46 protein-coding genes (2 of these 46 running past the window's edge) are annotated in these 57671 nt (G+C 69.1%); 30 read left to right on the top strand and 16 right to left on the bottom strand.

Going from position 1 to position 57671, the window contains the following annotated elements; all coding sequences use genetic code 11:
• From LQ757_RS17440 to LQ757_RS17405, 8 genes are all read left to right on the top strand, one after another.
• Window positions 1-115 carry the 3' end of a Gfo/Idh/MocA family protein gene (locus tag LQ757_RS17440; RefSeq protein WP_231048541.1) on the top strand. The gene continues 872 nt to the left of window position 1, outside the view, so the window shows 115 of its 987 coding nt (coding positions 873-987); its start codon lies off the left edge, out of view; it ends in the stop codon at window positions 113-115.
• A 5-nt stretch (window positions 116-120) separates the two neighbouring features.
• The gene (locus LQ757_RS17435; RefSeq protein WP_231048540.1) at window positions 121-1266 is read left to right on the top strand and encodes a glycosyltransferase family 4 protein; all 1146 of its coding nucleotides are present in this window, start codon (window positions 121-123) and stop codon (window positions 1264-1266) included.
• Window positions 1263-2444 (top strand): hypothetical protein, encoded by a 1182-nt coding sequence (locus tag LQ757_RS17430; RefSeq protein WP_231048539.1) that lies wholly within the window; start codon window positions 1263-1265, stop codon window positions 2442-2444. Before LQ757_RS17435 ends, LQ757_RS17430 begins: the two co-directional genes overlap by 4 nt.
• 70 nt (window positions 2445-2514) lie before the next feature.
• Window positions 2515-4299, top strand: a complete 1785-nt coding sequence (locus LQ757_RS17425; RefSeq protein WP_231048538.1) for an ABC transporter ATP-binding protein — start codon at window positions 2515-2517, stop codon at window positions 4297-4299.
• Window positions 4296-5393 (top strand): glycosyltransferase, encoded by a 1098-nt coding sequence (locus LQ757_RS17420; RefSeq protein ID WP_231048537.1) that lies wholly within the window; start codon window positions 4296-4298, stop codon window positions 5391-5393. The genes LQ757_RS17425 and LQ757_RS17420 overlap by 4 nt, the downstream gene beginning before the upstream one ends.
• Window positions 5390-6526, top strand: a complete 1137-nt coding sequence (locus LQ757_RS17415) for a glycosyltransferase family protein (RefSeq protein ID WP_231048536.1) — start codon at window positions 5390-5392, stop codon at window positions 6524-6526. The genes LQ757_RS17420 and LQ757_RS17415 overlap by 4 nt, the downstream gene beginning before the upstream one ends.
• Complete coding sequence (locus LQ757_RS17410) at window positions 6523-7653, top strand: glycosyltransferase family protein (protein WP_231048535.1); 1131 nt, start codon at window positions 6523-6525, stop codon at window positions 7651-7653. Before LQ757_RS17415 ends, LQ757_RS17410 begins: the two co-directional genes overlap by 4 nt.
• Window positions 7650-8882, top strand: coding sequence for a glycosyltransferase (locus LQ757_RS17405; RefSeq protein ID WP_231048534.1), 1233 nt, complete (start codon window positions 7650-7652; stop codon window positions 8880-8882). Before LQ757_RS17410 ends, LQ757_RS17405 begins: the two co-directional genes overlap by 4 nt.
• A gap of 10 nt (window positions 8883-8892) precedes the next feature.
• Here LQ757_RS17405 and wecB read toward each other — a convergent pair whose 3' ends face one another.
• Entirely contained in the window at window positions 8893-9960 is a 1068-nt protein-coding gene (gene wecB / locus LQ757_RS17400) for a non-hydrolyzing UDP-N-acetylglucosamine 2-epimerase (protein ID WP_231048533.1), read from the bottom strand.
• A gap of 69 nt (window positions 9961-10029) precedes the next feature.
• Here wecB and LQ757_RS17395 point away from each other — a divergent pair, with 69 nt between their 5' ends.
• From LQ757_RS17395 to LQ757_RS17360, 8 genes are all read left to right on the top strand, one after another.
• The gene (locus LQ757_RS17395) at window positions 10030-11136 is read left to right on the top strand and encodes a glycosyltransferase family 4 protein (RefSeq protein ID WP_231048532.1); all 1107 of its coding nucleotides are present in this window, start codon (window positions 10030-10032) and stop codon (window positions 11134-11136) included.
• Window positions 11123-12226: a glycosyltransferase gene (locus LQ757_RS17390; RefSeq protein ID WP_231048531.1), complete on the top strand. Its 1104-nt coding sequence runs from the start codon at window positions 11123-11125 to the stop codon at window positions 12224-12226. Before LQ757_RS17395 ends, LQ757_RS17390 begins: the two co-directional genes overlap by 14 nt.
• A gap of 65 nt (window positions 12227-12291) precedes the next feature.
• Complete coding sequence (locus LQ757_RS17385) at window positions 12292-14289, top strand: cell wall-binding repeat-containing protein (RefSeq protein ID WP_231048530.1); 1998 nt, start codon at window positions 12292-12294, stop codon at window positions 14287-14289.
• A gap of 75 nt (window positions 14290-14364) precedes the next feature.
• Window positions 14365-16389: a cell wall-binding repeat-containing protein gene (locus LQ757_RS17380; protein WP_231048529.1), complete on the top strand. Its 2025-nt coding sequence runs from the start codon at window positions 14365-14367 to the stop codon at window positions 16387-16389.
• Window positions 16390-16452: 63 nt separating this feature from the next.
• The gene (locus LQ757_RS17375) at window positions 16453-17754 is read left to right on the top strand and encodes a nucleotide sugar dehydrogenase (protein WP_231048528.1); all 1302 of its coding nucleotides are present in this window, start codon (window positions 16453-16455) and stop codon (window positions 17752-17754) included.
• On the top strand, window positions 17751-18902 hold the full coding sequence (gene glf / locus LQ757_RS17370; RefSeq protein WP_231048527.1) for a UDP-galactopyranose mutase: 1152 nt from the start codon (window positions 17751-17753) through the stop codon (window positions 18900-18902). Before LQ757_RS17375 ends, glf begins: the two co-directional genes overlap by 4 nt.
• A 151-nt stretch (window positions 18903-19053) precedes the next feature.
• The gene (locus LQ757_RS17365) at window positions 19054-20970 is read left to right on the top strand and encodes a cell wall-binding repeat-containing protein (RefSeq protein WP_231048526.1); all 1917 of its coding nucleotides are present in this window, start codon (window positions 19054-19056) and stop codon (window positions 20968-20970) included.
• A gap of 128 nt (window positions 20971-21098) precedes the next feature.
• Complete coding sequence (locus tag LQ757_RS17360; protein ID WP_231048525.1) at window positions 21099-22949, top strand: cell wall-binding repeat-containing protein; 1851 nt, start codon at window positions 21099-21101, stop codon at window positions 22947-22949.
• A gap of 58 nt (window positions 22950-23007) precedes the next feature.
• Here the strand turns inward: LQ757_RS17360 and LQ757_RS17355 are convergent, their stop codons facing one another.
• Together LQ757_RS17355 and LQ757_RS17350 are read right to left on the bottom strand one after the other, a co-directional pair.
• Complete coding sequence (locus LQ757_RS17355) at window positions 23008-24924, bottom strand: glycosyltransferase (protein WP_231048524.1); 1917 nt, start codon at window positions 24922-24924, stop codon at window positions 23008-23010.
• 52 nt (window positions 24925-24976) lie between these two features.
• On the bottom strand, window positions 24977-26260 hold the full coding sequence (locus LQ757_RS17350; RefSeq protein ID WP_231048523.1) for a lipopolysaccharide biosynthesis protein: 1284 nt from the start codon (window positions 26258-26260) through the stop codon (window positions 24977-24979).
• A gap of 115 nt (window positions 26261-26375) precedes the next feature.
• Here LQ757_RS17350 and LQ757_RS17345 point away from each other — a divergent pair, with 115 nt between their 5' ends.
• Window positions 26376-27935 (top strand): LicD family protein, encoded by a 1560-nt coding sequence (locus LQ757_RS17345; RefSeq protein ID WP_231048522.1) that lies wholly within the window; start codon window positions 26376-26378, stop codon window positions 27933-27935.
• Window positions 27932-28135, top strand: coding sequence for a hypothetical protein (locus LQ757_RS17340; RefSeq protein ID WP_231048521.1), 204 nt, complete (start codon window positions 27932-27934; stop codon window positions 28133-28135). Before LQ757_RS17345 ends, LQ757_RS17340 begins: the two co-directional genes overlap by 4 nt.
• Here LQ757_RS17340 and LQ757_RS17335 read toward each other — a convergent pair whose 3' ends face one another.
• The 8 genes from LQ757_RS17335 to LQ757_RS17300 all read right to left on the bottom strand — a co-directional run bounded on the left by LQ757_RS17335 (window position 28136) and on the right by LQ757_RS17300 (window position 38595).
• On the bottom strand, window positions 28136-29524 hold the full coding sequence (locus LQ757_RS17335) for a bifunctional cytidylyltransferase/SDR family oxidoreductase (RefSeq protein WP_231048520.1): 1389 nt from the start codon (window positions 29522-29524) through the stop codon (window positions 28136-28138).
• Window positions 29521-30267 carry an ABC transporter ATP-binding protein gene (locus LQ757_RS17330; protein ID WP_231048519.1) on the bottom strand — a complete coding sequence of 249 codons (747 nt, stop codon included), beginning with the start codon at window positions 30265-30267 and terminating at the stop codon, window positions 29521-29523. Before LQ757_RS17330 ends, LQ757_RS17335 begins: the two co-directional genes overlap by 4 nt.
• Window positions 30251-31120 carry an ABC transporter permease gene (locus LQ757_RS17325; RefSeq protein WP_231048518.1) on the bottom strand — a complete coding sequence of 290 codons (870 nt, stop codon included), beginning with the start codon at window positions 31118-31120 and terminating at the stop codon, window positions 30251-30253. Before LQ757_RS17325 ends, LQ757_RS17330 begins: the two co-directional genes overlap by 17 nt.
• A 56-nt stretch (window positions 31121-31176) precedes the next feature.
• A complete protein-coding gene (locus tag LQ757_RS17320; RefSeq protein WP_231048517.1) occupies window positions 31177-32454 on the bottom strand; it encodes an O-antigen ligase family protein in 1278 nt (425 codons plus the stop codon).
• A complete protein-coding gene (locus tag LQ757_RS17315; protein ID WP_231048516.1) occupies window positions 32451-33845 on the bottom strand; it encodes an O-antigen ligase family protein in 1395 nt (464 codons plus the stop codon). Before LQ757_RS17315 ends, LQ757_RS17320 begins: the two co-directional genes overlap by 4 nt.
• A 65-nt stretch (window positions 33846-33910) precedes the next feature.
• Window positions 33911-36001: an acyltransferase family protein gene (locus LQ757_RS17310; protein ID WP_231048515.1), complete on the bottom strand. Its 2091-nt coding sequence runs from the start codon at window positions 35999-36001 to the stop codon at window positions 33911-33913.
• Between the two features lie 170 nt (window positions 36002-36171).
• Window positions 36172-37272, bottom strand: coding sequence for a class I SAM-dependent methyltransferase (locus LQ757_RS17305; protein ID WP_231048514.1), 1101 nt, complete (start codon window positions 37270-37272; stop codon window positions 36172-36174).
• A 144-nt stretch (window positions 37273-37416) separates the two neighbouring features.
• Window positions 37417-38595 carry an acyl-CoA dehydrogenase family protein gene (locus LQ757_RS17300; protein WP_231048513.1) on the bottom strand — a complete coding sequence of 393 codons (1179 nt, stop codon included), beginning with the start codon at window positions 38593-38595 and terminating at the stop codon, window positions 37417-37419.
• Window positions 38596-38699: 104 nt separating this feature from the next.
• Between LQ757_RS17300 and manA the strand changes: the two genes are divergently transcribed.
• The gene (gene manA / locus LQ757_RS17295; protein WP_231048512.1) at window positions 38700-39947 is read left to right on the top strand and encodes a mannose-6-phosphate isomerase, class I; all 1248 of its coding nucleotides are present in this window, start codon (window positions 38700-38702) and stop codon (window positions 39945-39947) included.
• A 57-nt stretch (window positions 39948-40004) separates the two neighbouring features.
• On the opposite strand, the gene LQ757_RS17290 is transcribed toward manA, so the two are convergent.
• The gene (locus LQ757_RS17290; protein ID WP_231048712.1) at window positions 40005-40697 is read right to left on the bottom strand and encodes an SGNH/GDSL hydrolase family protein; all 693 of its coding nucleotides are present in this window, start codon (window positions 40695-40697) and stop codon (window positions 40005-40007) included.
• A gap of 250 nt (window positions 40698-40947) precedes the next feature.
• On the opposite strand from LQ757_RS17290, the gene LQ757_RS19485 reads away from it, so the two are divergent.
• The 3 genes from LQ757_RS19485 to LQ757_RS19480 all read left to right on the top strand — a co-directional run bounded on the left by LQ757_RS19485 (window position 40948) and on the right by LQ757_RS19480 (window position 45153).
• On the top strand, window positions 40948-42462 hold the full coding sequence (locus LQ757_RS19485) for an SGNH hydrolase domain-containing protein (RefSeq protein WP_231048511.1): 1515 nt from the start codon (window positions 40948-40950) through the stop codon (window positions 42460-42462).
• On the top strand, window positions 42459-43976 hold the full coding sequence (locus LQ757_RS17280; RefSeq protein WP_231048510.1) for an SGNH hydrolase domain-containing protein: 1518 nt from the start codon (window positions 42459-42461) through the stop codon (window positions 43974-43976). The genes LQ757_RS19485 and LQ757_RS17280 overlap by 4 nt, the downstream gene beginning before the upstream one ends.
• A gap of 94 nt (window positions 43977-44070) precedes the next feature.
• Window positions 44071-45153, top strand: coding sequence for a glycosyltransferase (locus tag LQ757_RS19480; protein ID WP_231048509.1), 1083 nt, complete (start codon window positions 44071-44073; stop codon window positions 45151-45153).
• On the opposite strand, the gene LQ757_RS17270 is transcribed toward LQ757_RS19480, so the two are convergent.
• Window positions 45150-46850, bottom strand: coding sequence for a glycosyltransferase family 2 protein (locus tag LQ757_RS17270; protein WP_231048508.1), 1701 nt, complete (start codon window positions 46848-46850; stop codon window positions 45150-45152). The two genes, LQ757_RS19480 and LQ757_RS17270, sit on opposite strands and share 4 nt — an antisense overlap.
• Window positions 46851-47008: 158 nt before the next feature.
• The gene (locus LQ757_RS17265; RefSeq protein WP_231048507.1) at window positions 47009-47461 is read right to left on the bottom strand and encodes an acyltransferase; all 453 of its coding nucleotides are present in this window, start codon (window positions 47459-47461) and stop codon (window positions 47009-47011) included.
• Between the two features lie 140 nt (window positions 47462-47601).
• Between LQ757_RS17265 and LQ757_RS17260 the strand changes: the two genes are divergently transcribed.
• Entirely contained in the window at window positions 47602-48870 is a 1269-nt protein-coding gene (locus LQ757_RS17260) for a glycosyltransferase family 2 protein (protein WP_231048506.1), read from the top strand.
• Here LQ757_RS17260 and LQ757_RS17255 read toward each other — a convergent pair.
• The gene (locus LQ757_RS17255) at window positions 48834-49754 is read right to left on the bottom strand and encodes a GlxA family transcriptional regulator (RefSeq protein WP_231048505.1); all 921 of its coding nucleotides are present in this window, start codon (window positions 49752-49754) and stop codon (window positions 48834-48836) included. The genes LQ757_RS17260 and LQ757_RS17255 overlap by 37 nt on opposite strands.
• A gap of 121 nt (window positions 49755-49875) precedes the next feature.
• Here LQ757_RS17255 and LQ757_RS17250 point away from each other — a divergent pair, with 121 nt between their 5' ends.
• From LQ757_RS17250 to LQ757_RS17230, 5 genes are all read left to right on the top strand, one after another.
• Window positions 49876-50025: a hypothetical protein gene (locus LQ757_RS17250; RefSeq protein WP_231048504.1), complete on the top strand. Its 150-nt coding sequence runs from the start codon at window positions 49876-49878 to the stop codon at window positions 50023-50025.
• Between the two features lie 116 nt (window positions 50026-50141).
• Window positions 50142-51116: a UDP-glucose 4-epimerase GalE gene (gene galE, locus LQ757_RS17245; protein ID WP_231048503.1), complete on the top strand. Its 975-nt coding sequence runs from the start codon at window positions 50142-50144 to the stop codon at window positions 51114-51116.
• Window positions 51117-51263: 147 nt separating this feature from the next.
• Entirely contained in the window at window positions 51264-51584 is a 321-nt protein-coding gene (locus LQ757_RS17240; protein ID WP_231048711.1) for a WhiB family transcriptional regulator, read from the top strand.
• 267 nt (window positions 51585-51851) lie between these two features.
• Window positions 51852-54896: a glycosyltransferase family 2 protein gene (locus LQ757_RS17235; protein WP_231048502.1), complete on the top strand. Its 3045-nt coding sequence runs from the start codon at window positions 51852-51854 to the stop codon at window positions 54894-54896.
• Window positions 54886-56361 carry a DUF5719 family protein gene (locus tag LQ757_RS17230; RefSeq protein WP_231048501.1) on the top strand — a complete coding sequence of 492 codons (1476 nt, stop codon included), beginning with the start codon at window positions 54886-54888 and terminating at the stop codon, window positions 56359-56361. The genes LQ757_RS17235 and LQ757_RS17230 overlap by 11 nt, the downstream gene beginning before the upstream one ends.
• 9 nt (window positions 56362-56370) lie before the next feature.
• On the opposite strand, the gene LQ757_RS17225 is transcribed toward LQ757_RS17230, so the two are convergent.
• The gene (locus tag LQ757_RS17225) at window positions 56371-56811 is read right to left on the bottom strand and encodes a hypothetical protein (protein WP_231048500.1); all 441 of its coding nucleotides are present in this window, start codon (window positions 56809-56811) and stop codon (window positions 56371-56373) included.
• A gap of 63 nt (window positions 56812-56874) precedes the next feature.
• Between LQ757_RS17225 and LQ757_RS17220 the strand changes: the two genes are divergently transcribed.
• Window positions 56875-57090: a DUF3499 family protein gene (locus tag LQ757_RS17220; protein ID WP_231048499.1), complete on the top strand. Its 216-nt coding sequence runs from the start codon at window positions 56875-56877 to the stop codon at window positions 57088-57090.
• Window positions 57087-57671, top strand: partial view of a phosphomannomutase/phosphoglucomutase gene (locus tag LQ757_RS17215; protein ID WP_231048498.1) — the 5' portion only. The gene runs 855 nt beyond the window's last position; 585 of the gene's 1440 nt are visible here — the first part of the coding sequence; it begins with the start codon at window positions 57087-57089; the stop codon falls past the right edge of the window. The genes LQ757_RS17220 and LQ757_RS17215 overlap by 4 nt, the downstream gene beginning before the upstream one ends.

Here is a 57671-nt window from a genome sequence, read left to right as displayed (position 1 = left end):
CGCCGTCCTCGGCGAACGGTTCGATGTGGTGACGATGGACGAGGGGCTGCGCACGCTCGAGGTCGTCGAGGGGGTCATCCGCTCGGCTACGACCGGCGACGCCGTCGAGTTCTGAGTTCGATGCGCGTCACGATCGCCTCCCGCATCTACGCGCCCGAGCCGGCCGCTGCCGCCTACCGGCTGGCGGCGCTCGCGAACGCGCTCGCCGAGCGTGGCCACCAGGTGACGGTGCTCACGACGACGGTGCCCGACGATGCCGCGCCGGCGCCGGAGCACGAGCGGATCCGCATCCGGCGCGCTCCGGTCATCCGTGACGCGCGGGGCCAGGTGCGCGGATATGTGCAGTACCTGTCGTTCGACGTCCCGTTGTTCTTCCGGCTGGTGTTCGGGCGCCGCGCCGAGGTCATCGTGACCGAACCGCCGCCCACGACGGGGTTCATCGTGAGGCTGGCCGCGGCGATCCGGCGAACGCCGTATGTGTACTACGCGGCCGACGTCTGGTCCGATGCCGCGGAGTCGACCGGCGCTCCCGCGTTCATCGTGCGGGCCGTGCGGCGGCTCGAGCGCGCCGCGCTCGCCGGGGCCGCGCGCGTGATCGCGGTCACCGACGGGGTCGCCGAGCGCGTGCGCCGGCTCGCGAGGCGTGACCGCGTCACGGTCGTGCGCAACGGGGTCGACACGGGGATCTTCACGCCCGACGGTGCACGCGTCGACGGACCGCCGACCGCGGTCTACGCGGGCACCACGTCGGAGTGGCAGGGTGCCGAGGTCTTCGTGCACGCGATGCCGCGCGTGCGCGAGCGGGTCGCCGACGCCCGGCTCGTCTTCATCGGCCAGGGCAGCGCGTGGGACGACCTCCGCGCACTCGCCGCCTCGGTTGCGCCCGAAGCGGTCGATTTCGTCGACCTCCTTCCGCCCGACCAGGCCGCCGCGCGGCTGCGATCGGCGCGGGTCGGCCTCGTCAGCCTGAAGCCGGGTCTCGGGTACGACTTCGCCGTGCCGACCAAGCTCTTCGCCGCGGCGGCATGCGGAACGCCCGTGCTGTTCGCCGGCGAGGGCGCCTCCGTCGCCGTCGTCCGCGAGGGCGCCATCGGCACCGCCGTCGAGTATGACGTCGAAAGGGTCGCCGACGCGCTCGTCGCCGCGCTCTCGGCCCGGCCGACTCCCTCCGATCGAACGCGGATCTCGGGCTGGGTGCGCGCGAACGCCTCGATCGCCGCCACAGGAGATCGTGCCGCCGAGGTCGTCGAGGGAGCCGTGAGATGAGCAACGCGATCGTGCGGTTCGCGCACAGGGCGGCCGGCCGCATCCCCCACCCGGTCGCCGACCGACTCCTGCCCGGGCGGCGCCGCGCGATCGCCCAGGGCGGGACGACGCGAGTCGAACGCGCCGCGACCCGGCTGTTCATCGGCCCCGTGAACTCGGCGGGTCAGGGTTACGCCTGGGCGCGGGCCGCCGAGCGCCTGCCCGGCGTCGCCGCCGCAGACTTCATGTACCGGAACCCCGGAGACGTGTTCGCGTTCCCCGCCGACCACGCGGTGCCGACACCGTTCTTCATCTCGAGTGCTCCGTGGCAGCGTGCGCAGCGGCGTGCCGTCGCCAAGCGCTTCACGCACGTGATCGTCGAGTCGGGGCGGCATCTCTTCGGGTCCGACGGAAGGGTCCTCGATCAGGTCGAGTTCCTGCGGCGGGCGGGGGTACGGGTCGCGTTGCTGTGGCACGGCAGCGACATCCGTCTTCCGAGCCGTCACGCGGCATCCGATCCCGATTCGCCGTTCCTTCATGACCGGTATCCCGAGACCGACCGGCTCGAGGAGATCGCGCAACGGAATCGAGCGCTGATCGCCGAGAGCGGGTTGCCGGTGTTCGTCTCGACGCCCGATCTGCTCGAGCACGTGCCCGGGGCGTCGTGGCTGCCGGTCGTCGTCGACGTCGACGGGTGGGCGGATGCCGCAACCGAGCCGGCGCTCGAACGCCGCCGCCCCGTAGTGGTGCATGCGCCGAGCAATGCCGGGCTCAAGGGAAGCGACCTCATCGCCGACACGGTGCGCCGGCTCGAGGCCGAGGGGATCATCGAGTACCGCGAGGTTCGGGGTGTCGCCGCCGAGCAGATGCCCGCGGTGTACGGCACCGCCGACATCGTGCTCGACCAGTTCGCGCTCGGCATCTACGGGGTCGCCGCATGCGAGGCGCTGGCCGCCGGGCGTGTCGTCGTGAGCCATGTCGCCGAGTTCACGCGCGAGACGGTGCGCGAGCGAACCGAGCTGGAGCTGCCGATCGTCGAGGCTCGCGCCGACGGGCTCGAGGTCGTGCTGCGCGACGTGGTCGCCGAGCGCGAGCGGTATCGTGCCGTTGCGGCGACCGGGCCGGCGTTCGTGCGAGCCGTCCATGACGGACGACGGTCGGCGCAGGCGTTGGGCGCGTTCCTCGGCGTCTCGGTGTGAGGTTTCAGTCAGCTCGGACATGCGAAACTAACAGGATGTCCAATCGTCTCGGGTTCGGAGCCTCGCACGTATGAAGGTCGTATGGAAGACGTTCCGAGAGCTGATGCCCTGGCTGCCGGGCGATGCACAGTCGTACCTCTGGCGCTACGTCGTGGTGTCGTGCCTGCTGGCGCTCCTCGACATCGCCGCGATCATGCTGCTCGCACTGAGCCTCGCCCCGATGATCTCGGGCGCGTCGATCAACTTCCCGATCATCGGCAGGCTCGGCCCTGACGCCTACGTCTGGGTCATCGCGGCCGTCGCGTTCCTCATCCTCGCGAAGTCGGTGCTCGCGATCGGGCAGCAGTGGTTCGCGACCCGCAAGTTCGCATCGTTCGAACTCGAGATCGGGCGGCGGCTGTTCGACGCCTACATCAAGGCACCGTGGACGCACCGACTGGCGCGCAACACCGCTCAGCTCGTGCGCATCGCCGATGTCGGCATCGCGAACGCGACGAGCGGATTCCTGCTGCCGATCGTGCAGCTGCCCGCGCTCGCGGTCAGCTTCGTCACGATCCTCGTCATCCTCATCGTCGTGCAACCGCTCACCGCGGTCATCACCGTGGCGTACCTGGGCGCGATCATGGCGCTGCTGTACTGGGTCGTCTCCGGCAAGTCGGTGCAGGCAGGCCGCGTCTCACGCGACTACTCGCTGAAGGTCGCCGCGCTGATGACCGAGATGGTGCAGGCGCTGAAAGAGATCACGTTGCGCAACAAGGCGTCCGAGGTCGCCGACGTCGTGCAGTACAACCGCTCGTTCAGCACCAGGGCCCGCGCGAACATGAACTTCCTCGGCTCGTTGCCGTCCTTCGTGCTGAACGCCGCGCTCGTCGGCGGTTTCGTGCTCGTGGGCACGGTCGGGTACCTCACCGGAGGCCTGCAGGCGGCGCTCGCGTCCGTCGCGCTCTTCGCGGTCGCCGGATTCCGGCTGATTCCTGCGCTCACGGGATTCCAGTCGATCGTCACCACGACCACGGCGAACGTGCCGCACGTGCAGGCGGTGATCTTCGACATCAAGGCGTCGCAGATCCACGTCGACGCCGCAGAGAAGCTCGGTCGCGACCCCATCGTCGGCTCACCGAAGGTGCTGCGGTTCGACGGCGTCTCATTCGCGTACCCCGGCCATGAAGACACGCCGGCGGTCCACGACATCGACCTCGAGATCCCCATCGGCAGCTCGCTCGCGTTCGTCGGCTCGTCAGGCGCAGGCAAGTCGACGATGATCGACGTGCTGCTCGGCCTGCTCGTGCCGCAGCACGGAACGATCACGCTCGACGACAAGAACCTCGAGGACGTGCTCGCGGCGTGGCGATCGCGGGTCGGCTACGTGCCGCAGGACGTCGCACTCTTCGACGGCACGATCGCCCAGAACGTCGCGCTCGCCTGGGAGGACGACGAGATCGACTTCGACAAGGTGCGCGTCGCGCTCGAGCGTGCGCAGCTCTGGGAGGTCATCGCAGTGCGCGAGGGCGGCCTGCGCGGACGCATCGGCGAGCGCGGCCTGGCGCTGTCGGGTGGCCAACGTCAGCGGCTCGGCATTGCACGCGCCCTGTACAGCGACCCGCTCGTGCTCGTGCTCGACGAGGCGACGAGCGCGCTCGACACGAAGACCGAGTCGCTCGTGACGGCGGCGATCCGCGGGCTCAAGGGCGAGGTCACCATCGTCTCGGTCGCACACCGGCTGTCCACGATCCGCGAGAGCGACCTGATCTGCTTCATGCAGGACGGCACGATCGCGGCACGCGGCACGTTCGACGAGCTCGTCGCGACGGTGCCGAACTTCGCCGAGCAGGCGCAGCTCGCGGGGCTCGCGTGAGCCGGCCGTTCGTCGACGTGGTGATCGCCTGCCACGACGCGTCCCGGCCGATCGAGCGCGCCGTCGCCTCGGTGCTGCACGACGACGATGTGCGCGACGAGGTGCGCGTCACGGTCGTCGCGCACGGACTCGGCGCCGACGCGTTCGAACAGCGGCTGGCCGGCATCGACGGCTCGTGGCGGGTGGTGTCGTTCACCGACGGCGTTCGCAGCGCGGCCGGCCCCTTCAACCACGGCCTCGAGCTCGTCGAAGGCGACTATTGCGCGGTGATGGGGTCCGACGACTTCCTCGAGCCGGGGGCGATGAGCGCCTGGGTGCGCCATGTTCGTGCAGAGCGCCCGGCTGCGGCGATCGCACGCATCCGGTTGCAGGGCGAGGCGGTCATGCCGAACCCGTTGGTGCGCCTCGGGCGCATTCGCCGCGTCGATGCTGCGAAGGATCGCCTCTTCTATCGCACGGCGCCGCTCGGGCTCATCGAGACGGCGGAGATGCATCGCCTCGACCTGCGGATGACCGAGGGGGTGCGCGTCGGCGAGGACTTCGACTTCGGCATCCGGCTCTGGTCGGTCGGGCGGCGCGTCGACTTCCTCGGAGCCGCGCCGTGCTACGTGATCGGCGTCGACGCTCGTGAGCGCACGACGTATGCGCCGCTCACGGTCGAGCAGTTCCTCGAGCCCGTCACACGACTGCTCGACGACGGGCTGCCGGCCGAGTTGACTCCCGCGCATCGCCGCGCACTCGCGATCAAGCTCGTGCGCATCAGCATCCTCGGGGCGGCGGGCACCCGCCGCGACGCCGACGCCTGGCGCGGCGACGATGAGGTGGAGTTCCTCGCGGCAGCGCTGCGCAGGCTGCTCGCGCTCGCGCCCGGCGTGCTCGCCGTGTTCAACCTCAAGGATCGTCGCGTGCTCGACGGATTGCTCGCCGAGCCGACGGTCGCACGGGTGACCGCCGACGTGCTGGCCTCCAGCCGCGCCGGCCGGCGTGCACGGTGGCTCACGAAGAACCCGTTGCGCAGCTTCGGCCGCGAATCCACTCTGCGGCGGTACATGCTCTACTACCTCAAGCGTGAAAGGAAGGTCAGCCCGTCATGAGCGGTCGACCCACGATGCTGATCCTGTCGTACTCGCCGATCGCCCGAGACGCGCGAGTGCTCAAGCAGGTCGCCCATTTCACTCGCGACTACGAGGTGACGACGTGCGGCTACGGCCCCGCGCCAGACGGGGTCGTCGAGCACATCTCGATCCCCGACGACGAGCGCTACAACGACCTCGACGGCAAGCTGATCACGCTCAAGCACTACCGCAAGGCGTACTGGCGGTTGTCGGCGGTGAAGTGGTCGCGCGAGCACCTGAAGGGCCGCCGATTCGACATCGCGATCGCGAACGATGTCGAGGCGGTTCCCGTAGCCGTGAAGCTCAAGCCGAAACACGGCGTGCTGGCCGACCTGCACGAGTACAGCCCCCGCCTGCACGACGATCACGCCCTGTGGCACGAGCGCATCACCCCTTGGTTCGAGTACGTCGTGCGGCGATATGTCACGCGGGCATGGTCGTGGTCGACGGTGAGTCGCGGCATCGTCGACGAGTACGAGAAGAACTTCGGATTCCGTGCCGAGCTCGTCACGAATGCCGCCCCGTATCGAGACGGCGTGCCGAGCCCGGTGGGCGTGCCGATCAGGCTCGTGCACAGCGGCGCCTGCCTGCGCAATCGGCGGTTGCACATCATGGCCGAGGCGGTCGAGGCAGCTGCGAACGATGTATCGCTCGACTTCTACCTCACCGCGAACGACCCGCCCTACCTGCAGGAGCTCAAGGACTTCGCGGCGACTTCCGAGCGTGTGACCGTGCACGATCCCGTGCCGTACGCGCAGTTGGCCGAGACGCTCACCGCCTACGACGTGGGCATCCACGTGCTGCCGCCCATCAACTTCAACAACAAGCTCGCGTTGCCCAACAAGCTCTTCGACTACGTCCAGGCCCGCCTCGGCGTGGTCATCGGGCCCTCGTCCGAGATGCAGTACTACGTCGGCGAATACGGCATCGGCGAAGTCGCCGACGATTTCACCCTCGAGGCTGCGCAGGCGGCGATCGAACGACTGACGGTCGAGTCGGTGACCGCGTTCAAGGCGAACGCCCACGCGCATGCCGAAGAGCTCGGCGGCGAGCGTCAGGTCGAGGTCTGGGACCGGCTTGTTACGGCGCAGATGCAGAGGAAGCGCCGGTGAGCGCACCGCGCCTGCTGATCATCTCGTACTCGCCCATCGCGTCGGATGCTCGAGTGCTGAAGCAGGTGCGGCGCCTGGCCGGCGAGTACGAACTGCACACGGTCGGCTACGGTCCCGCGCCCGAGGGGGTCGCCGGTCACGTCCGCGTGCCCGATGAGTTCGCGATCTGGCGCTACGACCGCTCCGCCGTCGTGGTGCGTCGCTACTCGTCGGCCTACTGGGGCAATCGGGCGATCGCGTTCGCCGCCGACGCGCTCTCGGACACCGAATGGGACGTCGTGCTCGCGAACGACGTCGACGCCGTCGGGCTCGCCCTGTCGCTGAAGCCGACGAGCGGAGTGCACGCCGACCTGCACGAGTATGCGCCGCGGCAGAAGGAGGACGTCGCGCAGTGGCGGCGCTTCGTCGCCCCGTTCATCCGCTGGATGTGCCGCGAGTTCGTGACGAAGGCGTCGTCGGTGACGACCGTCGGGCAGGGCATCGCCGACGAATACGCACGCGAGTTCGGCATCCGCGCGGGAGTCGTCACGAACGCCGCGCCGTACGCCGACCTCACTGCCACGCCGGTCGGGTCCCCGCTGCGATTGGTGCATTCGGGCGCAGCGCTGCGCGACCGCAACATCACGGCGATCCTCGATGCCGTCGAGGCAACGCGTTCCGACGTCGAACTCTCGCTCTACCTCACCCCGAACGACCCGGTGTTCCTCGACGAGGTGCGCGACCGCGCGGCCGCGAGCGATCGCATCACCCTGCACGACCCCGTGCCCTACGACGAGCTGTCGGCCACGCTCAATGCGCACGACGTGGGCATCCACATCCTGCCGCCGGTGAACTTCAACAATCGCTGGGCCCTGCCCAACAAGTTCTTCGACTACGTGCAGGCGCGGCTCGGCGTGATCATCGGGCCGTCCCCTGAGATGGCACGCGTGCTCACCGAGCACGGATTCGGTGCGGTCGCCGGCGGCTTCGCCGCGGTCGACCTGACCGCGGTGCTCGACGGGTTGACCCCTGCGTCCGTCGCGGGATGGAAACAGGGCTCGGATGCCTCGGCGCCCGAGCTCTCCGGAGAAGCCCAGGTCGAGGCGTGGGCCGACGCGATCGCGCGCCTCGTCGGAGGCCGGGCATGAGTCGGTTGTTGCTGTTCACGAACGACTACCCCTACCGAACGGGTGACGCCGTCTTCGTCGAGAAGGAGATCGAGGCCCTCGCCGCGAGGTTCGACGACGTCGTCGTGTTCTGCCATGCGCGTCGCACCGACGTCGACATGGTCGAACTGCCGCCTTCGGTGAGCTTCGGCGGCAACCTGTTCGAGCCGGCGCCTGAAGACAGTCCTCGCGCCGTGCTCGAGCCGCGCGTGCTCGCGTCGCTGGCCACGGCCGCGTGGCGCGAACTGGTCGCGGGCCGGTTGTTCGGGCACCTTCGCCTCTTCCTCATGGGAGCCCGAGTGGGTATCACCCAGGCGCACCGTCGCGCGGTGCGCGATGCGATCGCGGGCGACCCCGACACGGTGGCGTACGCGTTCTGGGGCATGGGCGGCGGGCTCGGGCTGGCCTGGCTGCACGGCGTCGCTGCGCGTGCCGTACGGTTGCACCGGTACGACCTCTACGAGGACCGCGCGCCGGGCGGATATCTGCCCTTCCGTCGGCAGCTGTTCGCGCGTGCCGACCTCGTGCTGGCGATCTCGGATGACGCGAAGCAGTACCTGGCCGAGACGTATCGCAGCCGTGCACTCGATCGCAAGACCGTCGTCAGCCGTCTCGGTGTCTTCGGCCCCGAGGCGGTCGAACGTCGACCGCGGGGCGATGAACGACTCGTCGTGTCATGCTCGGCGGTGAGTGAGGTCAAGCGGGTCGGCCTGCTGCTCGACGCGATCCGCGCCATGCCCGGGGTCGGGCCCGAAGCACCGGTGCGCTGGGTGCACTTCGGCGATGGCGAGCTCATGCCCGCGCTGCGTGACGCGGCGGCCGAGCTGCCGGCGGGACTCACCGTCGAGTTGCGCGGGCAGACGCCCAACGAGGAACTGCTCGAGTTCTATGCGGCGAACCGCGTCGACGCGTTCGTCAACGTGAGTTCGAGCGAGGGTGTGCCCGTCAGCATCATGGAGGCGATCGCGCACGCGATCCCCGTGGTCGCGACGGCCGTCGGCGGAACTCCCGAGATCGTGTCGCCGACGCTGGGTACCGGCGAGGTCGTCGAAGCGGATGCCTCGCCCGAGGCGGTCGCACGGGTCATCCGCGCCGTGCTCGACGCGCCCGACGGGACCTACTCGCCGCGTTCGCTCTGGCAGCGGGAGTATGACGCGCGTGTCACCGGCCCGCGCGCCGCCGATCTCGTTCGCTCGTTGCTGCCGCGCTGAGCCGGGGGAGTCAGCCTGCGCGGCGGAGGAGTTCGTCGATGACGCGCTCAGCCGCCCGTCCGTCGCCGTAGGGCGCGGCATCGGTCGGCTGCGGTGCCGGCCGGCTCACCGCTGCGGCGATCTCATCGGAGGTGTTCGCCAGTACGTTCCAGCCCAGATCGACGGTCTCGACCCACTCGGTCTCGGGTCGCACGGTCGTACAGGGCACACGCAGCAGGAACGCCTCCTTCTGCAGGCCACCGGAATCGGTGACGACCCCGCGGCTGGCGAGGACGGCGGCGATGAGGTCGGGGTAGGCCAGCGGGGCGTGCGCGATGAGCGAACCCTGAGTGAGCTCGATGCCGTGCGCGGCGGCCTTCGCCACCACCCGCGGGTGAGCCAGCAGGATCACCGGGTGCTCGAGCGACGACAGTGCGGCGGCGATCTCGGCGAGACGAGTGGGGTCGTCGGTGTTCTCGGCGCGGTGGATCGTGGCGACGTGGAATTCGCCCGGGGTGAGGCCGAGCTCCTCGACGAGTGCCGACGGCGTGCCGGCCACGCTGTCGCGCACCTGGAAGAGCACGTCGGTCATGACGTCGCCGACCAGCTCCGAGCGCTCGGCGAGGCCCTCGCTCGCGAGGTGGCCCATGGCGACCTCGGTCGGGGCGAGGCACACATCAGCGGCGTGGTCGGTGAGCACCCGGTTGTGCTCCTCGGGCATGCGCCGGTTGAACGAGCGCAGGCCGGCCTCGAGGTGAGCGAGCGGGTAGTGCAGCTTGACCGCGCTGACCGCCGCGGCGAGCGTGGAGTTGGTGTCGCCGTACACGAGCACCCAGTCGGGGGCGTGCTCGTCGAAGACCGCGTCGAGGGCGCCGAGCATCGAGCCGGTCTGCACGCCGTGGCTTCCGGAACCGACGCCGAGGTGCACGTCGGGCGCCGGGATGCCGAGGTCGTCGAAGAAGACATCGGAGAGCATCGGGTCGTAGTGCTGACCGGTGTGCACGATGACGTGCTCGATGCCCGCGGCCGACGCCGCCTTCGCGATCGGTGCGAGTTTGACGAACTGGGGGCGCGCGCCCACGACGCTGACTACCTTCACGTCGGGAGAGTCTAGGCGAGGCAGGCCGCGACCGCCGCCTCGACGGGCTGTCGCTGATAGCGTCGAGGCGTGAAACTGCTCGTCGTCACGACCTGGCTGCCGACGCCCCGGGCACCCGAGTCGGGGATCTTCGTCGAGCGCGATATCGATCTGCTCGCACAGGACCACGATGTGCACGTCGTGCACCTGTCGGCGTCGGCGCGGTCCGATGACGGCTCCGGCGCGGCATCCGACCGGCGCTGGACGCTCGATTCGCTGCCGATGTCGCCTGCCAATCCGTTGAGCGTGGCCGCCGCGGCTCGCGAGCTGCGCGGCATGCTGGCCGACTACGAGCTCGTGCACAGCATGGCGGCGTCGGCGCTGCTGCCGTTCAGGCGGCTCGACGTGCCGCGTCCATGGGTGCACACCGAGCACTGGTCGGGCCTGCTCGCGCCCGAGACGGTGCCATTGCACGCCCGGCTCGGGGTGCCGACCACGATGCGGCTGCTGCGCCGGCCCGATGTCGTTGTCGCAGTCGGTTCGCAACTCGCCCGGAAGATCCGCAGCGTGCGGCAGAAGCCGGTGGTCGTCGTGCCGAACGCCGTGACCGTGCCCGACGCCCTGGTCGAGCGACGCGACGACGACGTGCTGCGACTGGTCGGCGTCGGCGGGCTCGTTCCGCGCAAGGGGCCGGACGTGGCCGTGGGAGCGCTCGCCGAACTCGTCGCACGGGGGCGCGACACGCAGCTCACGTGGGTGGGTGATGGCGCGATGCGCGCCGAGGTCGAGGCGCTCGCGCAGCACCTCGGTGTCGCAGACCGGGTGCGGCTGCGCGGTCGGGTCGCTCCGGCCGACGTGTCGGCCGCGCTCGCCGAGGCTGACGTGTTCCTGTTGCCGACCACGCGCGAGACCTTCGGCGTCGCCATCGCCGAGGCGCTCGCCAGCGGCCGCCCGGTCGTGGTCGGCGCGCGCGGCGAGCAGGCCGAGTTCGTGCACGAGCCCGACGGCGTGCTCGTCGGCGAGCAGGCGCCGACCGCCTATGCCGACGCCGTCGAACGCGTCGTCGCGGCGAATGCCGATCGCACCGCCGAGCAGATCGCGCGGTCGGTCACCGAGCGCTTCACCGAGCAGCGCCGTCGCGCCGCCTATGCGGAGGTCTACGCCGATGCCGAGAGGATCGCCGGTGCCCGCGACTGAGGTCGATGTCGTCATCGCCGTGCACGATCCCCGGCGTGCCATCGCCCGGGCGGTCGGCTCGGTGCTCACCTCGTCAGGGGTCGCGCGCGTGCTCGTCGTCTGCCACAACACGCCAGTCGACGGGATCGCCGCCGGGCTCGGGCGCATTGCCGACGACCGCAGGGTGCGGCTCGAGCCGTTCGACGACGGCATCGGCAGTCCCGCGGGTCCGTTCAATCGCGGGCTCGAGCTGGCGACCGCCCGGTTCACCGCGATCATGGGGTCCGACGACGAACTCGCAGAGGGCGCGATCGACGCGTGGATCGCTACGGCCGATCGGCACGGCGCCGATGTCGTGATCCCCGCGATGCGGTATGCGGGCGGTCGCCGAGTGCCGACGCCACCCACCAGGCCGGGCCGCGCCACCCGGCTCGACGGGGTTCGCGACCGACTCGCCTACCGCACGGCGCCGATCGGCCTCGTCGCCCGCGAGCGCTTCGGAGCGCTGCGCTTCACGCCCGGGCTCGCGACCGGCGAGGACCTCGCGTACTCGACCAGGCTCTGGTTCTCGGGCGCAGGCATCGCACGCGTCGGATCGGGTGCGGAGTACGTGATCCATGACGACGCCGTGCGCGTCACCTTCACCCACCGCCCGATCGAGGATGAACTGGCGGCGGTGACCGGCCTCGTCTCCGACGAATGGGTCACGGCGCTGCCGAGTCGATCGCGCGAGGCGCTCGCCGTCAAGCTCTGGCGCATCTCGGTGTTCGGCGCCGTGCATCACCGCAGCGGCAACTGGACCCCCGACGATCGGCGTGCGCTCGCGGCGGTCGCCGATGCGATCGAGGGGCTGGCACCGGGCGCGGTCGCCGTGCTCTCACGTGCCGAGCTCGCACTTCGCCGCGCGATCGCCGATCCTACGGCGAGCGACGACGACCTCGATGCGCGCTCGCGTGCGCGGCGCCGATTCGCGACGCCGGCGTCCCTCATCCCCGCGAACCCGCTCCGAGTCGCGGCGCGCGAGGCGCCGCTGCGCTTCGCGTTCGCCACCTGGCTGGCCGGTCGCGAGGGCGGGCGGGTTGCGAAACCCGAAGCCGGGCCGACGCTGTAGGCTCACTGGCTAGTGCGGGCGAATCACCTCCGCAGTCTTGTCGTCTCGAGAGCTCGGAGCAACCAATGCGTTTTCGCGCGCACATCGTCGTCGCGCTGGCGACCGCGTTCGCCCTTCCCCTCGCGCTCGTCGTACCTGCACCTTCGGCGACAGCCACGACCGCGACATCCGCGACCTCGACTGCAGCGTCGGCGGATGTCGCACCGTTCCCCGCCGGCATCACCCGGCTGAGCGGCGCCTCGCGCTACGAGACCGCCGTCGCGGTGTCCAAGCGCTATGCGCCCGGCGTACCGGTGGCGTTCGTCGCCACCGGCACCGCCTTCCCCGACGCATTGTCCGCGGCGGCGGCAGCTGCGCTCCGCGGCGGCCCCCTGCTCCTGACCCCTGCGACGCAACTGCCCGCCGCGGTCTCGAACGAGCTGACGCGGTTGCGCCCCGCGCGCATCTATGTCGTCGGCGGCTCCGCCGTCGTCAGCTCGGGCGTGCAAACGGCGCTCAACCGAATCGCCCCGACCTCACGACTCTACGGAGCCGACCGGTATGCCACGGGGCGGGCGATCATCACGAGGACCTTCAGCGGTGGCGCCGATCACGCGGTCATCGCCACCGGGCGGACGTTCCCCGACGCACTCGCGGCGACCGGAGCCGCCGGGGCTCGCCAGGCGCCGGTCATCCTCGTCGACGGCGCACGCTCGACCGTCCCGGCCGCGACACTGAAGCAGCTCGGCGACCTGGGCGTGAGTTCGATCTCGATCGCGGGCGGGCCCGGCGCGGTGAGCAACGGCATCCAGTCGCAGCTCACGTCGAACGGGTACTCGGTCACGCGCTACGGCGGGGCCTCCCGCTACGAGACCGCGGCCCTCATCAATCAGGCGTACTTCCCGGCAGGCGCGGCGGCATCGACGTTCGTCGCGACGGGAGTCGACTTCCCCGACGCGCTCGCGGCGGCCGCCCTCGCCGGACACCTCGGCGCCCCCCTCAACGTGACGCCCCGCACGTGCATGCACCCCGCGGTGAGCGATGCGATCCGCCAGGTCGACGCCCCCAGCCGAGTAGTCCTGGGCGGCACCGCGGTCGTCTCCGACCGGGCCGCGGCCGACGCGAGGTGCGTGTACCCGATCACGAGCGAGCCCCTTGCCGACTGGGCGCTCACGGGATGGCAGTTGGCCAGCGACATCCCGGCACCGTACTTCGACATCCCCGCGGTGAACGTCGACGATCCCTCGATCAAGCTCGATTCGACGGGGCTTCGCATCTACCTCCGACGCGACACCGGAACCCGTGGCGACCATCCGGTGGCGTACGCGCAGTACGGCATCGCGGCGCTGGCCAGGTACCAGGAGACGGGTGACCCGAAGTGGCTCACCCGTGCGATCCGGCACGCCGACCGTCTCACGCAGATCCGTGTCGAGCGAGCCGGCGCATGGTGGTACCCCTACAACTGGCCCTGGACCTACTACACCCGCACGATGAAGGCGCCGTGGTACTCGGCGATGGCGCAGGGGCAGGCACTCTCGCTGTTCACCCGCCTCGCTGAAGAGACCGGCCAGGCGAAGTGGGTCACCGCCGCCGACAAGACGTGGGCGACCTTCAAACAGCCGTACTCGGCGAGATCACCCTGGTCGAGCCTGGTCATCGACCGGCATCTCTACTTCGAGGAGTACGCGGGCAACCAGCCTCCGCTGCTCGTGCTCAACGGACAGATCTTCGCCCTGTTCGGCCTCTACGACTATTGGCGCTACACCGGCAACGCAGAGGTCGCCCGGTACTTCGACGGCGGAGCGACCGCGGTGGTCGACCGCATGATGCCGCTCGTGCGGGTACCAGGTGGCACCTCGTACTACTGCGTGCAGGCCGAGTACTGCCAGAGCCCGCTCTGGCAGAACGCGGCGTATCACGGCATCCACTCGTGGCAGCTCGACACGCTCGCCCGCATCACCGGCGACACGCGGTTCACCACGTGGGCGGCCGATCTCCGGGCCGACCGTCCGGCGAGGACGTTCGGGTCGACCTCCGACTTCGAGCCGGGCGTGCCCGACCAGTTCGCGGGAGTCGCGCCGTAGCGCCACGCACAAGGGCGGCTAAGCTCAGGCAACGGCGCGGCTGACCGCGCGTTCCACCCGATGGAGGGCAGCGACATGCGGTCTCATGCACCGTTCGCCGTGGTGACGGCGATGACGATGGCGATCGGGCTGGCGCTGGCACTCGTGCCTGCGGCGCCGGTCACGGTGGCAGCGGCGGTGCCGGCCGGGTTGCAGACGGCTGCCGTGCAGACGGTCCCCGAGCCGATTCCCGACGGCGTCACCCGGCTGAGCGGGGCGTCGCGCTACGAGACCGCCGTCGCGGTGTCGCGGTTGCACGCTCCCGGAGTTCCCGTGGCATTCGTCGCCTCGGGCGCAGACTTCCCCGACGCACTCGCGGGCGCCTCGGCGGCCGCGCTGGCCGGTGGCCCGCTGCTGCTCACCCAGCCCACGCAGCTCCCGAGTGTCGTGCTCGACGAACTGCGCCGACTGGCTCCCGCCCGCATCGTGCTCATCGGCGGCGTCGGCGCGGTCGCCGCGGGCGTGCAGTCCGCGCTGCACCGCGTCGCACCCACAACGCGTCTGGCCGGCGTCGACCGATACGCGACCGGTCTCGCGATCGTACGGTCGACCTTCACCACCTCCGACCATGCGATCATCGCGACCGGCCGCGCGTTCCCCGATGCCCTCGCCGCGACCGGTGCGGCGGGGTCGCGCGGCGCGCCGATCGTGCTGGTCGACGGCACGAGGCCGACCGTGAGCACCGCCACCCTCGCCCAGCTCGCCCGCCTCGGTGTGCGTTCGGTCTCGATCGCCGGCGGCCCCGGCGCGGTCAGCAACGCCATCCACTCGCAGCTCAGCGCGTCGGGCTACGACGTGACCCGATACGGCGGCACCACCCGCTACGACACCGCGGCGCTCATCAACCGTGCGTACTTCGCGCCCGGCTCGTCGAGGACGACGTTCCTCGCGACCGGACTCGATTTCCCCGACGCCATCGCCGGGGCAGCCCTCGCCGGGCAGCTGGCAGCTCCGATCAACGTGACGCCGCGCGGCTGCGTCCACCCCGCGGTGAGTGACACCATGACCGCCCTGGGGGCCACCAGCCGCGTCGTGCTCGGCGGCACCGGTGCCGTCTCCGAGACGGCCGCCAATGCCGCGCGCTGCGTGTATCCGAACACCGGCGAGCCGCTCGCGAACTGGGCGACCTCGCGATGGCGCCTGGCGGGCGACGTCGTGCCGTTCGCCGACCGGCCCCCGGTCGACGTCTACAGCCCCTCGGTCGTACTCGACTCGACCGGGCTGCGCATCTACCGGCGTGTCGACAACAACCAGCGGGCCGACCACCCGGTCGTCTACGCGCAGTACGGCCTCTCGGCGCTCATCGAGTTCGACCGCACGGGCGACCCGCTCTGGCTCGAGCGCGCGGTGCGACACGGCGAGAAGCTCATCGAGATGCACGTCGAACGTGACGGCGCGTGGTGGTACCCCTACCCGTTCCGCTGGACCTATATCCAACGCACGCTCGCCGCGCCCTGGTGGTCGATGATGGCGCAGGGTGAGGCGCTCTCGCTCTTCAGTCGGCTGGCGACCGAGACCGGCGAACCGCACTGGTTCACGGCCGCCGACCGCACGTGGGAGAGCTTCCCGCAGCAGTACACGAAGACCGGGCCGTGGGGCTCGCTCGCGATCGACGGCCACCTCTACTTCGAAGGGTTCGCCGCCACGAACCAACCGCCCCTGCTCGTGGCGAACACGCACATCTTCGCCATGTTCGGGCTCTACGACTACTGGCGCCTCACCGGCAACGCCGAGGCCGCCCGATACTTCGACGGCGGTGCGAGCACCGTGCTGGCACGAATCATGCCGCTCGTGCGCGTCGAGGGCGAGGTCATGTACTACTGCGTGCAGGCCGAGTACTGCCAGAGTCCGAGTTGGCAGAACCAGCACTACCACCCGATCTTCGTCTGGCAGCTGCAGACCCTCGCCGACATCACGGGCGACGCGCGGTTCGCCGAGTGGTCGTCGCTGCTGAACGCCGACTGGCAGCCGACCGCGTTCGAACGCGCCCAAGGCTCCGACTTCGAGCCCGGCGTCGAGCCGCTCGAGATGGGCGCCGTGCCGGGGCTGATCGAACCCTAGCTGCATCCCGCATCGGACACCTCGCGAACGATCCGGCCTTCGCCGCATCGTAGACTGGAGTCCATGCGTATCGCCGTCGTGGCCCTCGGAAAGATCGGCCTCCCCCTTGCTGTGCAGTTCGCCGATCAGGGCCATGAGGTCGTCGGCGTCGACGTGAACCAGGCGGTCGTCGACCTGGTCAACGCCGGCACCGAGCCGTTCCCCGGCGAGGCTCACCTGCAAGAGAAGCTCTCCGAGCTCGTGCCCGCCGGCCGCCTGCGCGCGACGACCGACTACGCCGACGCGATCCCGGGTGCCGACGCCGTCGTCATCGTCGTGCCGCTCTTCGTGAACGACACCACGTGGGAGCCCGACTTCGGCTGGATGGATGCCGCGACCCGCTCGCTCGCCGAGCACCTCACGCCCGGCACCCTGGTCTCCTACGAGACGACCCTCCCGGTCGGCACCACGCGAGGCCGCTGGAAGCCGCTCATCGAGGAGGTTTCGGGCCTCACCGAGGGCACTGACTTCCACCTCGTGTTCTCGCCCGAGCGCGTGCTCACGGGGCGTGTGTTCGCCGACCTCCGCAAGTACCCGAAGCTCGTCGGCGGCCTCTCGCCAGCCGGCTCGGCGCGCGCGGTCGAGTTCTACGAGTCCGTGCTCACCTTCGACGAGCGTCCCGACCTCGCCCGCCCCAACGGGGTGTGGGACATGGGCTCGGCAGAGGCATCCGAGATGGCGAAGCTCGCCGAGACGACCTACCGCGACGTCAATATCGGCCTCGCGAACCAGTTCGCCCTCTACGCCGACGAGGTCGGCATCGACGTCTACGCCGTCATCGAGGCGTGCAACTCGCAGCCGTTCAGCCACATCCACCGCCCGGGCATCGCGGTCGGCGGACACTGCATCCCGGTGTATCCGCGGCTCTACCTCTCGACCGACAACGACGCCGAGATCGTGCGCACCGCGCGCCTGTTGAACGCGTCGATGCCCGACCGGCTCGTGGCGCAGGCTTCCGGCGTGCTCGGCGACCTCACCGGACTCACCGCCGTCGTGCTCGGCGCCGCGTATCGCGGCGGCGTGAAAGAGACCGCATTCTCGGGCGTGTTCGCCACGGTCGAGGCGCTCCAGTCGCGGGGAGCGAAGGTCGCCGTGCACGACCCGCTCTACACCGACGATGAGCTCGAGCGCTTCGGGTGGACCCCGTTCCACATCGGCGAGTCCGCCGACCTCGCGATCGTGCAGGCCGACCACGCCGATTACGCCGAGTTGTCGGCGACGGATGTCCCGGGCATCCGCCTGCTCGTCGACGGCCGCAATGCCACCGCCGCCGACCGCTGGGTCGGCACGCCGAGGCTCGTCATCGGCGCTGGAGGCGTGCGATGACCGACCTCGTCGTCGTCGGGTCGGGGTTCTTCGGTCTGACGATCGCCGAACGCGCCGCGACCGAGCTCGGCCTCACCGTGCAGGTCATCGACCGTCGCGACCACATCGGCGGCAACGCGTTCAGCGAGGACGACCCGACCACGGGCATCGAGGTGCACAAGTACGGTGCGCACCTCTTCCACACGTCGAACGAGCGGGTCTGGGAGTACGTCAACCGCTTCACCGCGTTCACCTCGTACCAGCACAAGGTCTACACGAACCACAACGGTGTCGTGTATCCGCTGCCGGTCAACCTCGGCACGATCAACCAGTTCTTCGGCGCGGCCTACTCGCCGGCCGAGGCACGCGAGCTCATCGCCTCGCAGGCCGGCGAGTTCGACACGAAGTCGGCAGCGAACCTCGAAGAGAAGGCGATCTCGCTGATCGGCCGCCCGCTCTACGAGGCGTTCATCCGCGATTACACGGCGAAGCAGTGGCAGACCGACCCGACCGAGCTCCCGGCCGAGGTCATCAGCCGGCTGCCGGTGCGCTACAACTACGACAACCGCTACTTCAACGACACCCACGAGGGCCTGCCCGTCGACGGCTACACGGCGTGGATCGAGCGCATGGCCGATCACCCGAACATCGACGTGAAGCTCAGCACCGACTTCTTCGACGATTCGCAGCCGATCAACAAGGCCTCGACCGTCGGCAACGTGCCGGTCGTGTACACCGGGCCTGTCGACCGGTACTTCGACTACTCGGCGGGCGAGCTCAGCTGGCGCACCCTCGACTTCGAGCGCGAGGTGATCGCGGTCGGCGACTACCAGGGCACCTCGGTCATGAACTACGCCGACGACTCGGTTCCCTACACGCGCATCCACGAGTTCCGGCACTTCCACCCCGAGCGCGAGTACCCGGCCGACAAGACGATCATCATGCGGGAGTTCTCGCGGTTCGCCGACCGCGGCGACGAGCCCTACTACCCCGTGAACACGCCGCACGACCGCGCGGCGTTGCTCGCCTACCGCGAGCTGCAAGACGGTGAACCCGACGTGTTCTTCGGCGGCCGACTCGGCACCTACCAATACCTCGACATGCACATGGCGATCGGCTCGGCGCTCAGCATGTGGAGCAACCGGCTCGAAGAGCACCTGTCTCGCTGACCTGCGTCGGTCGATCTCGCTCTCTCTGATCGGCGATGCGCATGACCGCAGCGCGCGCCGGTCATTAGGGTGAGTCAAGATCCCTGCATGCACGATCCACACGGCCCGAACCCGGCGCCGATGCACGGGTCGCGAGCGCGGGGGTTACTGCATGAAGAGGTTGGTCGTCGGAATCGCGGCAGGGGTGCTCGTCGCGTCGAGCCTCGGGCTTCCCGCGCACGCGTCCGAGAATCCCGTGGCACCGGCCACACCGTCCGCGGTGCGCACAGCGCCGGCCGCGCCGGCGGCTCCGACGATCGGCGGCGGTGACGACACCGTCGATGAACTCGCCCTGCACGAGGCGCACGTCGCGCAGCAGGCCGAGACGGCCGCCGAGCCGATCCCGGGCGACGCGGCGGCACGAGAGGCCGCATCGCAGCGCACGGCGCTCGATGCCGGCACGGACGCCGGGGGATTCGTAGCGGCGGCCACCGCGCCGTTCACCGCGGGCAACCTGATCTCCGACAGCAACTTCCGCAACGGCTCGGCGATGACCGAGGCCGAGATCCAGGCGTTCCTGAAGCGCATGGTCGGCACCTGCTCGAGTTCGTCGTGCCTCGCGAACCTCAAGATGAACACGCCGACCCGCACCTGGAGTTTCGGCACCTGCGCCACCTACCGCGGCGGCACCGCCGAGCCGGCGGCGCGCATCATCTACAAGGTGCAGCGGGCGTGCAACCTCAGCGCCAAGGTGATCCTCGTCACCCTGCAGAAGGAGCAGTCGCTCCTCACCGACCCCGCCCCGACGGCGGGCGTGCTGCGCAAGGCGATGGGGTACGGATGTCCCGACACCGCCGAGTGCGACTCCACGTACTACGGCTTCTTCAACCAGGTGTTCGCCGCGGCGAGGCAGCTGACCTGGTACGGCAACCCGAACGGCTCGTTCACGTGGCTGAAGGTCGGGCAGGCGAACCGAATCCTCTTCCACCCCGACGCGGCGCGCTGCGGCGGGTCGAACGTGACCATCAAGAACAGCGCGACCGCGGCGCTCTACTACTACACGCCCTATCAGCCGAATGCGGCTGCACTCTCGAATCTCTACGGCACCGGTGACGCGTGTTCGTCATACGGCAACCGCAACTTCTGGCGCATGTACCGCGACTGGTTCGGCGACCCGCGTGTCAGCACGGCGATCCCGATCACGAGGATGTCGGGCGAGGACCGCTACGAGACCGCCGCCGCGATCTCCAAGCGCAGCTACCCGACCCCTGGCGTGCCGGTCGTGTACATCGCGTCGGGACTCGACTTCGCCGACGCCCTCGCTGCGGCGCCCGCTGCCGCGCACCAGGGCGGGCCACTGCTGCTCACCACGAAGTGGACGGTTCCGAGCGCGACGCTCACCGAGCTGAAGCGGCTGGCACCGCAGCGGATCGTGATCGCCGGCGGCTGGGGAGCTGTCGGCGGGCCGGTGGCGACGGCCCTCGCCGCGATCGCACCGACGGCACGGGTCGGCGGGGTCGACCGCTTCGAGACCTCGCGCCTGCTCGCCGACCAGGCGTTCGACTCGGCTGCGGTCGCGTACCTCGCGACGGGACACGACTTCCCCGACGGGCTGTCGGCGGGTGCCGCGGCGGGTGCACAGGGCGTGCCCGTGGTGCTCGTCGACGGGGCGGCCGGGCAACTCGATGCGGCAACGCTCACGACACTCACCGCGCTGAACGTGGCCGAGGTGCGCATCGCAGGTGGCACGGGTGCGGTCTCGGCGGGGATCGCGTCGAGCCTGAGCACCGCATCGCTCGCGGTGAAGCGGTACGGCGGCGCCGATCGCTACGCGACGAGCGTCGCGCTGAACCAGGCGGCGTTCGGGATGCGGCAGAACGTGTTCATGGCGACCGGAACGGTGTTCCCCGATGCGCTCAGCGGCGCGGCGGCTGCAGGCGCAGCCGGCGATCCGCTGTACCTCGCACGGCCGACGTGCGTGCCGAGCCCGGTGCGCAGCGCCCTGCTGGCGCACGGCGCGACCTCGCTCACGCTGCTCGGCGGTCCTGGCGCGCTGAATGACCGGGTCGCGTACCTTCGGCTCTGCTGAGCACCACATCCTGAATAGGGGATGACACGGGGCGGCGCCTCCCGTTAGGGTGACAACCGGACCCCTACGTCCGTTTTGCATCGGCCCGAACCCGGCGCCACCGTGGGGTGCGCCCCGGAGGTGCAGGAATGAAGAAGTTCGCCATCGGTCTCGTCTCGGCCCTGCTGCTCGCGGCGGCCGTCGTGTCACCCGCGCACGCCGCCGGCGGCGACGCATTCGACGACGCAGCGGCCTATTCGGAGCACCTCGAGGGTCAGGCGGCGCGAGCCGGTGAGGCCGTACCGGGCGACCCCGAGGCCGTCGCCGACGCCGAGGCGCGCTCCGCGATCGATGAAGCAATGGGAGCGGCATCCGCATCATCGACGTTCCAGGCCGCGGCCGCTTCGGGGTTCACGGCGGGCAATCTCATCGCCGACGCGAACTTCTACCGTGCCAACGCGATGAGCGAGTCGCAGATCCAGGCGTTCCTCGTGAAGATGGGCGCCGGCTGCACGGACGTCAAGTGCCTCCCCAACCTGAAGATGCCGACCCAGAACATCAACTGGAGTTACGGCACATGCGACCCGTACGTGGGGGCTGCCAGCGAGTCCGCGGCGCGCATCATCTTCAAGGTGCAGCAGGTGTGCTCGCTGAGCGCGCGAGTCATCCTCGTGACCCTGCAGAAGGAGCAGTCGCTGCTCACGAACAAAGCCCCGTCGACCGGCACGCTCGCCAAGGCGATGGGGTTCGGATGCCCCGACACGGCCGCCTGCGATCCCGAGTACGCCAGCTTCTTCAAGCAGGTGGCATTCGCCGCGCGTCAGCTGACCTGGTACAACAACCCCGCGGGGTCGTTCACGACGCTCAAGATCGGGCAGCCGAACGCGATCGCCTACCACCCCAACTCGGCATGCAAGACCTCGAACGTGACGATCGCCAACGCCGCGACCGCCGCGCTCTACTACTACACGCCGCTCCAGCCCAACGCCGCGGCGATCACGAACCTCTACGGCACGGGCGATGCCTGTTCGTCGTACGGCAACCGCAACTTCTGGCGCATGTACAGCGACTGGTTCGGCGACCCCCGCGCGGGTGCCGCGCTCACCTCGACGCGACTGCAGGGCACCGACCGGTACGCCACCGCCGCGGCCATCTCGCTCGCGGGATACCAGGAACCCGGTGTCCCGGTCGTGTACGTCGCCTCGGGAACGCAGTTCGCCGACGCGCTCGCGGCAGCCCCGGCCGCCGCGCACCTCGGCGGACCGATGCTGCTGACCGCGAAGTGGTCGGTTCCCGAGGCGACGCTCGCCGAGCTCAACCGCCTCGCGCCGCAACGCATCGTCGTGGTCGGGGGCACCGGTGCCATCGGCGCATCGACCGCGAGCACGCTCGCGAAGATCGCACCGGTTCGGCGCATCGGCGGCGCCGACCGCTACGAGACCTCGCGCAACATCGCCGCCGACGCATTCCGCGGTGCGTCCGTCGCCAGGGCATACGTCGCCACCGGTCGCGACTTCCCCGACGGACTCAGCGCCGGTGCGGCCGCCGGCGCGCTCGACGTTCCCGTCGTGCTCGTCGACGGCAAGGCGGCTCGAGTCGACGGGCCGACCACCACGGTGCTCCGCACCCTCGGGGTCGGCGAGGTGCGCATCGCCGGCGGCACGGGCGTGGTTTCGAGTGGCCTGCAATCGAGCCTCGGCTCGGCCGGGTTCACGGTACGCCGATACGCCGGCATCGACCGGTACTCGACGAGCGTGGCGATCAACTCCGTGTTCCGCACGACCGCGAACGCCTACGTCGCAACGGGCACCGCGTTCCCCGACGCCCTCACGGGCGCGGCCGCGGCGGGCGCGTCCGGCGATCCGCTCTTCCTGTCGCAGTCGGCCTGCGTGCCGCAGCCGACACGGGTCGCGGTGTTCGCGAAGGGCACGACGCACCTCACGTTGCTCGGTGGCTCGGGGGCGCTCAGCAGTCGAGTCGCGACACTGCAGTCCTGCTGAGACACGGTCGGGCGCCGCGTCGGCGCCCGACCGTAGGCTGCGCGACCGGCCGCAGCGGTTACTTCGGGAAGTGCTCGCGCCACGCCTCGGGGGAGGTGATCTCGGGCAGTGCCGCGCGGTACTGCCGTGAGAGTTCGGGCCAGCGCCGCTTGAGCTCGCGATGCAGGCGCCGGCTGTCGGTGAGCAGCCGGCGGAACGTCGTGCGGTCGCGCGTGTAGCGCACCTTTCCGGCGCCGTCGGCCGTCGAGACGAGCGCGCTGTCGAAGTACGGCAGGCGGAACCACGTGCCGTCGCGCTTGGCGAGCTCGACCTGCGGCTCGGCGACGTTCGCCGGGTCGGGATTCGTGAACCACTGGCGAGCGGTCATCTTCACCGTGAACAGCGCGAGCGGAATGCCGCGCGGGCCCTTGGGGCCGGTGGTACCGGTCGGCACCGGGTAGACGCGCTTGCCCTCGACGGTCATCGGGATCTCGTCGTCGTCGCGCAGCACCGTCTTCTCGGGGAACTCGGCCATCGCGGCGCGGAGTTCGCCGAGGATCGTGGGCATGCCCCGCTGCATGTGCGAAGGGCCCGAGAGGATGTCGCGAAGCGCCCGGTGCCGCATGGTCACGGGGTAGTACTGCATCGAGAGCAGGTGCTTGAGGTCCCAGCGCTCGCTGTCGCTCGTGAGCGAACCGCCACCGGCGTGCGGGGAGTGCAGGAGGGCGGCGACGATGCGGTTGCGCGCGTGGAAGTACGCCTGCCAGTCGATGGAGTCGTCCTTGTCGAGCCACGAGACGTGCCAGAGCGCCATGCCCGGCAGGGTCACCGTGGGGTAGCCCGCGCCGCGCGCACGCAGGCAGTACTCGGCGTCGTCCCACTTGATGAACGCGGGCAGCGACAGGCCCACGTTGCGCACGACCTCGGTCGGAATGAGGCAGAACCACCACCCGTTGTAGTCGGCGTCCATGCGAGCGTGCATCCAGGCGGTCTGGCGCAGGTTCGAGAACCGGAAGTCGTGCGGCACCGCCTCGTGCGGCTGCGCCCGCCACACGAACGGCTTGAGGTCGACGGTCTCGGCGAACGCGTGCAGCACCGGGCGGTTGAGCAGGTCGAACATGTGCCCGCCGACGATCATCGGCCGAGTGGTGTGGCGCGCGAAGCGCACGGCGCGCGCGATGCTCTCGGGCTCGATGGTGACGTCGTCGTCGAGCAGGATGACGAAGTCGCTCTCGCCCGCGTCGACGGTCTCGGCCATCGAGCGCGCGAACCCGCCCGAGCCGCCGAGGTTCGGCTGTTCGATCATGGTCAGGGCGTCGCCGAACTCAGCGGCGACGGCGTCGAACCCGGCCTCGTCGCGAACCTTCTGATTGCCCTGGTCGACGATGTACACACGGTCGAGGACGTCGCGAACGGTGGGGTCGGCCGCGAGGGCCTCGAGGGTGCGCACGCAGTAATCGGGCTTGTTGAACGTGGTGATGCCGATCGAGGCTCCGCCGGAACGCAGCTGCGGAGCATCCGTCGTCCAGCTGCCGCCCCCGACGACGACCTCGCTGTCGCCCGCGACGACCTCGAACCAGTACCAGCCGCCGTCGCCGAACGACGTGACCGGCAGCTCGATGTCGTGCACGACCGTGTCGGTGAACGGTTCGGATGCCACGCGCTGCGGCACTCCCTGAGCGGTCGAACGGTAGACGAGCAGCGTGCCTTCGCCGCTCGTCTCGACGGTGAGGCGCACGCGCTCGACGTTCGTCCACTGCTGCCAGTACGAGGCCGGGAACGCGTTGAAGTAGCTCGCGAACGAGACCCGGTCGCCGGCCCCGATGCGGAAGCGGTCGCGCCCGACGATGTCGTCGAGGTGCGCACGGTCGCTCACGCGCACCTCGCGTTCGCCGACCTTCGCCCACACGTCGGCGTCGACGTACAGCGAGATGACGTCGGGATCGGCGTCTTGCGGGAAGACGACGCGTTGGATCTCGTTCCAGGTCAAGCTCACGCTGTAGTGCTCCGTAGGGGATCGATGGATTGCGCCAGCCCCCGTGACGCGACTAAGAGCCTACTGTCTCTCGCCTGCGAAGTTTCGGAGCGAGCGTCACGAGCTGCACGCCGAGCACGCAGAGCTCGGCGGCGGCGAGGCCCCACGCGACGCCGGGGGCGCCGATCCAGAACAGCAGCGGGAGCATCAGGGCGGTGCCGACGACGGCGCCGACGATCGTGCTGGTCGCGAGGGCGCGGGTCAGTCCGAACGCGGTGAGGCAGGCGAACCCCGTGAGCTGCGACGCGAGGATCGCGGCGAGATTGACCGCCATCGGCACCGCCAGGGCGATGGGGATCGACAGGGTGCCGCCCGAGAGCACCTCGCCGATCCACGGGCCGGCGACGGCGTAGACGATGCCGCCGAGCGCGCCGAGGCCGAGCGCGATCGCGGTGACCCGTCGCGCCCGCCCGGCCAACTCGACGGGGTCGGGGGTGGGGACCCACCCCTGGGCGATCTGCACGACCGGTCGCGTCGAGTACAGCGCGAGCCGCACGATGCGCTCGGCGAGGGCGTAGACGGCGGTCGCCTGCGGCAGGAAGAGGTCGATGAGCACGATCGGCACGTTGACGTAGATCGACGAGGTCGCCGACATCGCGACCGGGCTCGCCTGCCCGCGAAGATTGCGCAGCGCGCGAACCGGTGACAGCGTCAGGTGCCAGCCGCGGTAGCGCGAGAGGATGTTCCACGTGCTGATCACGGCCGAGACGATGACGCCGGCGAGCTGCAGGGCGGCGAAGGCGATCACGTCGCCGGTGGCGATGAGCACGACCGCTCCGGCGACCGTGCCGGCGATGCGCGGAATCGTGTCGATGAGCAGGAACCGCAGCGGACTCGCCTCACCGACGAAGAACCACCCCGCGCCGAGTGCGACGAGCACCCCGCTCGCCACCGTCAGGCCCGCGAGCAACGCATCACCGTCGATGATGACGATGGCGATGACGATCGAGACGGGCAGGATCACGATGCACAGCCAGGTTCGGCTGAGCAGCGACTCGAAGTAGTACGCGCCGCGTCGGTCGTTCGTGAGGCTCGCGACCTCGGTCGGTCCGACCACGCCCCACCCGTAGACCGCGAAGACGAACGCGAACCCGGCCACGGCCTGCGCCACCGCGATGGTCGCCCAGGAATCCGCGCCGGCGGCGACGATGATCGCGGGGATGACGGCGAGGCTCACGACTCCGCTGATCGCCACCGACAGGCCGTAGCCCCCTGCGAACCGCAGCGCCTTCCTGGTGTTCACGCGCTCGCGACCTCCGTCGGACTCGGGCTCTGGCGCCCGGGGTGTCGTGCGCATTCCCCGACATTCTCTCCTATATACACGAAGAGGTGGAATCCGATGTTTCACATAGAATCGGGGCGTCCCTATGCCGACAATCGTCATCAGCCCGCCGAACGAAGGAACACGCCCCGTGACTCCACTCAGGCGCGGGCCGAGACGCTCGTCACTCCGGGTCACGCATCGGGGGCTTCGCGTCGGATTCGACTCGCAGGCGATCGGCCGAACGGTCGACGTCGAGGTCGACGGCAGCCGTATGTGGACGGCGACCATGCCGCACGCGCATGGCCGCGTGGCGCAGCTGGCATGGCCGACCGCCCTCGGCGGCCACCTCGTCGGCAGTGGGCGCATCACCCTGCGCGACCCTCGATCGGGCGTGGCGCTCGCCGGGGGCCGTTTCTCGTGGCCCACCCGCAGCGGCGCGGTCGGGCTGGCGGAGTTGGCGGCAGCCGGCCAGGTGGTCGACAAGTGGGGCAAGCTGACCGCGGCGCCCTCGAACCGCCTGCACCGCCGTTTGCTCGAAGCGATGACGGTGGTGCTCGCCGACCTCGACGAGCTCGGGTACACGGCGGCGATCACCGGGGGAACCCTGCTCGGCGCCGTGCGCGAGGGTCGCATCCTCGCGCATGACGACGACATCGACCTGCTGGTCTACCTCGGATCGATGGCGCCGCCCGACGTTTCGATGGCGTCGTACGCGATCGAGCGCGCAATCCGCGCCCGTGGCCACGAGGCGATCCGCCACAGCGACGCCCACCTGCAGGTGCTGTTCGCCGACGACGTACCCGGTGCCGCCGCACACGTCGACCTCTTCCTCGGATTCCACGACCGCGGGGTCTACAACCAGCCGATCGCGGTTCGAGGCTCGTTCGAGGAGGCGTCGCTGCTGCCGCTCACCGAGGTCGAGCTCGAGGGCATCAGCGTGCCGTCGGTCGCCGACGCCGATGCGTGGCTGGCGCTCTGCTACGGCGAGGGGTGGCGTGTCCCGGATCCCACGTTCCGCTTCCACACTCCCGCCGTCACGCGTCGGCGGTTCGAGAACTGGTTCGGCGTCTACGACCTCAACCGCCACTTCTGGGAGCGTCACATCCGGCTCGGTCGATCGCGGCATTGGCGCCGCGATGCGACACGATTGCTCGTCGCCACCGAGCCCGGCGATCGGGTCATCGACCTCGGCTGCGGCGACGGAACACTGAGCGAGATGCTCGCCGTCGGCGGCCGCCAGGTCGTCGCCGTCGATTACGCGCGAAGCGCCGTCGAGGCGGCAGCCGTGCGCCCGGGCGTCACCGCCCAGCGGCTGAACCTCGCCGACCGTCGAGCGGTGCTCGACTTCATCGCCGACGAACTGGCGCTCGGAGGCACGCGCCATTTCCTGCTCTCGAACGTGCTCGCGTCGCTCACCCGCGAGACCAGGGCGAACGTGTTCCTGCTGCTGCGCGCACTCCTCGGTGCCGGTTCGGTCGCGCTCGTCACCGTACCCGTCAACCCGTCGTTGGTGTACGACCATCATCGTCCCGACACCTGGCACCTGCCCCTGCACTGGCTGCGGCACGAGGCATCCGTTCACGGTCTCGCCTGCGTGGCAGACTCGCACAACGTGCGCGTCACCTCATCGGGGCCCCGCACGGTCGCAACGGTCAGGCTCTACAGTACGAAGGGGGCGCAGACCGTGCCCCGCGAGAGGACACGGTGAATCGCTTCGAAGCCGCCATGCGCAAGATGGTGCGGGGCAAGCCCGTCGCACCCCAGTCTGCCGACGTTGCGCGACTCGAGGCTGAGATCGCGCGGTTGCGCGCCGAGATCGACGAGCTGCGCGTCGACTCGCGCCGCATCGCCGAACTGTACGACCTCGTCTTCGAACGACTCGGCGAGCAGCGGCGCGACGGCCGCTGATCAGCGCGGCGCCGCCGCGACCCGAACGTCGACGACCTGGCCGGTGAGATCGGACTCGAGTACGCGGAGGGCGACCGAGGCGACGTATTCGGGGTCGAGCAGCGAGTCGGCGGGCTCATCGCCGAAGGCCTGCGTTCGCATCGGAGTGCGCGTGCGCTGCGGGTTGAGGCAGTTCACCCGGATGCCGCTGTCGGCCCATTCGTCGGCGAGGGCTTGGGCGAGGTTGACGACGCCGGCCTTCGTCGCCGAGTAGAGGCTGTAGCCGGCGCGGCCGCGCGTGTACGAGCTCGAGGTGAAGAGCAGCAGCTGGCCGCCCGAGGCGGCGAGGTGGTCGTGCGCCTCCTGCGCGATCATCGCCGGAGCCAGCAGGTTGGTCTCGAGGGTTGCGCGCAGCAGCTTCTTGGGGGTGCGCACGAGTTCTGAGATGGAGAGCACCCCGGCCGTGATGACGACGTGGTCGATGCCGCCGTCGGCCGCGGCCCGCTTCAGCGCACGACGGATCTGCGAGCGGGAGGTCACGTCGGTGCCGGTCTCGGTGCGGCTGAAGGCGTGCACGCGGGCGCCCGCCGCTTCGGCCTGGCGCGCGATGCTGGCGCCGATGCCGTAGCTGCCGCCGAAGACGACGACCGACCGGCCGCGCAACACGTCGGCGGCTGCAGGGTCGGCGAGTCCCGACGTCAGCTCGGTCGACTGCAGCTGGAAGATCTTGTCGGCGATGTGGATGTCGAGGGGCTCGGTGACCTTCATGTTCTCGGCCGTCCCGGTGATGACCTTGATCTTGACCTCGGGCAGGTAGGTGAACACCACGCCGCAGTCGTCGGTCGCCGAGAACGCGGGATCGCCGTCGGCCAGCTCGTAGGCGCGGCGGATGACCCCGAGCCGGAAGCCCTGCGGCGTCTGCCCGCGACGCAGCGTGGCTCGCGGCGGGATGCCGGCGATGGTGGAGTCTTCTGCGACCTCGACGATGGTGTCGGCCGAGGGGATGGCCGTGTCGACGGCGTCGTACTCGTCGAGCGCGCGAACGCAGTCCTCGATGATGCGGTCGTCGAGGAACGGTCGCACCGCGTCGTGGAAGAGCACCTTGGTCGACTCGTCGTCGGCCAGTGCCGCCAGCGCGAGCTTCGTGGAGTCGTTGCGGGTCTCGCCGCCCGGCAGCACCGCCGAGAGCTTCGTGAACCGCGGGTCGGCCATGAGGTGGTCGAGCTCGCGAATGCTGGCGGCGTTCATCATGACGATCACCTCGTCGATGAGCGTGCTCGCCTCGAGCCGTTCGAGCGTATGCTCGACGATCGCCTTGCCCGCGATGCGGATCAATTGCTTCGGCATGCCGAGCCCGACCCGAACGCCGACGCCGCCCGCGAGGACGACGGCGACGGTGCGCGCGCTCACCGGGAGCCCTTGAGCGCCGCGATCGCCTCGGGCATGGCGCCGTCGAAGATCAGCTCGCCTTGGCGCAGCACGAGGCCGCGGTTGCAGATCTCGGAGACCATGCCGAGGTCGTGCGTCACGATGAACAACGTCTTGCCCATGGCGACGAGTTCGCGGATCTTCGCGTTGCACTTCTCGCGGAAGGGGGCGTCGCCGACGGCGAGCACCTCGTCGACGAGCAGGATGTCGAGTTCGGTGTGGATGGCCACCGCGAACGCGAGTCGCACGAACATGCCCGACGAGTAGTGCTTGACCTCGGTGTCGATGAACTCGCCGATCTCGCTGAACTCGACGATCTCGTCGAACCGGGCGTCGATCTCCTCTTTCGCCATGCCGAGGATGGCGGCGTTCAGGTACACGTTCTCGCGGCCCGAGAGGTCGGGATGGAAGCCGGCGCCCACTTCGATGAGGCCCGCGACGCGGCCACGCGTCAGCACGCGGCCCGCGTCGGGCCGCAGCACGCCCGACACGAGCTTCAGCAGCGTCGACTTGCCTGAGCCGTTGTAGCCGATGAGGGCGATCGCCTCGCCCTCGTGCACGGTGACGGTGACATCGTCGAGCGCGGTGAACGACGTCGACGTACGCTTGCGCCTCAGCCGTGCGACGAAGCTCTCCTTGAACGAGTGGCTGTGCCGCAGCGTGTAGGTCTTCTGCACCCCCTCGATGACGATGCGGGGGAGCGGGGATTCAGAGGTCTTGGGCAAAGCGTCCCTCGAGTCTTCTGAAGACGAGCTGGCCCGCGACGAGGCACAGCACGGCGATGACGAGTCCGATCAACGTGAACAGCCAGAGTGATTCGGGGCGCTCGGCGGCCTCGCTCGTGGTCGGGAACCAGAACGCGGTGTGGAACAGCTCGACCGCGCTCGTCAGCGGATTGGCCATGTAGAGATCGAAGAGCCAGGCCGGAGCCTGGTCGCGCACCATCGTCCAGCTGTAGAGCACGGGCGAGGTCCACGTCGCGAACAGCAGGATGAGCTCGACGACGTTCTGCGCGTCGCGGTACGCCACGTTGATCGAGCCGAACAGCAGGCCGAGCCCGGTCGCCAGCACGGCGACGATGAACACCGCGAGCAGTGCACCGACCAGTCCGAGCGGCGTCGGCACCCAGCCCACGAAGAGACACACGACGAGCAGGATGCTCAGCTGCGGCAGGAAGTGCACGAGCGCGATGAACACGTCGGCGATCGGGAAGAGCTCTCGCGGCAGGTAGATCTTCTTGACGAGCGCCTTGTTCGAGACGATCGAGCGCGTGGCGTTGCCGAACGCCTCGTTGAACAGGTTGATGACCACGATGCCCGAGAAGAGGTAGATGGGGTAGGACTCGATGCCCTTCGTGAGGTTCAGGAACAACCCCATCACGACGTAGAAGACGGCGAACTGGGCGGCCGGCTTCACGTACGACCAAACCCAGCCGAGTACCGAGCCGTGGTACCTCGTGAGGATGCCCTTGCGGATCAGCAGGCGCAGCAGGTATCGATACTTGACGACGTCGAGGATGCCGCGGCCCGCACCGGGGACGGTGAACGCGTTGACGTCCACCGGTTCCGCTCTGCTCATTCCAACGATTCTATGGTCGCGATCGGGTGCATTCGTGCCACGCGTTCGGCGTTCGCTCAGCTTCGTTTGAGTGCGTCGCGCCAGCTCATGTCGCGCGCGGCCTTGACCGCGCAGATGACGACGAGCATCCAGCCGCCTTCCGAGAGTGCGAAGCTCTCGGCAGCCGAGGTCACTGCGATGGCCACGAGCATGAGCGCCGGCCACAGGTAGACCACGCTGCGCCGGTTCGATGCGAGCAACCATGCGCGCACGAGCGCGACGCCGATGAGCGCGGCGAAGAGCACGGCGCCGATGACGCCGACCTGGAAGTACGCGTCGAGGTAGGCGTTGAGCGCCGACTCGTGCGCGCGCCCGGTGCCCGCCTCGATCCAGGTGTACGGCGGGGCGTCGGGCCACTTGCCCACCCACCCCCAGCCCTGCAGGGGGTTCAAGCTCAGGTAGCGAGAGAGCTCGCGCCAGACGTCGAGCCGCACGTCGAACTCGGCACGGGCGTCGAGCAGTTCGATGATGCGCACCCGCAGGATCCAGCCGGTGACGAGCGCGGCGGCCGCGGTGATGAGCAGCGCGAGCTGCCAGCGCCAGCGGGTGTCGGGGGAGACTCGTCGCAGCCCGTAGAGCGCGGCGAGGGCGAGCAGCGCGGCGCCGAGCGCGATCCAGGTGGTCGGAGAGCCCGAGAGCGCCAGGATGATGAGGGCGAGCGCGAGCGAGGCGATCGCCTTCGTGCGCGTGACGATATGGGTGCGCCACTCGACGATGAAGGTGATGAGGGCGATGAGCGCCACGAATCCGAGCATGTTTCGTGAGCCGAACACGCCCTGGATCGGGCCCAGGGCGGCGAGGTTGCCGTCGATGCCGAGGAATCTGATCGGCGCGTCGAACAGGATGCCCGAGAACACCTCGAGCACGAGCGAGACGCCGAGCAGCACCCGCATGGTGTCGCCGAACGCCCGCACGATCTGGATGGTGTCGCGCATGAGCGCGACGTAGACGCCGAGCACGCCGAACGCGATCAGGTACCCGACGCGAAGCACCGATAGGCCCGGATTGCTGCTCCAGATCACCGAGGCCGCGCACCAGCCGACGAAGACGAGGATGGTGATGGGCAGGATGCCGTACCACTCGATCGCCCGCCACCGGGTGACCAGCGACGCGCCGCAGAGCACGAGCAGCGCGGCGAGTGCGGCGAGCAAGCCGGGCCAGCCGATGACCGCGCGGATGGCGTGTGCGCTGAACGCGAGTCCGATCGCGAGCAGTGCGAGCGCCTGCGCGAACCGGGCGGAGCCCACGAACTCCCGCACGGCCTCGACACGACCGGGCGCTCCGCTCGAGGTCATCGTGCCTCGTCGCCGGTCGCGGCGCCGGATTCGGTCGGTGCGGGGGCCGATCGCGCGAGCGGCGACCGGCGCGGCGGTGCCTCGGCCTCGAACGGCTCGTGTTCCCACTGCCGTCGCTTCGTCGCCCAGGCGATCGCGATGAGCAGCGCCCACCCGCTCTCGACGAGGATGCGGCTCTCGGCGAGGCCCTGCCCGATGAGGGCGACGAGCACCAGCATCGGCAGCAGCGCCGCAGCCGAGTACGGGAGTGCGCGGCCCGAGGCATCCACCGGTCGATCGACCGAGAGGAACCACGACCGCCACAGCGCGCCGATCACGATCGCCGCGAACGCCAGCAGGCCGATGATGCCGACCTGCATCCAGACGTCGAGCCACGCGTTGTGCGCCTGCAGGTAGACGACGCCCTTGCGCACCGCGAGGTCGTTGAACGGTTCGACGAACGGGTTCCAGTAGCCCACCCAGCCCCAGCCCGCCCACGGCCGCTCGGCGGCCATGCCGATCACCGAGTTCCAGATGTCGAGCCGGCCGGTGAGGTCTTCGCCCTTGCCGAAGAGCTCGAGCAGGCCGTTCCAGAACACGGCGAGCAGGGTGACGGATGCCACGAGCACGCCGGCTGCCGTGAAGTAGACGCCGCGGCGACGGTCGGGCCCGACCCGTCGCGTCCACAGCGCGAACGCGAGGGCGATGAGCACGATCACCGCGACGAGGATCACGGTCGCCGAACGCGTCAGCACGAACGTGAGGCCGGCCACCACAAGCCACGCGATGCCCCACCCGCGGCGCATGCTGCCCGCGGCGAGGAGCGTGCCGAACACGATGAGCCCCAGCAGGGCGACCATGCCGAGCAGATTGCGGCTCGCCACGATGCCCTCGACCGGTCCGCCGTCGAAGAGCAGCGCCCGGGACCAGTAGAAGGCCATCGGCAGCTTGCCCTCGGGCTCGAAGTCGGGGAAGTTCGGCAGCAGCGGCTCACGGATGAAGATCGCGACCCACAGTTCGAAGAGCAGCGACAGCGCCAGCACCCACTTGATCGCGGCGCTGAGCGCGCGGACGAAGCGGGGCCATGGCAGGCAGAGCACCAGGGCGACGGCCACGAAGGTCGTCACCAGCATGAGCAGTACGCCCAGTGCGGATGCCCCGGGGTAGAACGACCACGCGATCGAGAGGGTCGCGATGAGGAGGAAGGCGAACGTGGACTTCGGTACGCGCCGCCACTTCCAGGTCGGCTTCGTCTGCACGAGGAGCACGACGGCACCGGCGATGACGAGCGCGGCGATGATGCCGAAACCCCACCACCCCAGCAGGTTGCGCCAGAACTGGCCGGCGAGCAGCGTGAACAGTGCGAACGTCGGGTACGCGCCGATCAGTGCGTTGCGTCGCCCGGATGCCATGCGCTCAAGGCTACCGTTCCCGTCGGGCAACACACGGGATCGGCCGGGCCGTGCCCGTCCGGGTCTCAACCGCTCGCGGCCGTGATTCGCTCGATAAGGTATGGCGCCATGGTCTTCATGTATGTGCCCGAGATGTGACCGGCCGCGTCGCGGTAGACGATGACGCCGCCGATCGCGGCCGGGCACGTCGACTGATCGCAGTAGAAGTCGGTCATGTCGACGACGTCTACGCCTGCATCGTCGGCCGCTGCGAGCAGCACGTCGGTAGGCTGCGTCGCCTCGGAGCGGGGAGTACCGCATTCGTTGAGGTTCGCGCCGACCCGCGTAAGGCATGCGAAGGTCGACTCAGGCACGATCGGTACCGCGCCGACGACCACGACGTCGGTTCCCGTCGCTTCAACCGCGGTCCAGCGCTCGCTGAACGAATTGGGTGGCGCGTCGGCGATCGCCCACCGGGCAGCGGTCGTGACGACGAGATCGTACCCACCGTCTACGAGGCGTTGTTGCACCTGATCGGCGACGTCGTCGCAGTCGCTGCCCTCGGGTTGGTCGCGCCACTGGCACCCGAAGCCGACGAAGGTGTCGAGCGACCAGCCGACGCTGTCGGCATTCTCGAGGAAGGCCGGCAGCAGCGCAGCGGCATGGCTGTCGCCGACAAGCGCGACGCGGCGGGCATCGGGTGCTGCCGACCCGAACGTGCACGTTGTGAGGTCTCCGCCCTTGGGCCGCCAGCACGAGTAGCCGCCCGCGGTATCCGTCGGCAGGGCGTCGAGCGAGGGCATCACGTCGTCGATCGAGACGGTCTCTGGGAGTTCGCAGTCGTTGCCCGCACCTGGTGCGGCTTCTGCCCCGAAGCAGTCGGCTGCCGCCGTCGCGGGCGCGGCCTGCGGTTCGGGCATGCTGAGGCGCGCGGCACCGAGCCCGACGACGATAAGCAACGCCGCGCCCGCGCCCGCCGCGATCAGAAGGGGCATCCGACTGCGCGTCGGGGCATCAGCCTGTCGGGTCTTGGGCATGAGCCACGTCGATCGGCGCACGGGCTCCTCGACCAGGTGGTAGGACAGCACCGACGCGACCGCGGTGATGGCGATCGCGAGCACGTAGTAGCGGCGTGACTCGAGGGGCACGAACGATGCGAGCAGCACGATCACCGGGAAGTGCCACAGGTAGAGCGAGTACGAGATCGCGCCGATGTAGCCGCTCACTCGGTTCGTCAGTGGCCACAGGAGGCGGCTGTAACGCGGCGAGTGCTCGCCGATTCCCGCCGCGATGACGGCGACCGTCGCGAGCACGGGGAGGGCGACAGTGGGCGCGGGGAAGACCGAGGTGGCGTCGATCCAGAACACGCTGACGACGAGCCCGGCGATGCCGAGCCAGGCGAGGGCGACGCGTGCCGCGAACGGAATGCGCCACGCCCCCAGCGAGACGGCCGCGAGCAGGGCACCGACGCCGAGTTCCCATGCGCGGGTGAAGGTCGAGAAGTATGCGGCGGTCGGGTTCGTGCCCGTCTCGATGAGCGCCCACACGAACGACAGGGCGATGAGCGCCGCGAACACTGTGATCGTCGCGAGGTGCGACGCACGCGGCGTGCCCCAGCGGCGCATCGCCGCCATGAACACGAGCATGGTCAGCAACGGCCAGACGAAGTAGAACTGCTCCTCGACCGAGAGCGACCAGTAGTGCTGAAGCGGCGACGGCAGCTGACCAAGCTGGAAATAGTCGGTGCCGACCAGCATCGATCGCCAGTTGGCGCCGAAGAGGAACGCCCACACGCCGTCGATGGCGACCGAGAGCGCGCGTCCGCGCGGGAGCAGGAGGGCGCAGAACGCGACGGTCACCACGATCACGAGCGTCGCCGCAGGCGCGATGCGGCGGATGCGGCGACGATAGAAGCCCGAAAGGGAGAGGCGGCCCGTGCGATCAAGTTCACGCAGGATGTGCGACGTGATCAGATAGCCCGAGATGACGAAGAACACGTCGACGCCGACGAAGCCGCCCGACGGCCAGCGGAACAGGTGGTCGAGGATCACCACGATGACGGCGAAAGCGCGCAGGCCCTGGATGTCGGCGCGGAGATTCCGCCCGCCGTTTGGAGTCGACTCTTTGCGTCGACGAAGGCCGACGGCATCGCGGGATCGCGACAGGGAGATTGTCATCTTCCGTTCCTCGTTCAGTGCAGGAGAACGGCGTCGAAATCGTGTGCCGCCCAGACAGTATTGCCTACTCCGCGGGCTCCATCTCGCAGCCCTGCTCGACCCGGCGTGATTCCTGTGGCCCGACGGTGGTCTGCGTACACCGAGGATCGAGACTGGGAGCAGCGAAATCCTCAGCTCTCGGTCGCGACGGTGAAGACGTGTGCGCCCTTCTCCGCAGGCTCCATCCGACGCCGAAGTTGTGGATATTCGGCGAGCCACCGGTCGCCGACCGCCAATTCATCGGGTCGCGCTGCATCGTCCAGCACGATAACGACATCGTCGGAGCACTTCGGCAGCAGAGCAGGAAGCGCTGGGTACCGTGCCTCAAGGCCGGTTGACGCCGGGGGACCGTCGATGAAGACAACGCCGATGTCACTGACATCTTCGATCGCGGCTGTGTCGTACCAGAGCCGAGACGTGGATTCTTCTTTCAGCGATTCGTCTCCGCGGCCGATGAGAACCTCGACGAGCGGAGCGAAGCGCACTTCGACGATGTCATCGAGCCCGTGCGCTGTGACCAACTCTCTCGTGCGGTCTGCGTACGACGCGTCGTGCTCGAGGGCGATCAATCGCCCGCCGCCAGCACGACGAAGCGCATAGCCAAGCCAGACGCTGGATGAACCACTCCCGCATTCGACGACCAAAGACGGCTTTCGTCTGAGGATGACCTTGACGAGGAGACGAATCACGTCAGGCGACGCGGCCCAACCTCGCAGCGGCGGCATGAATTCGCCCGGCTTCAGCGCCGCCCGCAACTCGGACCACGCGACATACTGCTCGAAGTCCTTGACCCCGCTCCGCGAGATGTACCCACGCAGTTCTCCCACCATCTTCGGAATTGTCGCCGAGCGCAATGCCTCGACCTCTGACCTGGTCTGCTCGAGCAGTGCTTCCGAATGGGTGGTTGTCGGGGTCACATCAGCCAACATCGCATCGATGCGAGTATTCGATGTTCTCAGATCGGTCAATCCGTCGAGGACCGTCGAGAGTTCGGTGCGGAGCGCGCTGAAGCTCTCGATGGTCTGCTCCACACGAGCTCGTGACTTCCGTTCATCGAGACCCAGCTTGCACAGGACGACGCCGATAGCAGCCAGCGCCCCGGCAGCGATGAGGATGAGGGCCTCGCCGAGCGAGATCGCACCTGCAACCGCGAGCATCACGACGATCGCCACGAAGACCACGGAGATCGCAATCGCGACCACGATCAACGCACGCCGTCGATTTCCTCGCATCACACCCTCCGTGGTGGACGGCCGGCACCGCCGAGTGGTCGACCCATCGCAGCCTAGCCGCTCGGTCGAACACCGGGTACATGCGGATTACGGAGCGCCGCGACATCGCGGAATAATCAACCCGACAACCGACCGCTAAGCACGTCAGACGAACGCGGCCCTGCCGGTGATCTTCCGCCCGACGATGAGGGTATTCATCTCGCGGGTGCCCTCGTAGGAATACAGCGCTTCTGCGTCGGCGAAGAAGCGGGCGACGTCGTAGTCGAGCACGATGCCGTTGCCGCCGCACACCTCTCGCGCCCACGACACCGTCTCGCGCATGCGGGCGGTGGCATATGCCTTCGCGAGGGCCGAGTGCTCGTCACGCTGTTCGCCGCGATCGAGCATCTCGCTGACCCGAACGACCATACCGAGCGACGCCGTGATGTTGCCGAGGCTCTTGACCAGCAGGTCCTGGATCAGCTGATGCGAGCCGATCGTCGTGCCGAATTGCACGCGGTCGCCGGCATACGCGACTGCCGCCTCGTAGGCGCCGATTGCCGTGCCGACCGCAGCCCAGGCGACCTCGGCACGGGTGAGGCGGAGCACGCTCGCGGTGTCCCGGAACGAGTCGGCGTTCTGCAGGCGCAACGCCTCGGGCACCACGACGTTCTCGAGGGTGATGTCGGCATTCTGCACGATGCGCAGACTCGTCTTGCGCTCGATCTTCGTCGCGGTATACCCGGGGGTCGAGGTCGGCACGATGAAGCCCTTGACCTGGCTGTCGTCGACGTCCTTCGCCCAGATGATCGTGATGTCCGAGAAGGTGGCGTTGCCGATCCAGCGCTTCGAGCCGTTGAGCACCCAGTTGTCGCCATCGCGCTTCGCGGTGGTGCGCAGCCCCTGCGACGAGTCCGAACCCGAGAGGGGCTCGGTCAAGCCGAACGCGCCGATGGTCTCGCCGCTCGCGAGCCGCGGGATCCACTCGTCGCGCTGCTCCTTCGAACCGCAGACGCTGATCGAGCCGGTGGCGAGACCGTTCTGCACGCCGACGAAGGTCGCGACCGAGGCGTCGACCCGTGCGAGTTCGAGTTGCACGAACCCGCGGAACACTGCGGAGTTCTCGAACGGCTTCGTCTCGTCCCAGGCGTACGACAGTGCGCCGAGGTCCGCGAGCGGCTTCACGATCTGCATCGGGAACTCCGCCCGATCCCAGTACTCGGTGACGACCGGCTTGACCTCGGACTCGAGCCACGCCCGCAGATTCGCGAGCGCCTCCTTCTCGGGGTCCGCGAGAAGAGACCCGTAGGCATAGAAATCGCTGGCGAGGGGCTCGTAGGACATGACTGCTCCAATAGATCGTCGGATGCCCCGAGCCTAGGTTCGGCACCGGCGGGCGGTGAAGCCGTTGGTACGTTGGATCCAAGTCGACGAGAGGACCATTCCCGATGTTTGTGGCGATCGACAACGCCCCGAGAGACTACGCGTGGGGGTCACGCGACGCCATCGCCGAGTACCGGGGCGTCGCCCCGTCGGGTGGGCCCGAAGCCGAACTCTGGCTCGGGGCGCACGCGGGGTCGCCAGCAAAGATTATCGACGCGACATCCGTCGGTCATCCAGATCTCGCGACGTGGATCGTGGCCGATCCGACTACAGCACTCGGCACTCGACTCGCGGATGAGCGGCGCCTGCCGTTCCTCCTGAAGGTTCTGGCGGCGGCCGAACCGCTCTCGTTGCAGGCCCACCCCACCCCGCAGCAGGCGCGCGCCGGCTTCGAGCGCGAAGAGGCCGAGGGTGTGCCGATCGGGGCATACGATCGCAACTACAAGGACCCGTTCCACAAGCCCGAACTCATCGTGGCGGTGAGCGAGACCTTCGACGCGCTGTCGGGGTTCCGCCCATTCGATGAGGTGCGGGGGATCCAGGCGGTGCTCCGCGCCGCAGATGCGGCGAGCACGACACCCGAACCCGGAGCGCTCGACCTGCTCGACGCGCATCTCGCGGGCGACGACCCGCTCCGCACGACCGTCGAGTGGCTGCTGCGCGACGGGCGAGGCGAAGACACCGGCGAGGCGGCGTGGGTCACCGAACGGATCGTGACGCTCGCCGCGACCGAGACGGCACGCGACTCCGAGTTCGCGCTCTCGTTCGAGACAGTCGGCCGGCTCTCGGAGTTCTACCCCGGCGACACAGGTATCGTCATCTCGCTGCTCCTCAATCGGGTGCGCCTGAACCGCGGCGAGGCGCTCTATCTCGCCGCCGGAAACATCCACGCGTACCTCGAGGGACTCGGCATCGAGCTCATGGCCGCGAGCGACAACGTGCTCCGCGGCGGACTCACGCCCAAGCACGTCGACGTCGGCGAGCTCCTCGAGGTGCTCGACTTCACCCCGATCGACCCGCCGTACTTGGCGGCGAGCACCGTTGCCCCGGGCGTATCCGCCTACCGCCCCGATGTGCCCGACTTCGCGCTGCATCGGGTGGAGCCCGCTGCCGCCTCGAAGCACGAGGCTCAGATGTCGATCTCGGCGCCGGCCATCGTCCTCGTCGAGCAGGGCTCGATCAGTATCCGCAGTGGAAAGGGAGCCGCGAGCCTCGAGCAAGGTGACGCCGTGTACATCACTCCCGACGAGTCTGAACTCGTGTTCGGAGGAACCGGGGTCGCTTGGCTGGCGACGATGAACGCGCGCGGCTGAACGCCCATTGAAGTGAGGGCGCCGGCGGTTCCAGGTTCCCCGTCCCTCTCGCGGTGTTCAGCCAGCGCCGGATGGGCCGACAGGGTGGTGCAGGATCGCATCTCGATACGCCTTGCCGACCAGCGCATAACCGTGCGTGGTCGGATGTATGCCGTCGTATGACGTGCCTGGCGCGAAGAACCCGCCATCGCGAGCGAACCCCCATGGGTCGACGTAGTCCCAGCCCTTCTTCGCCACGTATTGCTTGAGCTTCCAGTTGAATCGCGCAGCCTCGTCGGGGTTGCTGTCGAGCGGCGGAATCGCGCCGATGACGACACGCCCCGGTCGAACGACGTCGACGATCGCATCATAGTTCGGTGCAACCGAAGCGAAGTCCGTGTGGTTTCGCACGTCGTTGGTTCCGCCCATCAGGACCAAGACGTCGACGTCGACGATCGGGCGCACATTCTCGGCCATCGTCTCAACGGTCGATCCACCCATCGCCCACCCGCCCGCGTATTCGATGCCATCGCCCTTGGCGTACGTCATCCAGGTCCTGCTGTCGAGGCCCTCGGAGAGCAGTCGCGCGCCGCCCCCTGCCGTCAAGGAGTCCCCGACGATCGCGACCCGAACGGGCAACGAGGGCTGGCGGGTGGGCGGGGCGACCGACGGTGCCTCGCTCGGGGCGGTCGTGCCTTCGGAGGCCGCGGCCGATGGGGTCCGCGGTGCCCACCACGCTGCCGACGGGGAGGTCGCGCTGCAACCGAACATGAGAAGAAGTACTGCGAGGCTCACGCCTCCCGTGAGGAGGCGGGCCGGGAGTCTCATGAGCTTGAGTATCCCATGGCACGGAAAGGTCTCTCGGTGGTCCGGCCCGTGCTTAGGGGCCCGCCTGGTTGTGCATTCCCTGTGTATTCTGCAGAGTGCCCGACGGCTCGAACACGTCGCGCCCGAGCGGACGGGCGCCCGGGCCGGAGGTCACGTGGGCGCGGCTCGAACACGCACGAGATCAATCGCTCTGGTGCTCGCCGGCATTCTGATGCCGCTTTCCATACTCGGTACAGGGCCGACAGCGACGGCGGCTGCCTCAGCGGTCCCCGTAATCACGATGAACGTCAGTGCGACCGGGGTGGCATACGGAAAACCGCTCACCGTCACGGGCAAGGCCGTTCTCTCGGGTGCGCCGATGAAGGCGGCGACGGTCTCCGTCGTCGGACGCAGTGCTGCGACGAACACTTGGGAATTGCTCGGCCGTATCGTCACGGCGTCGGACGGAAGCTACACCTTTTCCTTCGTTCCCCGGTCCGGATACCGGCTGAAGACAGAGATGCCGGCTACGGCCGATCGCGGCTACGCGCAGAGCCCCAGTGCCGTCATCTCGGTGCAGCCGCAGCTCTACGGCGTCACGCCTGTCGGTGCGTCCCTCGCTGTTGCCGGACGGGCGAAGACCGTGTCCGGGTTTGTGCATGCCGAGCTCGGCGGTCGTCGTGTCAAACTCGCGCGTGCGGATGGGTCGACGTGGACCGACATCGTGGAAACACGCTTCGACGCGAAGGGGCGTTTTGATCTGACCTTCACCCCGGCCAGATCGGGCACGTTCGTGTACCGGGTGATCATTCCTTCTGTCGGCGGACTGGTCATGAAGCTTGGAGCCGTGCTGTCGACCGAGGTGAAGGGATCTGTCGCTGAGCTCGCGAGCACGAATCCCGCCTGCTTCGGCGCCAGCACGCTTCTCAGCCCCGGGTGCTCGAACCCAGCACTCGCCGGTTTACTGTTGCCGACGACCGAGGCCGCTGCGCTTCGATTCGATACAGGAGGCAGCTACAGTTCGGACTGCTGGCAGAGCGACAAGTTCGCCCCGGTACCCGTCTGCCGGTTCGGTTCGACCAGCGCCACGGCTCGCCGCATCGCGCTCGTCGGCGATTCGCACGCCGCTGGCCTGCTCGTCGGCCTGAAGGGTCAACTCGCGGCCCGCGATTGGCGCCTCGACACTTACCTCGGAGTGTCGTGCCGGTGGAAGGACACCAACCCCGAGTGTCTTCCGCGCACGCAGGCGATCAGCGCCGCTCTCTTGGAGCAGCGTTACGACGTGGTCCTCGTTACGGGTCTGCGTCAGCCCGCGAGCTCGACCGCGGCGAGCGCCGCGGCGGTCTCGGACGAGTACTCGGCGGTGTGGAGGCCGGTGCTCGGCACGGGGACCAGGATCGTGGCAATCGCCGACAACGGATATCTCCCCGCCACGGATACGCTGGCGTGCGTCACGAACGACGGAGGCAGGAATGCCGCCTCGTGCGTGCAGAAGCTGTCGACGCTCACCGCAGGAATCGATCCTCTGATCAAGGCCGTGGCCGACAATCCAGGAACGACCCTCGTCGATCCAACGAAGTACTACTGCACACTTGGACCTGACGGGGCGTGCCCGCTCGTACTCGGCCACGTCGTCGTCTATCGCGATCGTCATCACCTGTCGGGCACCTTCGCTCTCACTCTCGGCCCCTATCTCGCGGCCGACATCGCAGAAAAGATCAGCCAATGATGCGCCGTTCCTCCCGATCCATCGCCCTCGCCCTCCTCGTGGCCGTGTTGGCCCTGCTGTCGGTTCCACTGAGCTCTGCAACGGCCGCTACCCGATCGGTCACGGTCACAGCCACGGTTGCGTCGCCGATGATCGCGTATGGCAAGAGCGTGACCGTAACTGGACGTGTCCTCACGGGCTCGACACCCGTCGCGGGAGCGCGCGTCAAGATCACCACTTCGAGCGCGACTGGATGGCAGCTGGTTTCGTCGGCGATGTCCACCGAATCCGGCTCATACTCCGCCGCATTCACTCCGTTGGCAGGCGTGACGCTTCGGGCGGAGATCGCATCGACTGCAACCTTGTCGGCCGCAGCCAGCGCGCCGCTCGGAATCGCGGTGCAGCCCCAGATCTACGGCACGAGGGTGGGCGGTGACGGGTCGGCCTCGGTCGGGCAAACTCGAACATTCAGTGGTGCAGTTCACGCAGGGTTGGCAGGCCGCCGCATCAAGGTCGAGCGATTCGAGCCGACCGGGTGGGTTCAGGCGGCGCATTCCTACATCCTGAAGAACGGAACTTTCGCCGTCCCCGTCGTGACGACGCGATTCGGGAATCAGGCGTTCCGGGTCGTGATGCCGTCCGGAGGTGGCCTCGTCGTCAAGGCTGTGGGACCGTTCGATGTCGGTTCGTACGGGGGTGCAGTCGCGCGGCTGGGAGACTCCCGCGCGTGCTTCGGTGCCGCCGCGTTGCCCGGACCGTGCAGCAACCCCGCATTGGGCACTTCGATCACGCCGTCGATCGTCGGAGGAGCTTACGCCTCTGACACGCAGGGCGCCTTCAGTTGCTACACCGCCGACCCAGCCGCGACCGTGCCGGTCTGCTCGGCGGGCTCGACGAGGGGGGACGCCCTGCGAGTAGCGGTGACGGGCGATTCGCACGCGGCGATGCTCCTCTCCGGTCTTCGCCCGCTGCTGACCGAGCTCAACTGGCGTCTCGACTCCTACGTAGGACGGGGATGCGTGCTGAGCGCGGTCGTCGAGGGGTCGCCGTGCGAGCATCGGCTCGCTGATCTCAACAAACGCCTGGCGGCGGGCGCGTACGACGTGCTCTTCGTGACGGCGGTCCGAGCTGCGAATGTTGATGCTCCCGCTGCCGACCCCAAGATCGCTGGATACGCGGCGGCGTGGAAGCCGCTCGTGGCAGCCGGCACGACGATCGTCGCCCTCGCGGATAATCCGACGTTTCCGCAGTCGACTTTGGACTGTGTCGACTCGGCCAAGGGCGACTATGCCCTCGCAGCCGCATGCAGCATTCCGCGCGACCAGGGATTCGTCCTGAGCGACCCGCTGCCCGCCACTGTCGCCGCGGTGCCAGGCTCAGTGCTGCTCGACGAGAGCGCACTTCAGTGCACGCCAAACCTCTGCAGGCCGGTCATCGGCAATGTGATGGCATACCGAGACACGCACCATCTCTCAGCGACCTACGTGAAGACACTCGCGCCCTACCTCGTGCGGGACGCCGCGCCGCACCTCTGACGCGCGGCCCGGATTGGCCATGCATGACGGCGTGCAGTCGACGACCGCTGTGTGCGGCGAGGGCTGCTGAGTTTCGAAGCTACGATGGTCTGTCGTGCGCAACATCCATCGAGTTCTCGTCTTCCCTGCTTGGCAGGACAATCCCTACTTGAACATGATGAGCCTTGCGCCGCGTGCTTCGGGCTATGAGTTCAAGGGCGTGACGACATTCGACTCATTGTCGAATGCATCACGTCTGCTTGGTGCAAGCGATGTTCTCCATGTGCACTGGACGGATCCGATCGTGCAGCGGGCGGCGTCGGTATCCGAAGCGAACGACCGTCTGTCTCGGTTCGTCGAGCTTCTCGACGGGCTGCGTGATCGAGGCGGACGGCTCATCTGGACCGTCCACAATCGATTCCCACATGAGGTGCTATATCGCGACGTGGAGGTGGCCCTATACCGGCTCCTCGCCGAGCGAGCCGATGCGATCCACATCATGTCGCCCGATACGCCGGCAATGCTTGCGGATACGTGCGATCTGCCCGCTGACAGGACTGTTCGGATACCTCACCCGAGCTATCTCGGTGTGTACGGTGTGCCGCCGTCGCGGGCCGATGCGCGGCGGGAGCTCGGCCTGGACGAAGACGTGCCCACTGCTCTGTTCTTCGGGCAGATGCGGCCATACAAGGGTCTGCAGACGCTTATCGACGCGGTTCGTCGGATCGCGGACTCAGGTCGGGCCGCTCCAGCACTTCTTCTCGCCGGATCTGCCACGGCCGAGGCGAAGGAAGAGATCAGTGCCGCAGTCGGATCCGATTTGAAGATGGTCACGCATTTCGGATTCGTTCCCGACTCGGATCTCGGCAAGTGGTTCGCGGCCGCAGATATCGCCGTGTTCCCATATCGCGCGATCCTCAACTCGGGCAGCCTGCACCTTGCCGCCGCCTTCAGAACGCCGGTGATCCTGCCCGGCGAGCCGCACCTCGTGCGGCAGTACGACGACGAGCACTGGGTGCAGTTCTTCGATCCCTCGAACTCCGTGGATTCGATGGTGCGCCTGCTGTCGGAGCCGCCTCGATCGATCGACGCATCCCAGTTCGATGCGTTCAATGAGCGCAACTCCCCGTGGAAGATCACGCGAGCGTATGCCGGATTGCTGGACCGACTTTCGTCAGCGACGGTGCTGGAGCACTAATCCGCGCGCCGTTGGAACCTGCTCAGTAGGTTGTTGCGTGCACGCCGAGCTCCGCGGATCGTCCAATGGTGTCGGCGTTCGATCCAGAGTGCGCCATCGCCTGTACGTCCGACGTCGAGGCTCCCGAATCGGTCGTACTCGGCAGAGACCTGTGTCGAGGTCGGAAGTTCCACCTGCAGTGATCCGCCGCTCTCCAACGGGGACTCCGCGACAAGGTAGGCACGGGACCCAGGCCGAAGTCCGGTCGCGGTGATTTCGGCGGACCATGCGAACCGCTCACCCGTCGTGTCCGACGCCGGCCTGATCGAGATAGGACGAGCCTGGAGCGATCGACTGGCCGCGCGAAGGCGGAGCCGGAGACCTGGAACTGCACTCGACCCGAACACGGTGACGTGGCCCCGGTGAAGTGCGACTGCCTCGAGTCGATGCCCGGCGTTCCTGGACGATTCGATCCTGTCGCGCAGACGCTCGTCAGAGGCCCCCAACGCCTGCGAAAGCTCGGGAACCCGATCCAACGGCTGCCACGAATCGGCCATGGCGACCTGAGCCGCGATCCGAATGACGGGCATGAGATCGGAGATCTCCACGTCGGGACTTCTCACGGCGTGAGCGAGCGCGGGAATCGACGCGCGAACCACGGCGTGGGACTCGGGAATGTCGCCGAGTGCAGCGAACACCTCACGCCACATGTCCACGGACGTGGCATCTTGGACCTGGCCCGCCGTGGTCGCGCGCACGAAGGCCGAAGCGGCCCGAACACTACCTGCGGAAGCCATGTTAAAGACTGCACGCCGAACTGGATTCAGTCGTCCGAAGCGGAACTCGGGAAGCAGTTTGCGGATTTCGGACAGCAGCTCCGCGATGCGCGCATCGAGTTCCGGATCGCTGTCGCCGGTCGCCAGGAACTCGTTGAGGTGCTTCCAGCCATCGGCCTCGAAGAACAGGCCTGCGAACATCGAAAGGAGTCCGTGATCTCCATCGGTCGAGACGAGTGAAGCGCACGTGAGCTCCTGTTCGAGATAGCTCACGAGCGCTACAGCGCTCCGTGCCTTCGCGGTCATCGAGCTGGCGCCGGGCCGAGCCCGGTAGAGGTAGACCACGTCGTCGATGACGTCGATCGAGCGGGCAGCCAGGTAGGTCGTCATCATCGGAACGATGTCATTCGAGCGGGCGACCTCGGGAAAACTCGCACCGGTGGAGTCCCAGAAGTCGCGGCGGAACACCTTGTTCCAGCAGGCCCGGCCCCGGATCAGGGATGGGTGATCCCGCAGCGAGACCGCGACCCGTTGCTCTTGGTATGCGTTCCACCGCTCGGTGGGTCGCCACGTCTTCATGGTCGAGAACTTGAGGTAGTCGCCGAACACGATGTCGGATCCGCTCGATTCGAGCGAGTCGACCATCGCCTTGTAGGCGCCTGGCGGAACGAGATCGTCACCGTCACAGAAGGCGAGGTATCGACCCCGGGCGTGCCGAACTCCGAGGTTGCGCGCGTTGGCACCGCCGAAGTCGATGGCATCGATCAGCCTGATCCGCGCGTCGAAATCCGCCCACGCTTCGACGACCTCCCGCGTGCCATCGCTCGAGTGGTCATCGACGACGATGATCTCGAGCCCATCAAGGTGCTGGTCGGAGATCGTCGCGAGCGTCTCGCCGACCCAGTCGCGAACGTTGTGCGTTGGTACGACAACACTGAGCATCGGCTCTTGCTCGGCGGCAAGGTCTCGACTTGAAGGCGTGTTCCGTGTGGAAATGTCGGTGTGCGGCATCTATCGGGTTTCTCGGAGGGGGTATCGTGCAGGAGGACATGGCGACCTGACTACGGACGCGATCCTAACCCGCAGATCATCGAGAGTCGTCATTCCTCGCGGTCGAGATGTCGCAGCACTCGAGCAGGTACGCCGCCTACGAGGACATCGTCAGGAACATCCGCCGTAACCACCGAGCCCGCGGCGACGACAGCACCGGCGCCGATCGTGACACCGCCGACGACGACCGCGCCTGCCCCGATCCACGTACCATCGCCCACGGATATCGGGTCGTTTCGTCCCGCTCCAGCGCGCTTGTGGTGGCCGCCGATTTCATGTGTGTCGGTGATAAGTCGAACGAAGGGCCCGATGTTGACGCGATCTCCGATCGTGGTCTGTGGGCGCACATACACGTCGCGATTGATGAACACTTCGTTCCCGATCGTGACCGGCCCGAGCAACTCGCCCCCGCGATAGATCGTCGTGCGATCTCCGATCCGGATCTCACCGTGCATACGAACACCTGGGTCGATCCGACATCCCTCGCCGATCTGCTCACTCACCGTCGCATTCTCCCAGCGCGCGGACACATACGCCGACTTCTCTTCTGGAAATGGCAGCACTCACCCGCTCGATTGTACGGACATCACGACGCCGACCCCGTGCGGTACCGTGAAGCGGATCGAGCGGGGAGACGGCGGCGATGGGCATTGGCAGGCGGCTGCTCGACGGCGTGCGCGCCGTTGCCTCTGCGGGGCTCGCGCCCGTTCGCCGGCGCCGCGGACGCCGCGCCGCTGCCGCGGTACCCGATGCCTCGCGCCGCGGCGGCTGGGTCGACATCGTCGTGCCCGTGCACGACGTCGAGCGGTTGATCGACGCGACCATCCGTTCGGTGCTGTCACAGGACCATTGGCGGCTGAACCTGATCGTGCTCAACGACGCGTCGATCGATGGCACCGCCGAGCGGGTCGTCCGGTGGGCCGCCCGTGACTCACGGGTGCGGCTCGTGCGTGTCGAGCACCGCGACCCGAATGCGACCCGAAACGCGGGCGTCGCGCTCGCCGAAGGCGAATTCCTCACGTTCCTGGACGGCGACGATGTGCTGCGCCCCGGCGCGCTGCGCGATCTGGTCGGCAGTCTCGATACGTCGGGCGCCGACTTCGCGGTCGCCTCGTACGACCGGCTCGAGCGGGGGCGCCGCACGCCGCCCGCGTTCTGGATCGACGAGGCGCATGCCGTCGACCGGCCTTCGATGTCGGTCGAGCAGTTCCCCGCGATCCTCGTGAACGCGGTGCAGTGGACCAAGCTCTATCGGCGATCGTTCTGGGATGCCGCGGGCCTGTCGTTCCCCGAGGGCGGGCACTTCCAGGATCAGCTCGTGAGCGCAAGCGCCTTCGCGCGCGCGGGATCCTTCGACGTCTTGTCACGTAAGACCGTCGACTGGCGCATCCGTGCCGACGGCAGTTCGATGACGCAGCAGGGCGTGCGTTCGGGTCAGGTGCGCGACCGGTTCGCCACCGCCCTCGGCGCGCTCGACGTGCTCGCCGACGAGTCGACCGAGGCCGTGCACCGGGCGCGTATCACGCAGTTCCTGTCGAACGATGCCGCGATCGCCGCGGCCGAGCTGCCCGGCATGGGCGACGAGGCCTTCGCCGCGCTGCGCGACGGCCTCGCCGGCCTCGCTGCGCTCGCCGACGAGGAGATCTGGGCCGAGGTGCCCGCCGAGTCGAAGGTGCTCTACGAGTTCGTGCTGCGCGACGACCGGGAGCGCGCCCTCGAATACCTGCGTCGCGGCGGCCTCGACCTGCTGCGACATCCGCTCACCGAGATCGACGGCGTGCGATACGTGCAGTTGCCGTTCTGGGACGACGGCGAGGCGGATGTCCCGCGGTCGAGGTTCCGTGCCGCTCCACGCGAGTTGCGGGCGTTCGCCGATCAGGCCGTGGCGCGCACCCCGAACAGGCGCCGGTAGGCCGTGGGCGTGGTCTGCAGCACCTTCACGAAGTGGTGCCGCATGACGGCGGCGGCGCCGAACCCGGTCTCGCGGGCGATCTCTTCGAGCGTGTAGTCGGTCTCCTCGAGCAACTGCTGGGCGCGCAGCAGCCGCTGGCGGTTGAGCCACGCGTTCGGTGTGGTGCCCGTCTCGGCGCGGAAGCGGCGGGCGAACGTGCGCGGCGACATGAGGGCCTTGCGGGCGAGCAGGTCGACCGTGAGGTCTTCGTCGAGGTGTTCGAGCATCCACTCGGTGACCTTGGCGAACGAGTCGCTGCGGCACTCGGCCACGGGGCTCTGGATGAACTGCGACTGCCCGCCGTCGCGCTGCGGCGGCACGACCATGCGGCGGGCGATGATGTTGGCGGCGCTCGCTCCGAGCTCGGTGCGCACGATGTGCAGGGCGGCGTCGATGCCTGCAGCGGTGCCCGCGCCCGTGACGACCTTGTCGTCCTGCACGAACAGCACGTCGGGGTCGACCATGGTGTTCGGGAACATCTCGGCGAGCTGGTCGGTGTACATCCAGTGCGTGGTCGACTGCCGGCCGTCGAGCACGCCGGCGTGACCGAGGGTGAACGCGCCCGAGCACACCGAGAGCACCCACGCGCCGCGGTCGACGGCGTCACGGATCACGTCGAGCACGCGCTCGTCGGCGGGCGAGTCGATGAGCGACGCCGGCACGGCGACGAGGTCGGCGGAGTAGGCCGCGTCGAGCCCCTCGGTGACGACGACGTCGAAGCCGAGCTTCGTCGTGACAGGCCCGGGGTCGGCGGTGACGACGTGGAAATCGAACGTCGGGCCGCCCTGTTCGCTGCGGTCGATGCCGAACACCTCGCAGATGACGCCGAACTCGAAGGGCGCCATTTGGGGGAGGGCGATACAGGCGATGGTGTGGAGCACGGGTGCCTCCGATTGGCAGGAATAGTACGTTCGATGTCCACTCTGCCACTACCGGCAGGATCTGGCAAGACGTAGATTTACTGCCATGACCACCATTATCTTCCTCGTCCTTGCGGGCCTCGCGATCTGGGGTGTGCTCGCCACCGTCCTTCGCCTCGACGACGACGGCTACGGTCGCCCCGAGATCCGCGATCGCACGCGGCACATCGAGAACCTCCCCACGCGTCACGCCTGACGCGGCGCCGGGCGGCGGATCGGGACATCCGCGCGCCCTGCACCGCTGCCCACCCATGCGCCCTCCCGGTACGATCGGGAGGGCGCCGGACGTTCCGCCGCCGGAAAGGGCGGAACATGAGCTGGCTGGTCACCGGGGGAGCGGGCTACATCGGCTCGCACGTCGTGCGCGCATTCCAGGCGAAGGGCATCGACACCGTGGTCGTCGACGACCTCTCGTCGGGCAGGCGGTCGTTCCTCACCGAACAGACGCCGTTCGTGCAGGGCTCCATCCTCGACGGCCGGCTGCTCGAGGATGCCTTCGAGAAGTTCCACGTGCAGGGCGTCGTGCACCTCGCCGGCTTCAAGTACGCGGGCGTCTCGGTCAAACGTCCGCTGCACACCTACCAGCAGAACGTCGCGGGCACCTCGATGCTGCTCGGCGCCATGGAGGCGAAGGGCGTCGACCGCATCGTGTTCTCGTCGAGCGCCGCCGTGTACGGCACCCCCGACGTCGACCTCGTCACCGAGACGACCCTGAAGCATCCCGAATCGCCCTACGGGGAGTCGAAGCTCATCGGCGAATGGCTGCTCGCCGACCAGGCCCGCGCCACCGGCCTCCGGCACACGAGCCTGCGCTACTTCAACGTCGTCGGATCGGGAACGCCCGAGGTGTTCGACCCGAGCCCCCACAACCTCTTCCCGCTCGTGTTCGAGGCGCTCATCGACGGACGCACGCCGCGCATCAACGGCGACGACTACCCGACGCCCGACGGCACGTGCGTGCGCGACTACATCCACGTCGCCGACCTCGCCGAGGCGCACGTCGTGGCGGCGCAGCGCCTCGACTCGGGGGCACCCATCGAGCCCGTATACAACCTCGGCTCGGGCGACGGCGTCTCGGTCGGCGAGATCATGCGTGCCGTGTCCGAGGTCACGGGCATCGCGTTCGACCCCGAGATCGCACCGCGTCGCGAGGGCGATCCTGCGCGCATCGTCGCCTCCGGCGAACTGGCGGCACGCGACCTCGACTGGCGCATGCGGTACTCGCTCGCCGAGATGGTCGCGAGCGCCTGGGAGGCACGCCGTTCGGCCACGGTTGATAACGTCTGATCAACACCCCGGCGTGTCGCTGCGCCGTTGAAGCCTCGACGGGCGCTTGAGGGTTTACGATCTGCGACTTGACTCGCACGAATTACAACGGTGTAATTGGTCGTGACACACCCTTCGGGGTGTTGGTACAACTGGGTGGGAGACGATATGGGAAATCCTGAATATCGTTCTGGAGTACCTGACGATTGGTTCATCGATCCGGTCAGGCTGGGAGTTCCCGGCGTGCGGCCGGCGGTCGATGATGACAATCCGTTGGCGTGGCAGAGCGACGCACTGTGCGCGCAGACCGATCCCGAGGCGTTCTTCCCTGAAAAGGGCGGTTCGACTCGAGACGCGAAGAAGATCTGCACCGGTTGCGAGGTGCGTTCCGAGTGCTTGGAGTATGCACTCTCGAACGACGAGCGCTTCGGCATCTGGGGCGGGCTCTCCGAGCGCGAGCGTCGCAAGCTTCGCAAGCGCGCGGTCTGACCCTCACCGTGGGTTGAGGAGCGACGAAGGCGGTGGGTCGAGGAGGCGCGCCAGCGCCGTCTCGAGACCAGCGTCTCGAAACCCCGTGTCCGCGGGCCGGGGTTTCGAGACGTCGCTTCGCTCCTCCTCAACCCGCTCGAGGTTGGTGTCGCGGTTTCGAGACGTCGCTTCGCTTCGCGTCTGATCCGCTCGACGTTCATCTCACGTTTCGTGGCGCGCCCGGTCGAGTGACGGATGCCGCGGGGCGGGCCGCATAGGCTGACCCCGATGTTCCCCAGAGTCACCGCCATACTCGTCGTGCACCGGGGCGGCGACCACCTTCGACGCACGCTCGCCGCGCTCGACTCGCAGACGCGCCGTCCCGACGCACTCGTCGCGGTGCTGACCGACGCCGACGCCGACGCCCGCGAGCAGATCGCGGCCGCGTCACCCACCCACGTCGTCGAGCTCTCGCAGCACCTCTCATTCGGCGAGGCGATCCGCGCCGCCGACCGCGTGCTCGACGACCCCGCGTCCGACGCCGATGCGCTGTGGCTGCTCGCCGAAGACACCGCACCGGCCCCCGACGCGCTCGCCGCGCTGGTCGCGACGTTCGAGACGGCGAAGTCCGTCGCGATCGCCGGGCCGAAGCTGCGCACGTGGGACGAGCCCGACCGCATCGCGAGCTTCGGTCGCACGATGACCCGAACGGGGCGAAGCGTCGCCCTCGTGGACGACGAACTCGACCAGGGCCAGCACGACGGCCTGAGTGATGTGCTCGGCCTCGACCCGGCGGCGATCCTCGTGCGCCACGGCCTCTGGCGCGAGCTCGGCGGATTCGACCCGGCCCTGCCGACCGTCGACGACGCCCTCGACCTGTCGGTTCGCGCCCGCCTCGCGGGCAACCGCGTGGCGGTCGTGCCCGAGGCGCACGTCGAGTTCGCAGCCGGCGGCGTCGCCGGCCCGGTCGCCGGGCCACGCGCGCGGGTCGTCCATCGACGCGATCGAGCCGCCCGTGCCGCGCAGCTGCATCGCCGCCTCGTGTACGCGCCCGTCGTCACCGTGCCGCTGCACTGGCTCACCTTCCTGCCGCTCGCACTGCTGCGGTCGGTGCGACTGCTCCTCGTGAAGGCGCCCGGTGCGATCCCCGGCGAGTGGGCCGCCGCGTTCACCACGATGTTCTCGGGCGCTCGCGTGCCGCGTTCCCGCCGACAGTTGAAGCGTTCGCGCGCGGTGGGCTGGTCGGCCATCGCGCCGCTGCGCATGCAGCCGGACGAAGCACGCCGACGGCGTCAGCAGGCCGCCGAGGCGCGTCGTGCGAGGGCTCGCGGTCGCACCGAGGAACTGCAGTTCCTCGGCACAGGCGGCGGGTGGGTGCTCCTCGTCTCGGCAGCGGCATCCGTGGCGCTCTTCTCGTGGCTCATCGGTGCCACGGGCGTCGGCGGCGGGGGACTGCTCCCACTATCCGACGGACTGGCCGTGCTCTGGCGAAACGCGGCGTACGGGTGGCGCGACATCGGCACGGGATTCGTCGGGGCCGCCGACCCCTTCGCGGGGGCGCTCGCCGTGCTCGGCTCGATCACGTTCTGGGCGCCGTCGTTCGCGCTCGTGCTCGCCTGGCTGCTCGCCCTGCCGGCAGCGGCGATGGGTGCGTGGTTCGCGGCGTCTCGCCTCACCGAGCGCGGCTCGGTGCGCGCCGTCGCCGCACTCGTGTGGGCGTTCGCGCCGCCGTTCCTCATCGCGCTCGGCGACGGACGCCCGGGCGCGGTGATCGCGCACGTACTGCTCGGATGGCTCGCGTTCGCCGCGTTCGGGGCAGCGACCTCATGGGCGGCCGCAGCGACGGCCTCGCTGCTCTTCGCTGCGACCATCGCCGCGGCGCCGAGCCTCGCGCCGGCGCTCATCGTCGCATGGGCGGTCGCCCTGGCCGTCAGCGGACGGGCCTGGGTACGCCTCGTGCTGCTGCCGATCCCCGCCCTGGCCCTCGCGCTGCCGCTCATCATCGAGCAGGTCGGCCGAGGCAACCCGCTCGCGCTGCTGGCCGATCCGGGTCTTCCGGTCGACAGCGCGGTGCCGACGACCTGGCAGCTCGCACTCGGCTTCGCCGACGGGTCGTGGGGCGGCTGGGACGACTTCTTCGCAGGGGTGTCGGATGTCGACTACCGACTCGCCCTGAGCGCCCTCATCCTGCCGCTCGTGCTCGTGGCGCTCGCCGCCGTCGTCGCGCCGCGCATCAGGTCGGCCGCGCTCGCGCTCGGCGTGGCACTGCTCGGCTTCGCGACCGCGGTCGGCGCCTCGCACCTCGCCGTCGCGGCCGTCGGCCCGGCCGACATCGCCCTCTGGACCGGTGCGGGCCTGAGCCTCGCGTGGCTCGGCCTCGTGCTCGCCGCCGTCGTGGCGCTCGATGCTTTGCGACGTGGGCGCGCGCTGCTCGGGTTCGTCGCGTTGGCCGGGGTGCTGGCCGCCGTACTGCCGACCGCGATCGGCATCGCAACCGATCGGGTCGCGGTCGCCCCGGCCGCCGAACGCACCCTGCCCGCGTTCGTCGGCGCCGAAGCGCAGAACGATTCTCGGGTGACGACCATGCGTCTCACCCCCGACGCCGACGGCAGCCTGCGGGCCACGCTCGAACGAGGTCGGGGCGCCACGCTCGACGAGCAGTCGACCCTCGCCGACACCGCCGAGACGCTGTCGGCCGACGAGGAGCAGCTCGCAGAGATCGCCGGCAACCTCGCGTCGCGCAGCGGCTTCGATCCCGATGCCGCGATCCGCGAGTTCGGCGTCTCGTTCGTCCTGCTCGACGCGCCGCCGGTCGACGCCGAGCGTGCGGCGGTCGCGACCGCCGAGCGGGCACGCAGCGCGCTCGACGGCAACGCTGCGCTCCTGGCGGTCGGCGAGACCGACTTCGGCGTGCTCTGGCGCTTCGTCGATGCCCAAGCGGATGCCCCGGCCGCGCAGATCCCCGAAGGCGCAGGCGGATGGCAGGCGGTGCTGATCACGGTCATCCAGATCGTCGTGCTGGGCGCGGCCCTGCTGCTGTCCATCCCGACCGGTGCCGGCCGCGAGCGCGATCGCCGGTCGACGGTTCGTCGTTCGACGCTGGCGGCAGGGGGGCCCGCGGCTGGGCCCGAAGGCGGGGCTGAGGCCGAGCCCGTGGCTGAATCCGAGGCTCAGCCGGAACCCGAGCCCGAAAGCGAACCGAAGGTCGAGCCCGAGCCCGAGCCCGAGGTCGAGGCCGAACCGGAGGCCGAGCCCGAGCCCGAGGCCGAGCCGGAGCCGGAGGCTGTGCCCGACTCGGCGCCTGAGCGCGAGGGAGACCACGATGGCCGATAAGCTCACCCTCGCCCGCACCGCCGTGCGCATCGGAGCCCGCGGGCTCGCCGTGCTCGCCGCAGCCGGAATCGCCGTCGGCGCCGTCGCCGCAGCGGCCCTCGTGCCCTGGCCCGAGCACCGTACCGAGGCGCCGTCGGTCGTCGTGCAGCCGGCCGAGACCGGCCAACTTCGCGTCTGCCCGGGCCCGCTGCTCTCGATCGGCGACGACCCGGCCGCGGCCACGACCGCGAGCTCCGTCGGATCCGCCGACGTGACTTCGGGTGCCGTGCCGACCGACGCGGACGTCACCGAGACGCCGCTCGCCGCGCCCGACAACTCCCGAGCCGACGCCGATGGGCCGCCGCTCGCGCTCACGACCGAACCCGGCGCCGTCGACGCCGGCATGCTGGCAGGAGCGCAGTCGCAGACCGTCACGCGTGAGGGCCTCTCCGGTTTCGCCGCGGCGTCGTGCACCGAGGCCGTCGCCGAGTCCTGGCTCGTCGGCGGGGCGACCGATGTCGGGCGCACGACCCTCGTGCTGCTGGCGAACCCCACCGCGGTCGCCGCGACGGTCGACCTGCGCGTGATCGGGGAGACCGGCCGCGTCGACGCGCCGTCGGCGCTCGGCATCATCGTGCCGCCGAGCAGCCAGCGGGTGCTCTCGCTCGCGGGCCTCGCCCCGAACCTGGTGTCGCCGGTGGTGCACGTGACGAGCACCGGCGGCGCGATCGCCGCGAGCCTCGAGCACTCCGTCGTCGAGGGGCTGACACCCGCGGGCGTCGAACTCGTCGGACCGACGGCGCTGCCCGCCCCGACGCAGGTGATCCCGGGGTTCGTCGTGCCCAGCCACGGCGGCGTCGCCCCGGCCGACGACCACGCCGAGGGCGATGGCTTCCCCGCGGTGCGCCTGCTCGCGACCGGCCAGGAGCCGGTGCAGGTCTCGGTCGGTGTCGTGCCGGATACCGGCGGCAGCGGGTCGACCGTCGATGTCACCCTCGAACCCGGACTCGTCACCGACGTTCCGCTCGGCGAACTCGACGCGGGGGAGTACACGATCCGGCTCGACGGCGACGGCCCGTTCGTCGCGGCCGCCCGTGCCACGACGGGCGTCCCCGAAGCGCAGACCGACCCCGACGGGGCCGACCCCGAGGCATCCGTCGACCTCGCGTGGACCACCGCGACCATGCCGCTCATCGACACCGCGATCGTCGCGGTGCCGCGCGGACCCTCGCCTGTGCTGCACCTCGCGAATCCGGGCGGTGACGAGATCGAGGTGCGCTATGCCGTCGACGGAGAAGAGCGCTCGATCACGATCCAGGGCGGTGATGCGGCATCCGTCGACGTCGACGCGCAGTCGGTCGTCGAGCTCTCGGGCGTCGCGGGCGTGCACGCGACCGTCACGTTCTCGGGCGACCAGGCGCTCGCATCATTCGCGGTGCAGCCGCCGGGGCCGCTGGACACGCCGATCCGGGTGTATCCGCGCTGACGCCGCGCGTCAGAGGTGCCGGTAGCGGCCGGGGGCGAGCTCCCACGGGTCGCGGCCGAGGAAGTCGGCGATGGCACGGAACACGCAACTCTCGATGAGCAGCTTCTCGTCGCGCTCCTCACCCTCTTGAAGGCGCAGGAAGCGCACGATCGGCAGCCGGAAGAACACGATGCGACGCTCGTCGTGGTAGACCTTCCACCGATCGACGTGGTCGTCGTGGATCGCCTCGGCCGGACCCTGCGCCACCTCGAACACGACCCCTTCGAGCTCGGGCCAGAGACCGCGCAGGTACGCCGCGGTGGTGCCCACCGTGAGCTCGAACTCGTCGAGCCGGTTGTGCAGCATCGGCAAGTGCGGGCCGGTCACCGCCGAGCGCATGCCGCGACCGTGCCGGTCACGGGCGAGCCGCCTCGGGGAGCGCGGTACGGCGACACGGCGGGATCGAGGCATACCCTCAATCGTACTGAGTCGTTTCCAGCGATCGGCCGCCCTCGTCGCTACTCTTGATCTGCCATGAGACGTTGTTCGCGAACCGCATGCGCCGCCGAGGCGGTCGCGACGCTCACGTTCGACTACGGCGACTCGATGGCCGTGCTCGGCCCACTCGCCCTCGTGCGCGAGCCGCACGGCTACGACCTGTGCGCACGCCACGCCGAACGCACGTCGGCGCCGGTGGGCTGGCAGGTCGTGCGGCACGTGTCGCTCGGTGAGGTAGGTTTCAAGGCATGAACCCGGCTGCACCATCCGATGTTCGCGCGCGCCTCGACGCCGTCGTGAAAGCCTATGACGTACGCGGAATCGTGGGCGAAGGCCTGACCGAGCAGATCGTCGAGGCACTCGCTGCGGGGTTCGTCGACGAGGTCGGCGCTGCCGGCGGCACGGTCGTCGTGGGGCACGACATGCGCGACTCGTCGCCCGGGTTCGCCGCCGCGTTCGCCCGGGGAGCCGCCGCGCGCGGTGCCGACGTCGTCTCGATCGGGCTCTGCTCGACCGATGAGAGCTACTTCGCGTCGGGTTCGATGCAGGCCCCGGCGGCGATGTTCACCGCGAGCCACAACCCTGCCGCCTACAACGGAATCAAGTTCTCGCGCGCGGGCGCCCAGGGCATCTCGCTCGACACGGGGCTCGCAGCGATCCGCGATCGCGCCGCCGACTACCTCGAGCAGGGCATTCCCGCCCACACGCAGCCGGGCGCCGTGACCTCGGCCGACGTGCTCGCCGACTACGCGTCCTACCTTCGCTCGCTCGTCGACCTGAGCGCCATTCGACCACTGAAGATCGTCGTCGACGCCGGCAACGGCATGGGCGGG

Origin of the sequence: Agromyces cavernae (genome assembly GCF_021044935.1) — a bacterium.
In the GTDB taxonomy this organism is placed as follows: Bacteria; Actinomycetota; Actinomycetes; order Actinomycetales; family Microbacteriaceae; genus Agromyces; species Agromyces cavernae.
The sequence above is the reverse complement of the archived record's forward strand: the minus strand, read 5'-3'. Positions and strand labels throughout refer to the sequence as shown.

Excerpts from the sequence above, each read along its gene's own strand:
- LQ757_RS17435 (WP_231048540.1), top strand. The coding sequence starts at position 121 with ATGCGCGTCACGATCGCCTCCCGCATCTACGCGCCCGAGCCGGCCGCT.
- LQ757_RS17430 (WP_231048539.1), top strand. The coding sequence starts at position 1,263 with ATGAGCAACGCGATCGTGCGGTTCGCGCACAGGGCGGCCGGCCGCATC.
- LQ757_RS17425 (WP_231048538.1), top strand. The coding sequence starts at position 2,515 with ATGAAGGTCGTATGGAAGACGTTCCGAGAGCTGATGCCCTGGCTGCCG.
- LQ757_RS17415 (WP_231048536.1), top strand. The coding sequence starts at position 5,390 with ATGAGCGGTCGACCCACGATGCTGATCCTGTCGTACTCGCCGATCGCC.
- LQ757_RS17405 (WP_231048534.1), top strand. The coding sequence starts at position 7,650 with ATGAGTCGGTTGTTGCTGTTCACGAACGACTACCCCTACCGAACGGGT.
- LQ757_RS17385 (WP_231048530.1), top strand. The coding sequence starts at position 12,292 with ATGCGTTTTCGCGCGCACATCGTCGTCGCGCTGGCGACCGCGTTCGCC.
- LQ757_RS17380 (WP_231048529.1), top strand. The coding sequence starts at position 14,365 with ATGCGGTCTCATGCACCGTTCGCCGTGGTGACGGCGATGACGATGGCG.
- LQ757_RS17375 (WP_231048528.1), top strand. The coding sequence starts at position 16,453 with ATGCGTATCGCCGTCGTGGCCCTCGGAAAGATCGGCCTCCCCCTTGCT.
- glf (WP_231048527.1), top strand. The coding sequence starts at position 17,751 with ATGACCGACCTCGTCGTCGTCGGGTCGGGGTTCTTCGGTCTGACGATC.
- LQ757_RS17365 (WP_231048526.1), top strand. The coding sequence starts at position 19,054 with ATGAAGAGGTTGGTCGTCGGAATCGCGGCAGGGGTGCTCGTCGCGTCG.
- LQ757_RS17360 (WP_231048525.1), top strand. The coding sequence starts at position 21,099 with ATGAAGAAGTTCGCCATCGGTCTCGTCTCGGCCCTGCTGCTCGCGGCG.
- LQ757_RS17350 (WP_231048523.1), bottom strand. The coding sequence starts at position 26,260 with ATGCGCACGACACCCCGGGCGCCAGAGCCCGAGTCCGACGGAGGTCGC.
- LQ757_RS17325 (WP_231048518.1), bottom strand. The coding sequence starts at position 31,120 with ATGAGCAGAGCGGAACCGGTGGACGTCAACGCGTTCACCGTCCCCGGT.
- LQ757_RS17320 (WP_231048517.1), bottom strand. The coding sequence starts at position 32,454 with ATGACCTCGAGCGGAGCGCCCGGTCGTGTCGAGGCCGTGCGGGAGTTC.
- LQ757_RS17315 (WP_231048516.1), bottom strand. The coding sequence starts at position 33,845 with ATGGCATCCGGGCGACGCAACGCACTGATCGGCGCGTACCCGACGTTC.
- LQ757_RS17310 (WP_231048515.1), bottom strand. The coding sequence starts at position 36,001 with ATGACAATCTCCCTGTCGCGATCCCGCGATGCCGTCGGCCTTCGTCGA.
- LQ757_RS17305 (WP_231048514.1), bottom strand. The coding sequence starts at position 37,272 with ATGCGAGGAAATCGACGGCGTGCGTTGATCGTGGTCGCGATTGCGATC.
- LQ757_RS17300 (WP_231048513.1), bottom strand. The coding sequence starts at position 38,595 with ATGTCCTACGAGCCCCTCGCCAGCGATTTCTATGCCTACGGGTCTCTT.
- manA (WP_231048512.1), top strand. The coding sequence starts at position 38,700 with ATGTTTGTGGCGATCGACAACGCCCCGAGAGACTACGCGTGGGGGTCA.
- LQ757_RS17290 (WP_231048712.1), bottom strand. The coding sequence starts at position 40,697 with ATGTTCGGTTGCAGCGCGACCTCCCCGTCGGCAGCGTGGTGGGCACCG.
- LQ757_RS17280 (WP_231048510.1), top strand. The coding sequence starts at position 42,459 with ATGATGCGCCGTTCCTCCCGATCCATCGCCCTCGCCCTCCTCGTGGCC.
- LQ757_RS17270 (WP_231048508.1), bottom strand. The coding sequence starts at position 46,850 with ATGCTCAGTGTTGTCGTACCAACGCACAACGTTCGCGACTGGGTCGGC.
- LQ757_RS17260 (WP_231048506.1), top strand. The coding sequence starts at position 47,602 with ATGGGCATTGGCAGGCGGCTGCTCGACGGCGTGCGCGCCGTTGCCTCT.
- LQ757_RS17255 (WP_231048505.1), bottom strand. The coding sequence starts at position 49,754 with ATGGCGCCCTTCGAGTTCGGCGTCATCTGCGAGGTGTTCGGCATCGAC.
- LQ757_RS17250 (WP_231048504.1), top strand. The coding sequence starts at position 49,876 with ATGACCACCATTATCTTCCTCGTCCTTGCGGGCCTCGCGATCTGGGGT.
- galE (WP_231048503.1), top strand. The coding sequence starts at position 50,142 with ATGAGCTGGCTGGTCACCGGGGGAGCGGGCTACATCGGCTCGCACGTC.
- LQ757_RS17240 (WP_231048711.1), top strand. The coding sequence starts at position 51,264 with ATGGGAAATCCTGAATATCGTTCTGGAGTACCTGACGATTGGTTCATC.
- LQ757_RS17235 (WP_231048502.1), top strand. The coding sequence starts at position 51,852 with ATGTTCCCCAGAGTCACCGCCATACTCGTCGTGCACCGGGGCGGCGAC.
- LQ757_RS17230 (WP_231048501.1), top strand. The coding sequence starts at position 54,886 with ATGGCCGATAAGCTCACCCTCGCCCGCACCGCCGTGCGCATCGGAGCC.
- LQ757_RS17225 (WP_231048500.1), bottom strand. The coding sequence starts at position 56,811 with ATGCCTCGATCCCGCCGTGTCGCCGTACCGCGCTCCCCGAGGCGGCTC.
- LQ757_RS17220 (WP_231048499.1), top strand. The coding sequence starts at position 56,875 with ATGAGACGTTGTTCGCGAACCGCATGCGCCGCCGAGGCGGTCGCGACG.